The sequence below is a fragment of the Brevibacillus formosus genome (genome assembly GCF_003013405.1).
Taxonomy (GTDB): Bacteria; Bacillota; Bacilli; order Brevibacillales; family Brevibacillaceae; genus Brevibacillus; species Brevibacillus formosus.
Map to the genome: position 1 here is coordinate 57672 of NZ_PXZL01000013.1, position 57671 is coordinate 115342.

The window sequence follows — 57671 nt, forward strand, 5'->3', positions numbered from 1 at the left end:
AGTGCACCCAAAGCCTTGTGCAGCCATGTTTTGATGGTGCCTTCCGGATGACCGAGTACCTCTGCAATGTCGCGTATCGTCCGATCTTCAAAATATTTCAAAATAATGATGTGGCGGTAATTCGGGCTGAGACGAGCGAGTGCCTCTTCGATTTGAATACGCTCGACATTTTGGTCGTCCATAGGAATACTTGCACGACTTTGGACGTCATCCTCCATGGGATCCAAGATGATCCGTTTTCGGCGCTTTTGCTCATCCAGACAAATATGAATAAGGATGCGGGTCAGCCATGTGCGAAAATATGCAGGCTGTTTCAATCGTGTCAGCTTTAGATAGGAACGGCACGTTGCTTCCTGAATGGCTTCCAATGCATCCGTCTCATTACGAAGAAAGGCGTAGGCGATTTTATACAGTTGTTCTTTATGAAGGCTGACGAGTTGAAAAAAGGCATCATCATCCCCAACTTTTGCGCGCGAAACGAGCTGTTCCAGATTCACTTTTTCCCCTCCTCTAGAATTAGACGGCGCAGGTGCCAAAACGGTTTTCATAAATTGTCAGCCGAGCTCTTTTTTTTGAACCAATCGCCTGTCCACTGCTTACTGTAAAAGAAAGAAGTGTGTGGGGATGGGGTGCAGTGCATGTGGATCAAATGGGTTACGATTCATGAATCGTATGGCCTCCCGCGGATTGCGCAGGAATGTCGGCGTTATTTGGAAATGAAAGGAATTCGAGTCAGGCTTTTGTCCAGACAGACCAAAAAAGCAGGACATGTCTATACATTGCAAGTACCGCAAACGCAGCAGGAGCAAGCAAAGGCGCTGCTACGCCATTTTAAGAACACCCTGAAATAACGGAGCAAAGCCATACTTCCCCTTAGGTCCAGTCGAATGGCACGGGCATACTAGGTGAAGGGGGGATGATGGCTATGGGAACGACCCTTTTGGAAAGACCTGAAAAAACGGAGCAAAAAGCGAGCAACCTGTTTGTTCCGGATTATATTTTCGTCGAGCCACATGCATTGAATTATCCACTAGGTCAAGAGCTGTATCGCCGTTTTCAAAAAGAAGGAATTCCGATGCAGATGACGACCAGCCATAATCAGGTTCGTGGCATCCCTGGGGATACAGAAGTGGAGAAATATCGCAATGCGAAGCGGACATTGGTCATTGGTGTACGCAAAACATTGAAGTTCGAGACTTCCAAGCCTTCCGCAGAATATGCCATCCCACTGGCTACGGGATGTGCTGCCCACTGTCACTATTGCTATTTGAACACAAATATCGGGACAAAGCCGTATGTACGGGTGTACGTCAATACAGATGAGATTCTGGCGCAGGCCGAGAAGTATATCCAAGAACGCCCGGGAGAAATTACTCGTTTTGAGGCAGCTTGTACATCTGATCCGGTAAGCATTGAGCATCTTACGGGCAATCTGAAACGAGCGATTGAGTTTATGGGCCAGCAGGAGTTTGGGCGGTTGCGCTTCGTGACCAAGTTTCACCACGTGGATTCCTTGCTGGATGCCAAGCACAACAAGCATACTCGATTTCGCTTCAGCATGAATGCCGACTATGTCATCAAAAATTTTGAGCCAGGCACATCCAGCTTTCATCAGCGACTGGAGGCAGCAGGGAAGGTAGCCAAGGCTGGTTATCCGCTCGGCTTTATTTTAGCGCCTTTGTATTGGTTTGACGGATGGGAAGCGGGGTATACCGATTTGCTGGAGCGGCTGCGTTCGCAGTTGGTCCCCGAAGCGATGGAGGATTTGACGTTCGAGTTGATCCAGCACCGTTTTACCAAGATTGCTAAAAGCTTGATCCTCCAGCGCTATCCGAAAACGAAGCTGGAGATGAAGGAAGAAGACCGTAAGTACAAATGGGGGAAATACGGGAAAGGGAAGTATGTCTATCCCGACATCCAAGCAAAGGCTTTGCAGGCCCATTTGGAAAGCGAAATTGCCCGACTGTTTCCGCAAGCTCGTGTTGAATATTTTACCTAAGAACCAGACTGCTCTTGATGAAGAGCAGTTTTTCTTTTTGTGAAGCATACTACCAAACGATACCAAACGACACGATGCGAATGTTTTCGACAAACGCTTACATACATGCTAGAATATGGAGTGCTCTCATTTTCTTGAAAGGAATCGAAGCATACATGAAGTCCATATTAATTACCGTTGAGGGACCTATTGGTATTGGGAAAACCTCTTTATCACGGGAACTAAGCCGTGCATGCAACTTGCAGCTGCTGGAAGAGATTGTCTACGAAAACCCGTTCCTGGGTAAATTTTATGAAAATATTGCCGAATGGAGCTTTCAACTCGAGATGTTTTTCCTCTGCAATCGTTACAAGCAGTTGCAGGATATTCATTCACAGTTCCTGAATCAAGGCATTTCCGTTGTCTCTGATTACAATATTTTCAAAAATACGATTTTTGCCAAACGGACGTTACAAGAAGATAACCTGCCAAAGTACCTCAAAATTTATGATATCCTAACAGAGGATTTACCTCAGGCCCATTTGGTAATCTACATGACTGCTTCGATTGAGACCGTGATGAAGCGGATTGCAATGCGCGATCGCGAAATGGAGCGCAGCATGGATGTCACCTATATGGAGAACCTGATTGCTGATTACAACGAGTTTATGGAAGCGTTTGAAAAGCATCATCCGGATACGCCTGTCATCAAATTCGATTGTGACGATTTGGATTTCGTACATCGACCAGAAGATTTGAAGGTTGTACTAGATCGAATTGCACCTCGGATTCAAGAGTTGATGGGACAAGAAGGATAGGGAACGAAGGAAAAGTAAGCATGGGGATAAGGAGTTTTTTACATGTCGAGGTTTCAAAACAGCACACTTCGTGAAAAATACGGGATACCAAACAACGCAGTGATTACGATCGGCGGGACAGTAGGGGTAGGAAAATCCACCTTTACACATGCCTTGGCAGATCAGCTCGGATTTCGTGTGTCCGTAGAAAAGGTTGACAATAACCCGTATTTGGGCCGTTACTATAACGATTTATCGCGTTGGGGTTTCCATTTGCAAATTTTCTTTTTGGCAGAACGCTTTAAAGAACAAAAAAGGATGTTTGATTATGGCGGCGGTTTTGTCCAAGATCGCTCTATTTATGAGGATACCGGGATTTTTGCCCGCATGCTGTACGAGCAAGGCAACATGACAGAAGAAGATTACCGCACTTATACAGAACTTTTTGAAGCGATGGTCATGACGCCTTACTTCCCGCATCCGGATATTTTGATTTACTTAGAGGGAAGCTTCGATGATATTATTGGTCGCGTAAAAGAGCGCGGGCGTCCGATGGAGCAACAAACTCCGGTCGATTACTGGCAGGATTTATTTGGCCGCTATGATAGCTGGATTGCCTCCTTTACTTCCTGTCCGATTTTGCGGGTCAATATCAACGAATACGACGTTGTGGAGGACCCATCTTCCGTAGAGAGCATTATTGCTCGGGCTGCTGAAAAAATTCGGATTGGACGAGCTACACGCTTTTCATCATAGAAGCCCATAGCAATAACAAAAGCACCCCTGCATTTTGCCGGTAAGAAGGCGGAAGCAGGGGTACTTTGCTTTTATTTGGTGCGATATCCTTCCAAGAGAAGGGTCATTGCTGCTGAAACTTCCGCAAGAGATTTCTCATGATCAGGCGTCTCCGAAATCCAGAGCACGGCTTCGTTCATGGCACCAGACAGCAAATGCGTCAGAGCATCGATGGAAACGGGACGTAGGTACCCTTGATCTTGCATCGTTTGAAGCTGCTCCCTGAGATGCCGCATGGAGTTTTCCTCGTCCATCCGGCGCCACGTTTCCCATCCGATGACAGAAGGTCCATCGATAAGCAAAATCCGCTTGTTGCGATGTTCGACTGCCGCAGAGACAAATGCCAAGCAACCCAAGATCAATTGTTGCCAAGGCTCCCCACTTTTCGCAGCTTCAGCTTCTACTCGCTCTCCGATTTCTTGTTGGACAGAAGCAAGTACTGCCTCAAATAATCCTTCTTTGCTCCCGAAATGATGGTACAGTGCACCACGGGTCACCCCGGCTTGTTTTACGATGTCTTCCATGGCGGCATCCGCGTAGCCTTGCCTGGAGAACATCTCTCTTGCTACGTCGATTAATTTTTGCATCGTCTGCTGTTTTTGCTCTGCTTTTGACATCTTCATGCTATACGATCTCCTTACTTATTTCATGCCAGGTTAGACAGGGTCAACATAACTGTCAGCATACGCTGCAGAAGGCGGGATTACCTTTATGATATCAAGTAAAATGCCGTTTGGATCGGCTGTAATAAAATGCCGCTGACCGAAATCCTCGTCTCTAATGTCGAGATGGAGAGGAAGACCTGCTTTCACAATAAGTCTCTCGTATTCAGCGTCAACATCATCGACTTCGAAATTAAGGATAAGGCCACCATCTACTGGCTTTCGGAATCCTTGTGGGATCGTGTTGTGAGAAGAATCCAAGATGGCTAGCTCAAATGCCGGAGTGCTGCTTAAATTTTGCAGGCTCACATACCAGTCTGCTTCGAAAACAATTTCAAATCCAAAGTGTTCACGATAAAACTTCGCGCTGGCCTCAACTTGTTCTGTCAAAATGACAGGGTAAAAGCTGTTCACTTTCATTACGGATCTCTCCCTCACGATTTGGATGAGGTTAATTTAACATACATACTGTATGTATGTAAAGTGATTTCGCAATTTTTTCAACAAAGCTTTCCTACACTTTGCCACATGCAAATGGGCAACGGATAAACCCCGCTGTGGTATAATAAGAGCATCTTGGAATTAAAGGGGCTCAGACATGGCAGAAGAATGGTTTGAACGCAGCTTTCGCGAAGATTATGTGCTTGTGTATCGTCATAGGGACGACTCGGCAGCAGATGGAGAGATCGCTAATCTGTTGGAAAGATTGCCGGTAAAGGACACAGGGCGCGTACTTGATCTTTGCTGCGGGAGCGGGCGTCATTCGCGTGCGCTGGCTCGCCGGGGGTATGAAGTAGTTGGTGTGGATTTGTCACCTGTTCTTTTACAGTTGGCAGAGGAACAAAACAACTATCCACAGCTAAGTTTTGCCCGCTGTGACATGCGCGACATTCCGTTTCACGAAGAATTTGATATCGTGGTGAATTTGTTTACCAGCTTTGGTTATTTCTCCACAGATGAAGAAAATGCTAACGTTATTCGTAACATGGCACAAGCGCTCAAAACAAAAGGTGAAGTGGTCATCGATTTCTTAAATGCAGCGTATGTCATCGATAATCTCGTGCCGCACTCCTCGAAGGAAGTCAGTGGGATGTTGATTAAAGAAGAACGCTGGATCCAGGATGGATTTGTGAAAAAGCGGATTCTGATTTCCGATGAGTCTTCGAATGAACCGCGTGAGTATATGGAGCAGGTTCGCTTGTTTTCTGCCCAGCAAATGATTGCCATGCTGACAGAGGCAGGATTCGAAAAAATTCAAGTGTTTGGAAATTATCAGTTTGACGAATATGTGGCGCATGAATCACCGCGTATGATTTTTTATGCTGTGAAGCAATAGGTTGCGGATAACCTGTACGTCTCGTGAATATGATGGTGTAACAACCATTTATCGGGTAAAAGGGGGCATTGCTACAATGAGCAAGCTGTCTTTGGAACAGGTCAAATTGTATCTGAGCAAGGTACCTGGCTGGAAGCTGGTAGAAGACCGAATGGCGCTATCACGCACGTACCACTGTCGTGACTTTTCCACTGCGATCAGTTTCGTCAACCGTGTGGCAGAGATGCTTGAGCATGACAATCAGCACGTGGAGATTCATCTGGCAGGTGGAACAGTCACGTTTACGTTAGCCACCCGCGAGGCAAAAGGTTTAACCGGCAAAGATTTTGCATTAGCCCAGACCATTAGCAAAGTAAGCTGATAGGCAGAAGAGAAGTAGCCGCTTCCCATAGCGAAGCGGTGTTTCTTTTTGGCTTTTTACGAGCTACTTTGTTATGATGGGCAGTATGAACCATTTCGGAGGGATTATTAGATGGACATTCAACAACACGAGCAATTGATTCAGCTGTTGGCGGAATATAAAAATCAAAAGGCTTCCGTGACTTTTACCCAATGGGATACCGATAGTGAAGAAGAGGAAGAGGTAACACAATTTCAAGCGCAGCTTCTGGAAACCAAGCTGACTGACAATGAATTTGAAGAAAAAGATCTCCTGCTCGTGTTTACGACAGCAGAGGGCGAAGAAATGGAAATCCTGATGGAGATTCCGGGTGATGAGGTAGATTTGGCTAGCTATGAGGAAGGCCATTTACGTATTTTTGGAACAGAAGCGGAGATTGTTTTGCAAAAATGAAAACGAAGCGAGCTTTTCGCTATGTAGGCACGCCCGATCCCATGTCTGATAAAGAGGCGTACCACTGCGAAAAATATATAAAGAAAAACAAGCATTCGTTGGTGAGAGCGGGACAATATTTGGTTGATATAACAGCCCTCAGTGCTCTGTTTCACTTGGACTGTTGGAATTGCAGGACCGTTCATCGTGAGACCTGCTGTGAGGGTGGACAACCTTACGCAGTAGAAGAATGGCAGATTCCAATCTTGGAGGGGGAAATCCCCTCTATCTCTGCCGGACTCCAGGATGAGTCTGAACGCAATCATTGGCTTCTTCATGGAGTTTGGGATCGCAATGAGCCTCCAGGAACGATTCGCATGCGACATGGCAATTGTCTTTTTTATCAAGAAAAAGATGGGCGTTACGGCTGTGCGATTCATGCTTATGCCGAGCAAGCTGGTCGTGAAGTAGAGCCTCTCAAGCCATTCAGCTGTCAACTGTATCCAATCGATTTGATTGATACAGAGGAGGGGATTCTGTTAACGGCCGTTACGAATGAAACGTCCTCCTTTTCCAGATGGGGCACGGATTATTTGGAGCAGTTTTACTGTGCCAGTCCGGCCCGCCGCAAGCTTGCCACGCATATAGACGACAAGCTGTTTGCATTAGACGGCTATCGACCAGCCTATGAGTGGAATCTCCCTTTGTTACGTTATATCCTGCAAGATGATGCAGAGAGAATAGAAGGCATCCTTGCGAGCAGCTATCAATTGGAACGTTGAATGCCTTGTGATATGATGATGTATGCATCAAGTAGATTGATAAAGGAGCAACAGCGATGAACGTCAAGACAACTCAAGAATCTCGTACAATTCAGGCATCACTGGTTCAGCCATCTGATACGAATTACCATGGGACTATTTTTGGTGGTACGATGATGGCTTATATAGATGAGGTAGCTGCAATCGCTGCGATGCGACATTCGCGTCGCCCTGTTGTGACAGCATCGATTGACTCGATTGATTTTCTTGCTCCCGTTAAAATGGGACATTCCATCTGCCTGGAAGCGTTTGTTTCGTCAACGGGCAAAACGTCTATGGAGATTTTCGTAAAAGTCGTCTCGGAAAATCTCCAGACCGGCAAGCGCATTTTGACCGCGACATCTTTTCTTACCTTTGTTGCCTTAGATGAGGAAGGAAATCCAACTGAGGTGCCAGCCATCATCCCTGAAACAGAGGAAGAAGAGCGATTGATGGCCACAGCGGATGAGCGCAAGAAAATGCGCAAAGAACGAAAAGGGAATCTGCAAGATTTCGTGAGTCAATTGAACATCGAGAAAAACATCTAATTTTTTTAGTCTTCACCCTGAGCGAACATTCGTTCAGGGGATTCTCGTTTATCCATGTGAGGAGGAATCGGGCAATGAAGTACCGCAGACTAGGAAAAACGGATTTGAACGTATCCGTGATCGGTGTAGGTACCTGGCAATTTGGCGGGGAGTGGGGAATGGATTTCTCCCAAGAAGCTGTTGACCAGATTCTCGACAAAGCAAAAGATCTCGGCATCAACTTGATTGATACAGCGGAATGCTACGGCGATCATCTGTCCGAACAGCTTATCGGAGGATATTTGAAAAAAAGCCGCCGGGAAGACTGGATTGTGGCGACGAAATTCGGGCATCATTTTCATGACAAATTTTCTCGAACCAATCATTATGGAGCAGCTGAAGTTCAGCAGCAATTGGAAAAATCGCTTCAAGCCTTACAAACCGACTATATTGACTTGTACCAATTCCACTCAGGACCTGACGAGGCTTTTGATAACGATGACTTGTGGACCTACCTCGACAAACAGGTGCAGGCAGGAACGATCCGTCATCTCGGCCTCTCGATTGCGAAAAATGACAATATGCATCAAACATCTGCCGCTACTTCGGTGAATGCAAAAGCAATCCAAGTAGTATACAATCGTCTGGATCAAAAGCCGGAAGAAGGTGTTTTTGCTTCCTGCCAGCAGCAAGACCTGGGTGTGTTGGCTCGCGTTCCGTTGGCGAGTGGTTATTTAAGCGGAAAGTATAAGCCAGGTTCTGTATTCGGTGGTAACGATGTGCGGCATCGACACGATCAGGAGCATGTCAACAAGCTCTTGCTCCAAGTAGAAGAAATCAAGAAAAATGAAGTTCCAGAAGGAATGGATATGGCGCAGTGGGCATTGGCGTGGTGCCTCAAGCATCCGGCTGTTACAACCGTGATCCCAGGCAGCAAGAGCCCAGCGCAGGTAGAGGCAAATGCCAAAGCAGCTGACTATGTAAGCGATGAGCATCCACAAGCGACGTCGAAATAAAAAGGGTGCGTGCCATGACAACTTCCCAAAAAACGGTAAGAACGTGCGCGAATGGTCATTCTTACATGAAAAGCAGTGACTGTCCGACTTGTCCAATCTGTGAGCAAGAACGCAAACCGGATACTGGATTTCTTTCTCTGCTCTCGGCACCAGCAAGAAGGGCACTAGAACACAATGGAATCACTACCTTGGAACAGCTCGCAAGCTACAGCGAAAAAGAGATTCTGAAATTTCATGGGATGGGGCCAGCATCTATGCCGAAGCTTCGGGCAGCATTGAACGAGAAGGGATTGTCATTCAAGAACGAATGATTGGGCACAGCGAACAAAAAAGGAGGAGCCGCGAGAGGACAGCGACTTCTCCTTTTTCTTTTAATCTAAAAAGCGGGATCTGATCTGCGGGGTAGGTAGCATGCATTGCTCTGCTTTGCCCATCCATCGATAGCGATTTCTCGCGACCCAATCATAAATCGGATTGCGGACAGGCCTTGGGATGAGCCGAGCTATGTTTGACAGCAGAGGCCATCCACCTTGAAGCTTGCGGCCAACGTGCAAGATCGCATCCGATTTTGTATATAGCTGTCCGTTGGCGATAAAGACCACGGATGACATGTCTTTTTCCTGATAGTTGTAATGAGACAAAATTTCCTGCGCTCTCTGTGACTGCAAGGAAGCAAAATGAATGTGCCCATGCGGATCACGCTTCAAAATAAACTGGACAGCACCGTGGCACAGATGACAAACCCCATCAAACAGTAACAGGTACTCAGGGTGGTCCAGTTCTCTGCCTGCTTTCATGAGACAGCCCTCCATACTTCAAGTGGTTTGATCTACATGCTTATCCTTAGCTCCATCATAACAGAGAAAGACAGTCGTTCCTATACACCAACGATTATTCCGTCACAAATGCGAGTGTCCCTTGCTGGATCAGCTCTTCTGCCTTTACGAGATCAGGATGCATTTCGCGGTCTTCATGCAGGCGGGGAATCACCCGGCGCAACTGCTCATAGGCTCTCGCTGTACCTGTTCCAAGATCTCCCGAACCAAAATCGATAGCTTGTGCTGCTGCTAAATATTCGATGGCAAGCACCTTGGTGACATTTGATACGATTGTGCGAAGCTTGCGAGCAGAAGTCGTACCCATGCTGACATGGTCCTCCTGATTGGCAGATGACGGAATCGAATCGACTGATGCCGGATGGCAGAGCACTTTGTTTTCAGAAACAATGGAAGCGGCTACATATTGCGTAATCATAAATCCAGAATGGAGTCCGCCATTTTCGGTTAAGAATCCGGGTAGACCACTTAGCTGTGGGTTGACGAGACGTTCCGTGCGTCTTTCCGAAATATTTGCCAGCTCAGCGATGGCAATGGCAAGAAAATCGGCTGCGAATGCCATTGGCTGACCATGGAAGTTCCCCCCGGAGATGACGTCGCCTGTTTCCGTAAAAAGGATAGGGTTATCGGTGACGCTATTGCATTCACGTGTAACTGTGGTCCATACATACTCCAGCGTATCACGAGTTGCACCATGCACTTGCGGGAGGCAACGAAGGCTGTATGGATCTTGGACGCGTAGCTCACCCTGCGCAGTCGTTCGTTTGCTGCCGGATAAGTGCTGGAGTAAGCGCTTCGCCGATTCCTGCTGTCCTGGATGCGGGCGGACGAGATGGAGCTGAGGATCAAAGGCTTTTGGAATTCCACGCAGCGCTTCAATCGTCATCGCCGCAATCAATTCAGCGCTTTCAAGCAGGACTCGTGAATCATATAAGGCGAGGCAAAGCTGTGCGGTCATCGCCTGTGTACCGTTAATTAGAGCCAGACCTTCTTTTGCCTCCAGTCGAATAGGGGAGAGACCTACTTTGCTTAGCGCTTCTTTGCCGGATAGCCGCTTGCCATTGACGAGCGCTTCACCTTTGCCGAGCATGACCAGTACCATATGAGCGAGAGGAGCCAGGTCTCCGCTGGCACCAAGGGAACCTTGTTGAGGAATAATCGGATGAACCCCACGATTGCATAGTTCTACTAGCTGAAGCAATGTTTCTTCCCGAATTCCCGAATACCCCTTTGCCAAGGCGTTGATGCGCAATGCCATCATCGCACGGACAACTTCAACGGCGTAAGGGTCGCCCATCCCGCAAGCATGACTCATAATCAAATTTTCTTGCAGCTTGCTTACGTCCTCATCGTGGATCATGACATCGGAGAATTTTCCGAAGCCAGTGGTGATTCCGTATACGACCTCCTGCTGCGATACCATTTTCTCCACCATGGCACGTGAAGCACGAACACGATTCAATGCTTCTTCGGTCAACTGAATGTGGGTGGCGTTTCTTGCAATGGAAACAACATCTTCGATTCGCAATTGATCCCCATCTACTTTTACAACGTTTACTTGCTGATTCATCTGTAATTTCCTCCTTTAGCAGAGCAGAGAACGAAAAGAGCGAGGGGTTAGGATATCATCTCCTAACCCCTCGCTCGAGAGCATGTATGTGATTGGATAAAAACGTGTAAGCCTGCATTCGTCGCGGCATACGTTCTTCCTCACTTTCGTTCATATGCAACTGTCTGATTATTTTAGCTATTGCTACCATTGTATCAAATGCCTACGTGCAGTCAAGATGATCTTGTCACGGCGGCTTCCCTAGAGAGCAAAAAACGGGCTTAGTCCATTTTTTTAAACTGGGCGATAGTCGTCTCTCGAGTTGGATAAATGTCATACCATGTACTGTGTTAGTTCATCCGAAAGGACGTGTAGAATTCCGTGGAAAAGCGACGTAAGATGCCGCCTATGCCTACCGCACTCCCAAGGCGTCCTAAAGAAATGCCGAAACCGCCTTCTTCAGCGATGCCATTGCCGTCTCCATCGATGCCGTCACCTATCAAGCCTTCTCCTGAAAAGCCCAAGTCGGAAAGTCCAATCAATCCGAATCATTCTATTCCGGCGCGCCCAATGCCGCAAAAACCGATCATGCCTGCTCCCAATCTGGCTAACCCGAACGTGCCAAACGTCATGCCGCCAAATCGGATACCAGCAAATCCGACGCCACCGAACCGGATGCCGGCAAACCCTATGCCTAATGCTTCACCGAATGTAAGGCCAAATGAGAGCCCAAACATGAGGCCAAACGTTAGACCAAACGTGCGACCGAATGAGAGTCCAAACATGAGGCCAAATGTCAGACCGAACGTAAGGCCAAACGAAAGTCCAAATATGCGGCCAAATGTAAGGCCGAATGTAAGGCCGAATGTCAGACCAAATGTGCGGCCGAACGAAAGTCCAAATATGATGCCAAATCTAAGACCAAATATCAGGCCGAATATTAGACCAAATATTAGACCAAATATCAGACCAAATGTTAGGCCGAATGCACGACCGAATGAAAACATAGGAAGGGAACTGGAGCAGTACCTGTTCAAATTCCAGTTCCATATGGATCGGATGGAGTATTTCCGCCACAAATGCGATGAGCATCGTGAAAATCGCCGCAAATACATGGAATACCGCAGACATTACAAGCATCATGAGCGGAGAATGCATCATTATCATGACCGTTGCCAATTATGGAATGATGGTAGCAGTTCCTTTGGTCGAGGCTCATCATCTTCGAGTGGCAGCAGCTCTTCCTCGGGATACAATTATCGACATAGTCGGGGGCAAAGACGAGGGCGTGGGTGTGATTGCGGATGTTCATTTTGAAGCGCATGAGGAAGGACGCCAGCTAATGAAGCGGCGTCCTTTTCTATACTCAATTCGTAAATGCTTCAACAGCGATTCCTTTTTTCTTTAACTCGCGTCTTAAAGTAAGTAGGGCATCATCCTTGTTTTTACATTCCAATATGATGTCCACATTGTAATCCGTGAGCGCACTGACAAATGTAAGAAACGCCTCCGGGTCAATATCGTCTGCATGAGCGCGAAAGTCATTTGCTGACTTAGGCGAGGACATGTGCATCTTCGGTGTTCGCTCTCCCCAGGTTTGAATAATCCGTGGAAGGTATTCCGTCCAATCTTCACCATCAGAATGGCAGTTGTGGTGGTGAATATCGAGCACCATCGGGACACCGATTCGTTCGCATAGCTCCAGTACCTCACGCATGGTAAAAGAAGTGTCATCGTTTTCCACGACTAAACGGCGCTTGACGTTTTCAGGAAGCAGCTCGAAGTTGGATGCAAAACGGTCGAGAGAAGAGGCTTTATCTTCGTATACCCCTCCCACATGTGTTACCAAGACGGAATTATCGTCGAGCCCCAGTAAATCAAACACTTTTGCATGGTAAGAAAAATCGGCAATTGTCGATTCCAGCACAGAAGGCTTGTCGCTGTTTAATATGCTGTAATGTCCGGGATGAGCTGTCAAACGAATGCCATGATTGCGGATATAATTCCCTGCCTTTTGGAAGTCCCATGCGAATTCTTTTGCCCAATCCCATTCAGCTGCTACTGGATGCGTAGCCAGGGGAACAAATTCAGAAGGAAGTCGATACAAAAAGATCTGATTTTCAACATTATAAGCAAGCAAATCCATTAAATTGAAAAAGTTTGCCTGCATTACCTGCCGCAGCTTTTTTAACCGAGCTGGGGGATCTAATTTATTTACTTGGGCAACCGTCGTTTTTTTGTTTGGATTGTTTTTCGTCTTTACACTGATGCAGGCATAGCCCATACGGATCAAGGAAATCTCCCTCCTTTGCAGCAGCATTCCTTTGTAGTATCTCCAAAACGGGAACGTCGTCGGCTTCTTGCCAGGGAATTATAAAACGGATAAGATGGGAGAATGTCACAGGCACGCCTACAACCTTTCCGTAAAAATGCGGACGTTCCTCGTGAGTAGACTTCGGTAGAGGTTTTTGAAGGAGAATGCAATGAATAGTCTTGACCAATCCTATAGTATGACTCTGGTTTTTCTCTCCTATTTTATTTCAGCAATGGCGTCATACACAGCATTAGATTTAGGCGCACGTCTCCATTATGCAAAAGGCAGGGGACGTGTGTTTTGGTTATGTGCTGGAGCCGTCTCCATGGGGCTTGGTATTTGGGCTATGCATTTTGTTGCCATGCTTGCCTTGCATCTGCCGATTGCTGTCCAGTATGATAACTTGGTCGTATTTTTCTCGATTGTTTTGGCCGTGTTATCATCAGCGCTTACATTATGGATCGTGAGCGAGCAGTCCATGTCCAAAACGAGGGTAGTAACAGGATCAGTTGTCATTGGGTCTGGTATCGCCGGAATGCATTACACAGGGATAGCAGCGATGATGATGAACGCCATTATTCTGTACGATTGGCTATGGTTTACCGTATCCATTTTCGTGGCCATCCTGTTTTCGATGGTTGCGTTGATTCTTGCGTTTCAATTGCGTTCGGTGGATTCAGTAGAAGGTCTCTGGCGTAAAATTTTTGCAGGGCTGTTGATGGGGGCTGCCATTACCGGCATGCATCACACCGGAATGTACGCCACCACATTCGTCGCTCACGAGCACATGACAAACGCGGTGGTCTCGCATGATGATTCAGGGCTGATCGCTACCATGATTGGCATTGTCATCGTGTTGATTCTAGTCGTGACCTTGGCTTCTGTATACGTGGACAAGCAATTCGCAGGGAAGACCTTGCGCGTTCTAGAAAGTGATCAACGCTACAAATCGCTATTTGAGCACAATTACGACGGGGTAATCTTTTACTCGATCGATGGTAGCCAAAGCGTCATGAATCCTGCGGCGATGCGATTGACAAAGGAGCAGAGCTTGCCTCTCGAAAAATTAATGAAGATGTGTACTTCTACAGATGCAGAGCTCATATCGACGCATTTTACAAATGCAGTGCAAGGTGAAGCGCACAACTACGATATTACTTTGACCACGAGAGAGGGGCGTCAGCTTCATCTGAACATGACCCATACCCCAGTATTTGTCGATCAGCAGATTACGGGTGTGTTTATGATTGTGAGAGACATTACCAACAAGAAGGAATACGAGGCAAAAATCAATTATCTCGCTTTTCATGATTCGTTGACTGGTTTGCCGAATCGACGTTTTGTCGAACAGCAACTGGATCAAGTAATCATGGAGGCACAAAAAACAGATCAGCAAGTTTACGTAATGTTTCTGGATCTCGACCATTTCAAGCTGGTAAATGATTCATTAGGGCATGATTTTGGTGACCTGTTACTTCAGGAAGCCTCCTTGCGTGTGCAGGATTGCGTAGGTGAAAAAGGAACGGTGAGCAGGCTTGGTGGAGACGAATTCATGGTGATTCTTACAGATGTCACGGAAAGAGAAGTATTTTCCATGGCGAATGAAATCAACCAAAGGATTGAACAAGCATTTTTTATCCATGGGCACGAACTGTACATAACGACGAGTATCGGGATTTCTCGATATCCAGAGGATGGGCAAGACAGAATTGTCTTGATGCGTAACGCAGATGCGGCGATGTATGCAGCCAAAGACAAAGGGAAGAACAGTTTCCACTTGTACGTACCTAATCTGGAGCAAGCAGTGAATGACAAAATGAATGTTCAAAATGAATTGAATCGCGCTTTGGCCAGACAAGAATTTTTATTGCATTACCAGCCACAGGTAAGTGCCAAATCAGGCGCAATCGTTGGTGTAGAAGCTTTGATTCGTTGGGATCATCCTGAACGAGGCTTGCTTTTGCCAGACCAGTTTATCTCAGTAGCAGAAGAAACCGGGCTGATCGTACCGATTGGAGAATGGGTGCTGCGGACGGCCTGCAAACAGAACAAGCAATGGCAAGACGAAGGACTCATGCCGCTTCGAGTAGCCGTCAATCTATCTGCACGTCAATTCCTCAAACAAGACTTTACCCAGATGGTCGCTGAGATTCTGCACGAGACAGGGTTAGCACCGGAATACTTGGAGTTGGAAATCACAGAAAGCAGCATGGTCGACGTCCAGCGCGCCACACAGGCACTCAAGGAATTAAAGCAATTAGGGGTGCACGTTGCGATTGACGACTTTGGGACGGGCTACAGTTCCCTCTACTATCTGAAAGAATTTCCGTTGAATCGTTTGAAAATCGATCGCTCGTTTGTGCGCGACATGATCGATAAGCCTTCCAATCAGGCCATAGTGTCCACGATTATTTCCATGGCCCATCATTTGGAACTGCATGTAATCGCGGAAGGGGTAGAAACAAAGGAGGAGCTTGCGTTTTTGCAGGAGCATCTGTGTGAAGAAGTGCAAGGCTATTTATTCAGCAGGCCGTTACCGAGTGAAGACGTAGCGTTTTATTTGCAAGACCAAAAAGGCGTTAGTTAAACAAGAGGAGCAGCTCTCATGAGTTGCTCTTTTGTTTTGCATCTGCCAGCCAAATGAGGTGGTATAGCTGTCGAATTGGCACGTAAAATGTACTATTCCTGCTAACTTGTCAAGGAATTGCATCTAGGAAGAAAGGAGGGAGAGAATGCTGGCTCTAGGTATCATCTTATTGCTGTTTACCATTGGAGTTGCGATTGCCATTGGGTATCGAGCAAACGAAAGTGTCCGGCAATTTGATGAAAGCGCGCATGAGAGCTTTATCGGTTCCCAAGCAGAGAGGGAGGGATAACGAAATGCAGCAGGAAAAAGAACAGCAATTGCTCGAGGACCAGAGAGACCTGAACAAGTTTGGTTATGCGCAGGAGTTACTGAGGGATATGGGTGGCTTTTCGAACTTTGCGATCTCATTTTCGATTATTTCTATTTTGACTGGTGCAGTATCCTTGTACGGGCATGGTTTACTTTATGGCGGCTCTGGCATGATGGGCTTCGGATGGACCTTGGTCGCGTTATTTGTCATCCTGATTGCAGCTTCGATGTCTGAACTCGCATCTGCGATCCCTACAGCCGGAGCGCTGTATCATTGGGCAGCTATTTTAGGTAGCAAACGGTGGGGCTGGTACACAGCGTGGATCAATCTCATCGGCCAAATCGGGATTGTCGCAGGCATTGACTATTCGTTCTCTTTGTTTGCGGACCCGCTCCTCGCGAGTGCGTTTGGTTATACCTCAACAGAAAAGACCACGCTAATCCTGTTCGGGATCACACTCCTTTTGCACGGTATGTTTAACCACATAGGAATTCGACTCGTTGCCCGGTTAAATGACTTCTCCGCTTGGTACCATATTGGCGTCGTCGTCATACTCGTCGGAAGCCTCATCTTTTTCTCCCGTCATGATTTGCAACCGCTCGATTACCTCTTTCAAGTTGGTCAAACCTTTTCAGACAAACCGTACGCGATTGCTTTTTTAATTGGGTTGTTACAAGCGCAGTGGACCTTTACCGGCTATGATGCATCAGCGCACACAATTGAAGAAACGATTAACCCGCGGGTTCGTGCTGCTTGGGGAATTTATACGTCTGTGGCCTTTTCCTTTATTTTTGGATTTATCATGCTTGCTTTTGTCACCTTATCTATCAAAAACGCGGCGGCTGCCAGTGAAGCGGAGAATGCATTTATTTATGTGATCAGTAAGGCATTAGGCGGCGCATTTGGTTCGGTGGTGCTTTGGCTGGTTACCTTTGCAATGTGGTTCTGTGGCTTGGCGTCGATTACTTCTTTTTCGCGAATGTTGTATGCGTTTTCACGTGACAAAGGAATGCCGTGGAGCCATCAGTGGGCAGAAATTTCGACCAAATACAGAACGCCGGCAAAAGCGATTTGGCTGGTTATTATTCTTTCCTTTGCGCTTGCCTTGTTCGATTACATCGTGAAAAGCATCAATCCGAACACGTCGTATACGACATTGGCCTTTCTTACAGCGGTAAGTGTCGTTGGGCTTTATGTCGCTTACGGGATTCCGTTATACCTCAAGCTCCGGGCGGAATCGCGTGGACTATTTCAGCGGAAGCATTACGGTCCCTGGCATTTGGGGAACTGGAGTAAACCCATTAATGTATTGAGCTTGATTTGGATCGTCTTCATCTCGATTATGATGGTGATTCCACCCAATCAAACAGCTGGGTATGCCTTGATCGCCATGTTCTTTGTGCTTCTGATCATGGATTTGGCTTATTACCGGAAGCATTTCAAGGGCCCGCAAGCTGCGCTGGGCAATTCGGAGGAAGAGATTAAACGTCAGGAAGCGAGATTTCGCGACTCCTAATGAAAAAGAGGTCCCGGCTCACAGAATGTGAAGGGTCTCCCTTATGTCTGTATGGGCATAGGGGCTTTTTTTCGTGAAGGACGGTTATGGATAACGAATGGCAGAGGATGAAAAGCTGTCAGTAGGACGGAAATTAGTATATTTTACATGGACATTATCGATGGAAAATTCTAAAATAACAAATAAATAGACAGTTGCAAATGTAGATTCGACAGCTTTGTCCTCGTGGAATAGACATTTGTTATTTTCAGCGTTCCGTGATAGAATTCACAAAACGATATTTTTTTTAGCTAAACTTAACTGACTCGGGAAATGTTGGAGGAAAGAAGCAAAAAAAGGAGTGATTGTGTGAGTTTGGAAACGAAGAAATGGGCGGATGAAGTAGCTGAGCAGGTAATCTCATGGCGACGATATCTCCATCAGCACCCAGAATTGTCGTTTGAAGAGGAGAAAACGTCCCAATTTATTTACGAAACGTTGGAATCTTTCGGGAATTTAGAGCTTTCGCGGCCAACCAAAACGAGTGTGGTCGCTCGACTGATCGGATCACAGCCAGGAAAAGTTCTTGGCATTCGCGCCGACATTGATGCTCTCCCGATCCATGAAGAAAATGATGTGCCATATGCATCAGGAAAAGCTGGCGTGATGCACGCATGCGGACATGACGGTCACACAGCGATGCTGTTGGGAGCCGCAAAAATTTTGTCCCAGTACAAGGATCAAATCAAAGGTGAGGTTCGTTTCTTCTTCCAGCATGCTGAGGAGCTCCCGCCGGGTGGGGCTGCCGAAATCGTAAGAGCTGGTGCAGCGGACGGACTGGATTCGATCATTGGCATTCATTTGGCATCGTACATGCCTGTCGGGAAATTCGGTGTTCTTTACGGGGCACTTACTTCATCGACAGATCGCTTCGATATCAAGATTCAAGGAAAAGGCGGGCACTCCTCGCAACCGGAAGCATCTGTTGACCCGATCGTCATTGGGGCACAGGTTATTACTGGCCTACAACAAATTGTATCCCGCAATGTGAGTGCGTTGGACAAGGTCGTTATTTCGGTGACGATGCTGAATGCAGGGACAGCGTATAACATTATTCCAGATTCGATGACACTGACGGGCTCCACACGCTGCTTCGATGCGGAGATTCGCAAAAATATTCCGATGTGGATTGAACGAATTGTCAAAGGAATTACGGAAGCGCATGGCGCAAGTTATGAATTCACGTTCTCACATGGCTACACATCGGTTGTCAACGACAAGCAGGTGACCAAGCTGATGGAGGATACCATCCGCGAGCGTTGGGGAGAAGAAGAGATTATTTACATTGATCCTTTGATGCCGGGTGAAGATTTCTCTGAGTATTTGAAAAAAGCTCCAGGCTGTTTTATTCAATTGGGTGCTGGCAATCCAGAAAAAGGCTTTACATACCCGCATCATCATCCACGCTTTGATTTTGATGAAGACGCAATGGTACGCGGCGTGGAATTGTTTGTTCGGGCAGCTCAAAAAGTCGTCATGGAGTAGAGCGATATAGAATGAGGGGGATGTTGTATGGCAGAGGCACGCGTCAATGAGTACAAGCTGCATTTTCTCGTACTTATTCTCGTCGCATTGACAGAATTTATCGGCACAAAAAAAATCAGTATTGGCATCGGGGTTATCGCTCTGTTTCCCATGCTCTACGCACTCGTTTTAGGCGGGGCAATCAGCTGGCCTAAGTTTAAATTTTTGAGTGAAAAAGAAATGAACGTCGCAGCCAATATTTTGGGGATTTCGTTTTTGATCTTTATTGCGAAGCTGGGAGCCAATATCGGTCCAGAGCTGCCAAAGCTGCTCGGCTCTGGTGTATCCTTAATTGTTCAAGAGATGGGACACATTGTAGGGACAATCGCACTTGGTCTGCCAATCGCATTGTGGCTGGGTTTGAAGCGTGAAGCAATTGGGGCTACTTATTCTCTCGACCGCGAGCCAAACTTGGCGATCATTGTTGACAAGTTTGGAGCAAATTCTGCCGAAGCTCGCGGCGCGCTGGGTGTATACATTTGCGGAACGTTGTTTGGTGCCATTTATATGTCAATTCTCGCAAGTATTTTAGGAAGCAGCGGGTTGTTTCACCCGATTTCACTAGCGATGGGAGCCGCAGTTGGTTCCGGTAGTATGATGGCAGCAGCAACAGGCTCATTGGCTGTTATTTTCCCGGAAGCGCAAAAAGACATTGCCTTTTATTCCGGGGCGGCAAATTTGATGATGAGTATCGTCGGAACGTACGTGTGCATCTTCTTCTCCTTGCCGGTCACACAAAAGCTGTACGCATGGCTTGAGCCTATCATTGGACGCAAAAGCGCTTCTTCTGCGGCAGAAGGGGGGAGAAAAAGCGCATGAATCAAATCTTGACGATTTCTATCATCGGTTTAATCGCTCTTATCGGTAACTGGATCGGTTATAAAGTACCAATCATGGAATCTTTGCCAGGTATTTTGCTCTTGGCGGTCATTACGTTGATCGGAATGGGCTTTACTCGCATTCTTCCATTCAAATCCCCCGTCATTGTATGGATCTCTTTGTTTGCGATGCTTGCGACATCCCCGTTTTTTCCAGGAAATGAATATACGGCTGCTGCGATCGCCAAGATCAATCTGCTCGCATTGGCTACACCGATTCTTGCGTATGCAGGTCTGTCACTTGGAAAAGACGTTCATTTATTCAAACAGCTTAGCTGGCGTATCGTAGTCGTGTCTCTCGTTGTCTTTACCGGCACGTTCCTATTCGCTACGCTGTTTGCGGAGATCGTATTCAAGATTCAAGGCAAATTTTAACGAAACTGTTTTTGAGTTAGGGCCTCCGTGTGCTTCCATATGCCATGGAGGTTCTTTGCACATACAACTGTGAAAGTCAGGAGTGGAGAGAGTATGATCATTGATGTAAGAAAGGTTACCTGGCAAAGAGATGAGACAACCATTTTGCGAGATATTGCCTGGCAAGTGCAAGACAAGGAGCATTGGTGTTTGGTCGGTTTAAACGGCTCTGGTAAAACCAGTCTGTTGAATATCATTTGTGGCTATGTGTGGCCGACAAAGGGGGAGGTCAGCGTATTAGGCAATCTTTACGGAACAGTCGACTTGCGTGAGGTGCGTAAATCAATCGGCTGGGTAAGCACGGCGCTGATGGCACAGCTTCACGAGCATGAAACCGCACTTCGTGTCGTCTTGAGTGGACGGGAGGCAACCATCGGCTTGTATTCCGTTCCAGAGGAGACGGACGTAGAGAAAGCGTCGGATTTACTCGATACATTTGGATGCCATGCATTAAAAAACAGACGCTTTGCCGCTTTATCGCAAGGGGAGAGACAAAAAGTACTGATTGCTCGCGCCTTAATGGCATCCCCTCGATTGCTCATCCTGGACGAGCCCTGCACTGGACTAGACCTGCTTTCAAGAGAACAGCTGTTGGCCATGATTGAACAAATCGCCAAACAGCCAAACGGGCCCACGCTCATTTATGTCACTCATCACATCGAAGAAATTTTGCCTTGCTTCACGCATACCTTGCTGCTAAAAGCGGGGAAAGTAGACCAAGCTGGAAAAACAGAAGAGGTCTTAACGGCTGAACGTCTGACAAGCTTTTTCGGCGTACCTGTTCACATTCAACGCTCGCAAGGAAGATCTTGGGTAAGCTTAGGGGAAGAGGCGACCGTTTGATTGTGTTGGATAAGTTTGGGCACGAGTCAGCACGGTTGTGCATGATTGTGTATAATAGCAATAAGAAATTGTATCTGGGAGGAGAGGAGAGATGGAGGCATGAACAATGTGATTGCACCAATCACAGACTCCACCTGGGCGATCATCACCTATGAGGAAGCGTGGAATAGCTACGTGAACAGCTACGTGATCAAACAAGGGAATGCCTTTGTATTGATTGATTCTCATCAGCGCAAGCAACGCTCATTTTTTCAACAGGCGTTGGAAGAGATCGGAGCCAAGCCAGAGCGAACGGAATATGTCTACTTCACTCATCGGCATGCTGATCATATTGGAAATGCCGATATGTTCCCTTCTCGAAACAATTGGATTCACCTTGACGATTATTACGAACTGGACGATTTTTCACAGACGCTATTCGGCCATACGTTTACAGGTAGTGGGGGAGATCTCCCTTCCCTGCGTTTCCGACAGCTTTCTTTTCATACAGAAGGCTCAGTTGCCTTCTTTGATCCCCAGTCGAAAATATGCTTTGTTGGCGATCATTTGTGCTTTGAAAACACAGAACTCGGTCAAATCGTTGGCGGAGAAGTGGACTGTCGGACAGCTTATAAAGAACACTTGAAGCAATGGGTAGCCCGTGAACCAGAGCGAGCGACAGAGTTTACGGAGGGCTTGGAGATTTTGCAGGATTGGCCCATTGAGTATTTGGCTACTGGTCATGGTCCCATTCTTCAAGGCGAAATTAAGGTGTTTTTGCAAGAGTTGATTGCGATTGCTCGTCCATAACGAAAAAAGACTTGTGTGCCGCGTACTGCCGGCTTGCACAAGTCTTTTTGCATTACTTGCTGGAAGTTGTTGTTTCTTCTTCTTCTTCCACTTCTTTTTCTTTTTCTAAATCTTTATCCATGATTTGGACGTTATGCTTTTTATACAATTCATCGATCCATTTATCCATATTATTTCGTTTGTTTCTGGCTTTTACTTTTTCGATCACTTTCGGGCGAGCTTCTTCAAATGTTCCTTCGAACTTATCTTTGTTTTTCTCATAGTATTCTTTGATTTGTTCTTCGGTGATCGGGTTATCCTTCTCGAACAGCTTGTCCCGCAGCATAACAGCGCGCACGCCTTCACGGAGCTCTTGCTCAGTCATTTGCTTATCCTTCAAATACTGTTGGAATCTTTCTGGTGATCCCAATTTTTCTTTGACTGGGTTCACACGCGCATCGAGTTCTTGATCGGTTACAGTAATTCCTCGTGCAGCACCTTCCTGTTTGTACAGCTCCAAGGTGATGATATCAGCCATGACACGCTTACCAGCATCTTTTTTCAATTTGTCGTACATTTGCTCTTGAGTGATGGTCACATTACCAATTTTGGCAACAGGGTTATCCGCAGAAAATGCAGAATCTTTTCCAGATGTACAGCCCGCTACAGCGAGACCGAGTACAAGTGCTGAGGCAGTAAGTATAGTTGCATTGAATTTTTTCATGAAAAATACCTCACTTTCTTGATAGTAATACGACTGTGCATAGAGCAGCGTTACGGGAAGCGGAAAATAAAAACCGCACACATAAAGCAATGTGCGGTCGTCAATCGATTAGCTGGCCTGTGTAGAGGCTTTTTTCCACTCTTCCAAGCGTTTTTCCAGAACGGTGTGATTCAGATGCAAAAGACTAGCTGATTTGTCCATCAATTGCTTCAAATGGGAAAGGGCTCGCTCGTAATTTCCTTTGGCAGCTTCAATCTCTGCCAAGCAGAAGAGCTTCCAGTCTTTTGCCGATCGTTTGCTTGCGATCAGCTGGTAAGCTTCTATCGCACTCTCTACTTCACCCAGGCGGGCGTGCGAGCAGGCAATAAGAGCTAAGGAATCAGTCATTCCCTGATCACGCTGGTAAATACGAAACGCCACTTCCAATGACTCATTATATCGTTCGGAGGAATAGTAAACGATCGCCAGGTTGTAAAACAAGTAGTGAATCATCGCTTGATTGAATAACGTTGGTCGTTCTTTGCAGACGTTGATTCCTTGAACGATATATTTTTCGGCCATTTCATAATTGCCAAGCATGATCTCATGGGTTGATTTATCCAGCATAGCGACAGCACGGGAACGGTTCTTCCGATAGGAAGCCTCCAGCCAGCGCAATCGAATATTCAAACGGCGTTTGAAAAGATTGGCCATGTACTGAAAGCGGAAGGGCCAGTGCAGGCGAATAAACATCACCAACAGCACAGCCGCAATCCCTGCCAGCGTTGATGTCAAATTTAAACTCAAATACTCCACGTAGTGACACCCTCTCTATTTACGCTGCATCTATTACCCCATCTTAGCACAGAACCTGTCCGCGTGACAGAGCATTACCGCTATTTCGCCAATGGCAAGATATTCTCTTTTTTGGGGGTAGAGAGCTGCTGCGTTTTCACGTAATCATCTGAAACGGTATAGAGCGTGTCGCCAATCGTGAGTATCCGTTTAATATTGCTGGAGCTGTCGTACCAGCCTTCGCCTGCTTTCGCGACATCTTCCTTCGACAGATGGGTGATCTGATCTCTCAATTGAAAACCTTTTTGCAAATCGAGCTGATAGACGTAGGCACCTTGGAAAGTAAAGTGGCCGTATTCGCGCATATCGTTTTTGGCTTTTTGTTCAGCCGTACGTTCGTGGACGGATACAGGAAAGGCGAGCAGATTTTTTTCTTTGGAGAACAGTAGAGCCTTGTGATTGTGCAACAGCTCGGAGTCCGTTCCTCTGTCCCCGATAACAGTCTTGAACTTTTCCTTCGGTTTGGTTACATCACTGACGTCAAAGAGGGCAATTTTCATCCCTTGGTAGTACGCCCAGTCTTTATCTGCTTCTGCTTCTTTGCCAAAACCAATGATATGGTTTTCGTCATACGGGTGTAAATAGTCGCTGTAACCTGGGATTTTGAGGGCACCTAGTACGCTTGGCGCAGAAGGCTTTTTCAGATCCAGAACGAACAGCGGGTCGACTTTTTTGAAGGTGACCATGTAGGCACGATCTCCCATGAAACGGACAGAGTAAATGCGTTCTCCTGGAGCGATGCCTTCCAGCTTGCCGAATACCTCGAGTTTGTTGTCCAGTACATACAAGTTGTTTTTTGATGTATGCTCATCGTCTCGCCACATGTTCCCGCTCGTGGTGGCGATTCGGAAATAACCGTCGTTTTCATCCATGGAAAACTGGTTCAGAATACGTCCAGGCACCGACCCTTTTCCCGTATACTGAATGTCTCCCTTGTTCATGGCAAAACGATAAATGGCTGTATCTGACTCAATGGGAGGGGCAATCAAAGGAGCTGTCACTCCTTTTTGTTTAACAGCTACTGGCTGTACATTGTCCTGGGTGACGGCCACATACAGATTCTTGGTGGATGCATAGATGTTCTCGCCAGCACCAAGATACGTATGCAGTGACATCTTTTGTTTCGAATCATCCAGATTCACGCCAGCGACGATCAAATACTCTGGACGAAAGTGATCCGGGAAGTAACGAATCTCGCTGTAGGGAATGGTTTGGTACTGGTTATGATGGGCGCTGTCTTTAAACGTTGGGCCTGGCACTTCTGCTTTCTCTTGCAAAATACGATACGTATCCATGTAATGGTTGGCTGTCACGTACAAGCTCGCGCCGATTTTGCGGGACGACATGTACTGACCTTCCAGCTCCAGTTGACGAATGAGCTTAGGTTGCTTTTTGTCCGTAATATCGTAGATCATGGTTTTTACGGACTGCATGCCTTGGAAACGGGGGATGCCTCTTTTGGAAGCAGGACCAGGAGGATAGGAGATGGTCTCATCCGCTTGCCCGATGACGATGAGTCTACGATCGTCTACGTACATTTCTTGCGGTACGAATTTTCCATTGTCATAGCTGATACGGCTTGCGACCTTCATCTCGGTGGCTGGATACGCTTTGATGATGCGTACTTCATTTTGCGTGGATTGATAAAGATAAGTTCCATCTGATTTTACGATATCTGCTTCATCGACGCCCTGCACTTGTGTGTTCGTTGTGGAAAAATCACCGCGAATTGCGCCACCGGAAGTGTCCGCTACTTTGTTGGCTGTGCTAGGTGCGGCAGCTGGCAAAGCGGTGCCCATTTCCAGGGTGGAGTAATGGTAGCTGCTGTCTTGATTTGATTCGATGAGTTTTTTTAGCTCCGCATAGGAACCGACTACTGGCAAATCTTCTGAAGATCCCGTGGCTTGAACGGTTGGCTCTGCGATTGTACCCGTCGTGAACAGGAAGGGTATAGCGGTCACCACCAGCACGGAGGCGAGAAGCCCGGCAAATGTTCTTTTCATTTTGATCCCCCTCATATCTGCTGCTTACCAAAATTTGTTGTCGGTAATAAGACGACGCATGTTTACGGAATGTTTCACACACTCTTTGGGCATCAATCTACGGACAGGTGGGGGAGCGTGTGCTATAATAATAGGCGGTTTATGCTACCATTTACACCACTACGTCAAAAGGGGCGTCATAGATGGAAAACTTGAAGCAAAGCATTCTGGAACTCATCACGGATACTTCTACGAATCTACCACCAGACGTGCGTCGTGCCGTCAATGCAGCTAAAGTGAAAGAGGATCTTGGCACACGTGCAGCGCTGTCTTTGTCTACGATTGCGCAAAACGTTGTCATGGCAGAAGAAAATGTTTCTCCGATCTGTCAAGATACGGGGATGCCTACATTCGAAGTGAAAACTCCGGTTGGAGTCAACCAGCTGATCATTAAACAAGCCATCAAAGAAATGATTGCAGAAGCAACCAAGACAGGTAAGCTGCGTTCCAACTCCGTAGATTCCTTGACGGGTGCAAACACAGGGGACAACCTCGGACCAGGTACACCTGTCATTCACTTCGAGCAATGGGAAGAGGATGAAATCGAGATCAAGCTGATTCTCAAAGGCGGCGGCTGTGAGAACAAGAACATCCAATACTCTCTGCCCTGTGAGCTCGAAGGCCTGGGCAAAGTGGGCCGCAACCTGGATGGTATTCGCAAGTGCATTTTGCACGCCGTATACCAAGCACAAGGACAAGGCTGTAGTGCCGGCTTCATCGGCGTAGGAATCGGTGGAGATCGCACCTCCGGTTATGCACTGGCGAAGCATCAATTGTTCCGCAAAGTGGATGATGTCAATCCAAACGCTGATTTGGCTGCATTGGAAGACTACATCATGGAAACCGCAAACCAACTCGGAATCGGAACCATGGGCTTTGGTGGTAACTCGACTCTGCTTGGCTGTAAAATCGGCGTGGAAAACCGCCTGCCAGCAAGCTTTTTCGTATCCGTTGCGTACAACTGCTGGGCATTCCGCCGTCAAGGTGTTCGCCTGAATCCGGAGACTGGCGAAATCCTTCGTTACCTCTATAAAGACGAAGAAGTGGCGATGGACTTGTCCCCGGTAGCAGCTACGGATGATGCGGGCGAAAAGCGCCGCGAGGTTGTTCTGGAAGCGCCAATCTCTGAAGAACAAATCCGCAGCCTCCGAGTGGGCGATGTGGTCATTATCAATGGTGAAATGCACACAGGACGCGACGCCTTGCATAGCTACCTGATGGATCATGACTGTCCAGTAGACCTGAACGGTGGCATCATCTACCATTGCGGTCCAGTTATGCTGAAGGACGAAGCAGGCGAGTGGCATGTAAAAGCGGCTGGCCCGACTACCTCCATTCGCGAGGAGCCATACCAAGGCGAAATCATCAAGAAATTCGGAATCCGTGCCGTTATCGGAAAAGGCGGAATGGGTGCGAAAACCCTGAAAGCATTGAACGAGCATGGCGCTGTGTACTTAAATGCGATTGGTGGAGCGGCTCAGTATTATGCAGAATGCTTGGAAAAAGTAGAAGGTGTCGACTTCATGGAATTCGGTATTCCAGAAGCGATGTGGCACCTGCGCGTAAAAGGCTTTGCAGCAATCGTCACCATGGATTCTCATGGCAACAGCTTGCACGCGGATGTGGAAAAGTCTTCCGCAGAGAAATTGGCTCAGTTTGCAGCACCTGTATTTAAATAAGGAATGTAATACGAAAGCCTCTGGCGCACTTCATGTGCTGCTGGAGGCTTTTTTTTCAAACTAGGTGGAAGAGGAGAAGGAAATAGTTGGATAGATGATGAAATTTCGAGGGACTAACTAGGATTGCGGACAGATGGATTTTCATTTTTGACAGGGGGGACAGGAATGAAATGGTTGATTGCTGATCGCGTCATTATCGGAGATGGAGAACATGTAATCGAACAAGGCGCTGTCGGGATTGATGAGCGAGGAAAGATTGTAGCAGTAGGGAAAGAATCGGAGCTTACAGATTCCATTTCGGAAGGAGAGGTAAAGCGGTACAGCGGATGCTCCATTTTGCCAGGCTTGATCGATTTACATGTCCACATCGGGTATTGGTGGAGCAAACCAGACTCCGCTGAATATCGCAACAACGATGGACTCGTGGCTTTACTTGCGACAGCGAACTTGAAAGAGGCACTTTCTTTGGGGGTCACGACGATCCGCGATGTTGCAGCACCGGATGGATTGTGCAGTACACTGAAGCTGGCAGCTAAGAACAAGTTCATTGTTTCCCCTCGTCTTTTTCAGGTAAATCAAGGGATTATTATGACAGGGGGGCATGGCTGGCAATTAGAGGGTGCCCTGCGAGAAGCAAATGGTCCGTGGGAAGTGCGGACAGCCGTGCGTGAACAAGTGAGAGCAGGGGCAGACTGGATCAAGCTCATGACGAGCCATCGTACACCAACGCCGGAGTTCACACAAGAAGAGCTGAATGCGGCGGTTGATGAATCACATCGTTTAGGACGGAAATGCTGTGTGCATGCCTCACTCCAACCGGCGATCCAGATGGCGATTGATGCGGGATTTGATACGATCGAGCACGCTACGCATATGACAGTGGAACAGGCAGAACAGATGAAAGAAAAAGGACTGGTATGGGTACCGACCATGGTCACCTTCTTCCAGATTGCTGATTATTACAAACATATTTGGAATGAGCAGCAACAGGCGAATCAAGGTATATTGAGCGAAGGACTTATTGAGCAGGGGGCCTTTTTCATCGAATCAGAAAAGGCGTACCGGGAGAACTTCGCACGATTAATAAATACAGGCGTAAAGATCGCTACGGGTACGGATATCGTATTGGACGGCTATCCGATTACACCAGTTGCAGAAGAGATCAAGCTGATGGTCGAGCTGGGGATGGAGCCAATTCGTGCGATTCAGGCTGCTACCCAAAATGCTGCTGAAGTGCTGGACCAAGGAAGTAAGTTTGGTACGTTAGCGCCAGGTTATTTTGCAGATTTGCTAGTGGTAAAAGGTGATCCGCTACAAGAGATAGAGGTATTGAAGCAAGTGGAAGAAGTGTTTCTTGAAGGTGTGACTGTCTATTCAAAGTGCTGATGGGGCTGAGCCTTGCTCTTTCAGGTTTGTAACGGCGGTTGTACTGGGTGTTTGACTATTTTTTGCCAAAATGGGTATTGGTTTATTGCGCGTGTACCAGGGCGGGCATAGGTTAATAACGAATGATCACAGAAAAAAGGAGTGAGAATCGTGAACTATGTAGTCCGTTCGGGAGATACGCTGAACAGCATCGCGGCTCGTTTTGGTGTATCCGTTCAGGAATTGATCCGCGTGAATAATATCGCCTATCCTTACTACATTTACGTCGGTCAAAATTTGTACATCCCGATTACTCCGACACCAGCTCCTGGTGCAGATGTCGAGCGTCGCTTGAATCGACTGGAGAATCGGGTAGATGCGCTTCGCGAAGACTATCGCAGGCTGGATAATCGGGTAGATCGGTTGGAGAACCGTGTCACTCGTCTGGAGCGTGCCATTACGCCAACACAACCTCCGCGGCCACGTCCGACTGGTACACCTCGTCCACGCTAAGCAGCTGGGTAGATTGCCGAATAATTTTCCACACTTCGCAATTTCCTCTTCGCCTGATCCTGCATAAAGTGATACGAGAGGATTAAGAGGAGGTGCGGCCATGCTAGGGTTAAATGGAAAAAACATCCGACACCATTTCATGGGCGTCTATGGAAAAGTAGTACAGATTCGGGAACTGGTGGATGTGATCGACCAAGTTTTTGATTCTGTAAACAAAGTGGGCGACATAGGAAAGGCGATGCTTGGACCTCGTAAGGCAAGTGCCAAAAAGCTCGACAAGCTGAGATGAATGGCAAAACAAAAAAACCGCGTCCATAATGGAGGCGGTTTTTTATTTATGATTTATTCGTAGTTCTTAGGGGCATACTCTATCATCAGAATAACTCATCTGAAAGAAAAAGTCTACTCTTTTTTTGGAAAATCCCTTATATTTTTGGAGCTGTTATCAACTGACTTCAAAAAGGGGAGTGCAATGGAGATGGAAAAGGAAAAGCGCCGCGTAGGATTCGTTACGGGTGGAGTGCTGATGGGGTTAATCTTGTCATCGTTGGATCAAACGATTGTCTCAACAGCCATGCCGACAATTACCAAAGAGCTGGGAGGTCTCTCTCTTTATAGCTGGGTGTTCGCCATTTATATGCTCACATCGACCACGAGCATGCCCATCTATGGGAAAATGGCAGACTTGTTTGGACCGAGAAAAATGTATTTGATCGGGTTGTTTCTGTTTCTCTTAGGATCTCTTCTGTGCGGCATGGCAGATTCCATGACGGGTCTGATTGCAGCGAGAGGAATCCAAGGCTTGGGCGCTGGGGCATTGATGCCGGTTGCGTTCATTATTGTGGGTGAGCTATATCCACCCGAAAAGAGAGGCAAATTTCAAGGCCTTTTCGGAGCTGTCTTTGCCATGACGAGTATACTCGGTCCCTCTTTGGGAGGAATTCTCGTGGAGCATCTGCCATGGGGATGGATCTTCTTTATCAACCTTCCTATTGGTATCGCTGCCTTTTTGATCATTACCCTAGCCTTTCGTGAACAGCGGCACTACGATAAGAAGCCTGTCATCGACTGGTATGGGGTGATTAGCTTGAGTGCATCCATTATTCTCATCCTGCTGTCCCTTGTCATGGAGGGCAGGGAATACAAGATCGGGTTAGGGGGAGCAGGTATCTTACTTCTCGGCTTGTTCATCTGGATTGAAACCAAAGCAAAGGAGCCCCTGCTTCCGCTTTCCTTATTTCGCATCCCGGCCATTGGATATGGCAATCTTGTAGGATTCTTCGTGAGTGCCGCTTTGTTCGGGGCAATCGCATACATTCCTCTGTTCGTCCAAGAGGTACGCGGTGCAAGTCCGTCAGAAGCTGGATTCCTTTTAGTGCCACTCATGTTGTCCGCGGCGATTTCTTCAACGGTTGGGGGGAGATGGATGGCAAAAGCTTCATTTCGAGCGATTCTAATTCCCAGCTTATTCATCATGGCGACAGGCTTTTTCCTTCTGAGCACGATTGATGTAGGGACAACCAACGCACAGCTCATCAGCTACATGATTGTCACAGGTCTAGGCATGGGGGCAATCTATCCGGCACTTGGTACAGCAGCACACAGCGCAGTAAAACCGCAAGATCGGGGCGTTGCCATGTCGACATCGCAATTATTTCGTTCCATTGGGGGGACGATTGGAATCAGTGTGTTTGGGAGCATCGTAGAATGGCGGATGCAGGCGGGATTGATTTTTAGTGAAGCTTTGCACGACGTCTTTATTACTGGTTTGATTCTGATTGGAATCAGTTTGATAGCCAGTGTCCGACTCGGCAATAGTCGATTACTCGACAAAGAACCCCGCCATTCGCATCCATCAAATAGCGGGGTTCCCAAACAATAGGTTTACGGTTTTTTATTCATGCCTTCCATGGCCATCCGAACCATCTCTCTGACCATACTGCCGCCCAAGCGTCCTCCGATTCGACCGGCATCGTGAGAGGTTAACTGTCCATTATAGCCGGGCTGCAATGGAACATGAATTTCTTCTGCGACCTCGAATTTGGCCTGCGCGGGATCAGCAACGTGTGCAACCTGCGCTTTTAGGGCGTCCAGTCCTTTTCTCGCCTCGGGGACAAGAGGGCGTTTGCGTCTGCTCATGGTAGATCACCTCACGCCCTAGTGTGCCCAATTAGACGAGTGCTTTGCGCGAAGTAAAATCAGTCTCCTGATAGTAAGTATTAGCAACGAGCAAGTTCGGTCCTGCACATCCAGCGGCAGGGCAGAAGCAATTGATCTTCTGGTTCAGCGTGTGTTCTTGCCATTTTTCAAACATTGACTGAAGCTGATCGGTTTGAATGTTGCCCAATGGCTCTACATCCCCGAAATCAGTCACGATGACATCGCCGGTGAAAATGTTGATGTTAAGACGATTGCGACCATCTGGATCATTGCGAGTCGTCACATTTTTCGCAGAGCGCAGTCTGCTGATCAATTCCCTGTCTGCTGCTTCAGGACTACAAGCGAAAAACGGAAGCGTCCCGAAAAGCATCCACAAATCTTCATTACGTACATCGAGCATCCGATGAATGGCTTGACGAAGCTCATCGAGTGAAAGGACATCCAGATCGCGGGCAAAATCACTCGCGTACATCGGGTGCACCTCATGTCGCTTGCTGCCCATCTCCTGAATCTGACGGTGGAGGGTAGCGAGCTTTGTCCATGTGCGATGATTCAGCATCGTTTCGGCTGAGACAAATACACCTGCTTCCGAGAGCTTGCGTGCATTTTCCATCATCTCATGAAATTGTGCTTCCGCTCTTTTGATTGAAACCGGCTGCCGTGCTTTTGCGTAAACAATATCATGGAATTCTTCGGGAGTAGACCAGTTCCACGAGATATGCATGACATCGATGTAAGGCAGGATCAACTCATATCGAGAAAACGGCATAGACATGTTGGAGTTGATTTGGGTCCGCAGCCCACGATCTGCTGCATATTGTAGAATAGGCGCGATCACAGTTTTCACGGTGCGCTCGCTGTACATCGGTTCTCCGCCTGTTATACTGATAGTAAGCAGATCTTTTGCTTCATCGAGACGACGGAGTATGAGATCGACAGGGAGAGCGGGATCGTCTTTGTATCGCAATGTATCACCAACCGCGCAATGCTCACAGCGGAGATTGCACAGATTCGTTACAGTAAACTCGACGCTGGTAAGTTTATAGGCGGGGGGTGTCGCATTGAACAACGGCTCCCATGGATCGTGTAAAGGTGTTAATGGTGTAGTTGGAACCATGCGGATCAATTGTGAAACCTCCTTCATTCTGCGTACAACTCAACCTATTATAACGACATTAGGGCGGAAGGAGAATAGCTAACGAGATGATTATGGGGATGTCTTTTGGACGCGGTGTGCTTTTTCATGATCGTAATGTGCTGGCTTGCGCGGAAGTAAAAGACGGCGTGATTCATATGTGGGCGGAAAAAATCACATTGAAAACGATTGGGAAGCTCTGGTATCGAATATTTTTCTCCTTTCCGTGGTACTATCAATTGTTTCACCTCCTGCTTGCTGGTTATGTACTGGCAGCGATCTTGAAGCCTGACTGGGCCATCATCGATCCGATGTGGGCAGCTGTATACATCGCGGGCTTTCACTTCGTTTTTCCGAAAAAGATGAAAAAATTTCACGGTGCAGAACATAAAGTGTTTAGCTATGGGGGGAAGAAGTCGATAGCAGCACTGAAAGAGATTCAACGGGCAAATATCGTGAATGACGGTTGCTCGACGAATCTGGTCGTGTGGTTTTTTACGGGGTTCATTTTGTCTGTATTCTTTTTACCCTTGGAATGGAGCGTCGCATGCGGAGTAGCAGGACTGCTTGTTGGCATGCTCGGGGATCGCTACGTGCGTAAATATTTCGGTTTTCTTTACAAGCTGTCGGCTTTCTTTCAAAAATACAGCACGACCAAAGAACCGGATCGGCTTCATTTAGAGACAGCGATCCGCTCGTATATGCTATTTGAGCACATTCGCGAGGTAGATCGATTGCAGAATGCTTCGTAAGGAAAAGCGGTGTTTCCACTATGGATACGCCGCTTTTTTTGTTCCATGCAGGTCAGCAGCGTCATTGAATCCTGAAAAAGTATTCATAAAAAACAGGGAGGATAGAAGGTGCATATGCGCCCTCGACCTCCCTTTTCTTATTCCTACTCCCGTTCGAGCGGGCTTTCTTCCAGTTGGCGATACATCTTGCCTTTATCCACATACGATTGGCGAATGCGCACGAATTCTTTTAAGTCTTCCTCGTTAAGTTCGCGTTTTACTTTTGCTGGGTTGCCGACAACAAGCGAGCGAGGCGGCACCTTCATGCCTGGAGGAACGAGTGCACCTGCAGCAACCATCGCTTCTTCTCCGATTTCTGCACGATCCAACACAATCGCGCCCATTCCGATCAATGCGCCGCGACGTACCACGCAGCTATGTAAAACGGCGTTATGTCCAACGGTCACCTCGTCTTCGAGGATTAACGGGTTGTTCGGGCTTTGATGCAGGGTACTGTTGTCTTGTACACTGACGCGTTTTCCAATGATTGTCGGAGCGATGTCCCCGCGGATCACGGTGTTGTACCAAATAGAAGAATCCTCGCCAATTTCGACATCGCCAGAAACGACGGAGCCTTTTGCCAGGAAAACAGTAGGGTGAATCTTCGGTTTGATGTTTTCAAATGATAAGAGCAGCATAGTTACCTCCTAATCAATGAGTAAGCGAGCAATCTGTTTGCATCGGGCGCGGATGGAAAATAGAGAAGCGGCCAGTTGCAGGATCGCAGTCGATGACTGTCCCAGATAGCTTGTCTATCTCATGTGTTTGATAAAAGAAGCGAATACCACTTATTTCTTGTTCGAGATCATGTTTTTCCGCTTCCGTAATGGCGATGCTATATGTATAGCTGCCACATCCCGTCGTAGTCGGGACGAGTCTGATTCCGAGCTGTTCAGCATCCGATTCGTCCGCAAACATTTGTGCAAGACGTACTGCCGCAGTTGGAGTAATGGTGATCATCGTCCTACCTCCTTATCGCCTATCTATTGTACTACAAATGGAACCTTTGTGACTTAAACCATATATTTGCCTCATCGGCAAGGTAATGCTTTATTCGAGCTTAAAGCCCGTACCACTAAGGTACAGGCCACCACATTGTAAGCTCAAACAACTATGTGTCCATTATAAATGTTACTGTACAATTTCCCCGACATGATAAGCTCGCTTTATGAGGGGGAAGTTCATAAGTTTGTGTTCTGTTGTGCAACCTTTTCTTTTAACATAACGATTAAAAATAGGGAAGCAAGGATGGAGATAGCCACGCTAATCGTACCCAACCATGTAATCGACGACAGGGAAACTTGCTCAACCGCAATGCCTCCGATACCTGCCCCTGCGGCCATCGAGAGCTGCATCATGGATTGATTAAGACCAAGCATGATCCCTGAATTATTCGGTGCAATCCGTACCAAATTAAACTGTTGCGTAGGCCCGGAAGACCATGCAGCGAAAGACCATAGTACCAAAATGGCGATAACTGTAAACGGTTGAGGCGAGATAGTGACAGTAACTGAAAGCAAAACGAGAGCTACAACGTGAAGGATCATTCCACCAAGTAAAGTGGGGGATACTCCCCATTTGTCAGTGCTGAAACCACCCAATTTGGAACCGATCAGACTAGCTACGCCGAACGCCAATAAGGCTGCGCTCAACAAATTCTCATTCATGCCTGCGACTTCGAGAAGATAGGGTGAAATGTAGGTATATGCGAGGGAATACCCACCCAGCCAAAAGAACGTAATCGATAAGCCAAGTGCGACCTTCGGGTTTTTCAATAATGCTAACTGCTTAGACAGAGGTACCGGCTCATCCCCTTGCACTTGCGGGATCGTCCGGGACAGGACAAACATCGCCAGAAGTCCTGCCAGCGCAATGATACCGAAAACGGATTGCCATCCAAATGCAGCCGCCGCTGCGCGTCCGAGGGGAACACCAATGATTAATGATGCGGTAAATCCCATAATGACGGTTGCAATCGAGCTTGCCTGTTTACCTGCAGGAGCGATCCTGGACGCGATATCTAACGCAGTCACAACAACCATTCCTGCTCCTAACGCCATGATCACACGGGCCAGGACAAACAATTCAAATTTCGGCATAGCGAATGACAGTATATTGGCTAACACGAAAATACCTAGTGCACTAACGAGAAGCTTCTTTCTATCCATTTTCGCAGTTAGTGCCATCATGATCGGGGTGGAAATTGCATAAACAAATGAAAAAATAGTAACAAGCTGACCCGCCGCTGTAATTGAGATACCCATGGTACTGGAGAGTTTATCAAGGATGCCTGATATCACGTACTCGGATGTCCCAACTAAAAAACTAACCAATGCCAAAAAGTAAACCTTCCATGTATTCGACATGTATTTCACTCCTGTTAAACTATTTGCATCTTTCATCAGATATGGTCCAATAACGCTGAACTAAACTAAGAAATATTGATATATCGAGATATATCGAAATGTACTTTTGAAATAAAACTGAATACTCCATGAAGCATTCAGCTTTATTTCGATCATATTTGACTACTAAAAAAGGCTCCAATTTCACGTATTTTTTCTTCGTCCCTGGTATAATACGTGTATTTGCCAATACGCTCCGTCTTGATAAGGCCGGCTCGTTGGAGAATGGACAAATATTGGGATGCGGTTGATTGGGTCATATTCAATTTCTCAGTTATCTGGCTGACGCATACCCCGATTTTCCTCATATCAACTCCTTCATGGGGCGTAAAATGTTTTTCAGGCTCTTTTAACCAATACAAAATTTGAAGTCTAGACTCGTTGGACAGCGCTTTGAAAATTTCAATTGGATCCATACGCATAATTATATCGAGAATTATCGATATGTAAAGACCTCCGACCGAAAATAACGAATAACCATACTCACTAACCTTCCAAATCCTGCTTGTTGACCATGTATGAGGCATGTGATAGAGTAAATGTTACTGATTCTGATGTGCAGGAAATGTGGGTAGTCGCTGCTGCAATCGTTTCGACGATTGGCGGTAGAGGAAAGTCCAGGCTCGCCCAGGCTGAGATGCCTGGAGTGTTCGTACCTGGTGCAAGCCAGGGCAGTGAGGTGTTAAGCCTTGCTGACGGCGTGGAAAGGGCTCTCTCTGAGGCCCGAGTACGCTGAAAGTGCCACAGAAACGTAGCTTTTCTGGCGACAGAAAAGATGGAACGCGGTAAACCCTGCGAGCGAGAAACCCAAATTAGGTAGGGGAACCGTCCTGAAGGAATCAAACGGAAAGGACGGATGGTATCTTCGGATGCCATAGATAGATGGCTACCGCTCTTGGTGCGAGGGATTGCCCCGCTTGAAGCACGGGAGAGACAGAACCTGGCTTATAGCATTTCCTGCTGGAATGAAACGTAAAACCACCTGACCTCAGGTGGTTTTTTTACGTTCTGCGAAATATCGTTAACCCGCTACTTATCAATGATTGAAACACAGTGGAATGATTTACCGTGAACAAGCTTTGAAACTTTTTGGGATATCTTGTCGTCTAAAAAGAGCATTCGGCCGAAGAAAACAGTTCTACTGTGGACTATTCCATCATTTCTTCAAATGGGAGTGTCTGCTGGAGAGAATGAACTGATAACACTGTTACATTGATGGAGGGGTTTATTTTGCAAAAAGAAAAGAATCGAGGAAGCAAGGATCTCAAAAAAATATTGGCGACAGCGGTTCTGGCAGGCGCGCTTGCATTGCCGGGTACCGGATGGGCTGCTACGGCACTGCCATTCTCTGACATCGGGGGAAATGTGAACAAAGACGCAATTCTGAAATTGAATTATGCGGGTGTTCTGAAAGGTTATACCGATGGCACTTTCAAACCGTATAAAGAAGTGACGAGAGCGGAGTTCGCCAAAGTTGCGGTGCTGGCACTCGGGTACACAGATGCGCAAGCAAAGCTACTTCAAGGAAAGACCGTATTTAAAGATCTGCCAGCAGATCACTGGGCAACAGGATACATTAATCTTGCGGTATCCCAAGGCATCATCAAAGGTTATCCAGATGGAACCTTCAAACCAAACAACAATGTAAAAATTGCGGAAGCGTTGACTGTCTACGTTCAAGGTTTGAAGATTGATGTACGTCCATCAGCCTCAAGCGAGTGGTACATCCCGTACTTGCTGGAAGCGGACAGAGCAGATATTTACGATGCAAAGGAAACACCGACAGCAGCAGCTCCGCGTGAGATCGTTGCGAAGTATACCGATCGCTTTATGGAGACGCCTGTTTACGCAAACGGCGCGTACTACGACAAAGATGGCAATGCAAAAGGAACTATTCAGAAGCTTCAAGTAGTGAAGGGCGCAGTCGCTTCGTATGACAAGTCTGGCAAAAAGCTGAAACTAGTCGGACAAAACAAAGAAATCGAAATGGCTGATTCCGCCCAAGTGTACGGCAATCTGGTCGTAGGCGCGCAAGTGGAATACATCACGAAAAATGGCCGAGTGGCTTTCCTCACCGTAGTTACTTCTGACTCCGAAATAGTCGAAGGAATCGTGAAGACTGGCCTTAATTTTACAACGGCTGTAGGCGATGAAAAGAAATTCAAGGCAATCGTCAATGGAAAAGAAGTCGTTTTGGAAGTAGAAGATGGCGTAAATGTAAGTCGTTCTCACATCGGCCAAAAGTTTGTGGCAGTCGTTGGTGACAATGGCAAGATCAAGTCCATCACGATCAGCGACAACACAACAAAAGGAATTGTCGAAAAAGTATCTTCCGTGAGCGGTTCCAACTCGAAGAAAGAGCTGAGAGTAGACGGTACGACCTACACTCTGGATTCCAAAGCAACGATCAAAGGTAAGGCGCATCCAGAGGCAAAAGCAACAAGTGCTTCGTTCTCTGACATCGAAAAAGATGACTTGGTCGAGCTGACACTTAATGTGGACGGCAAAGTATCTGAGCTTGTTTACACGAAATTGAGCTTCACAGATACGATCACCGTTGATACAGACAAAAACCTGATTCGCGTTGGCGGTGTCAATTACGAGGTGCATGAAGATACAGAGCTGTTCGTAGACGAAGACGAAGTAGATGAGCTGGATGAGTTGACGAGCAGCCAAATTGCAGTGCTTACGTTTGACAAGAATGGAAATCTGATCAAAGTAGAGCAGGGTGTAGGGGCAGCCACGAACAAGCTGGTCTCGGACACAACTGCGTATGCATCAGGAAAACTGGCAACTGTCAAAATCGACGGAAAAACCTACGATATCTTGACCAACGCGAAGCTGACTGTCGATGGCAGCTCCGTATCACCAACAACGATTAAAACCGATCAGTTTAATGACCACCGCATCCTTACATGGAAATACAATGTTGGCACGAATGACATCGTGGAGCTGGCTTTGGAAAAGCAAACCGTAAAAGGATACGTGACGAAAAAATCCGGTTCCAAAATTACCGTGAACGGGAAAGTGTATGAGCTCTTGTCCGGCGTAACGATTGACAGCGATGCAGCATCAAACGACAAAGAGTACACGCTGACACTCAACAACGCTGGCAAAGTAAAAGCCATTACAGGTGCGCCTAGGAAAGTAAGCGGCGTGGTTGACTCTGTTGAGGTTCGTAACGATGACGGCAAAGTGACTTCCGCGAAAGTAGAGGTTAACGGCAAGACGTACGATGTAACGGATGAGGATGCGATTGAAGGCGTCGATCAATTCGAGTACGTGACATTGACCCTTGATCGTGACGGCGATGTCATTGCTGCTTCCGTCAGTGGAAAGCTGGCGAAAGAAAACGTGAGTTTCGTCGGAATTGAATCCCGTGTGAACAAAGACAAATACGTATTTTTCGATGACGTATCGACGAGCTTGAAGATGACGGAAGACGCGAAGATCAAATACTACAACGGTAATGACTTGAAAGAAAGCGATCTTTCCTCCAAGGACAAAGTGGATTTGTGGACAAATGACCAAGGTCATGTCTATGCCATTGTCGTAGCAAAACGATAAGAAAATAGAAAAAGGCGATCTCTTCCTCCATTCGAGAAGGGGTCGCTTTTTCATTTGCTGGCATCGTCTTTAAAAAGCATTTAATTGAAAATGGTTTTCAATTAAAAGAAGATGTGTTATATTCATATTGTTTCGTGCAAAACAAAAAGAGGAGTGGTTTTGATGCAGTTCGATTATGAAGTGATAATTGTTGGTGGTGGACCAGTTGGCATGATGGTGGCTGGAGAGCTGGCGTTGGCTAAAGTGAAGGTGTGCGTGCTTGAGCGCTTAAAGGAAACAACCCCGTATTCACGGGCACTCACTGTACATCCGCGCACACTTGAAATCCTGGATTTGCGCGGGCTGAAAGCGAAATTACTTGATAGAGGAAAGCCGATTTCGACGGGGCATTTTGCTGCGCTTGATACACGCTTGGATTTTTCTGTCTTGGATTCTTCCTCCAACTACACCCTGATTATTCCCCAACATGACACGGAAAAGATACTAGATGAGTGGGCAAAAAGTCTAGGGGTGGAAATACGCAGAGAAGTGGAGGTAATGGCCGTACACCAAGATCAGCACGGGGTTCAGGTTGAGGCTTCCGGGCCGAACGGAAAGTCAGTGCTGACGGCACACTATGTGGTCGGTGCAGATGGCGCTGCCAGCATTGTCCGCAAGCAGGCAGGCATTCCGTTTGTCGGTAAGAATGCGACTTTTACGGCTATGCAAGGGGATGTTGTTTTAAAAAATCCGCCAGAATCCGGAAGTTTTTCCCGCTTTAATGAGCAAGGTTTGGTCATGATTGTACCCTTGCCAAAAGGGATGCATCGGGTGGTGCTGATCGATCCAGAGCGAATGGCTGTGCCAAAGGAAGAACCAGTTACACTGGAGGAACTGCGCGCTAGTTTGCAGCGTATTCTTGGAGACGATTTAGGAATTTCCGATCCGTTTTGGATGACTCGTTTTGGCAATGCGACTTTGCAAGCTCAGCGTTATCGGGAAGGACGGATTTTCCTGGCGGGAGATGCGGCGCATATTCATTTCCCAGCCGGAGGACAGGGGATGAACGTTGGCTTGCAAGAGGCAATCAACCTGGGGTGGAAGCTGGCGGCCCATTTAAAAGGCTGGGCACCGGATTGGCTGTTGGACAGCTATCATACGGAGCGTTTCCCCATCAATACCGCATTGCTAACGAATACACAGGTGCAATCGTTGCTGTTCGGTAGCATGGAATTCTCCCCATCCATTATCGCTTTAAGGAATATGGTGTCCAACCTGCTGCAAATACCCGAGGCAAATTATCTGCTGGCTACCCAAATCTCTGCGTTCAATGTCCAGTATGAACCGGTTGGGGAGATGCAGCCGCATGTATTGAATGGTCGACGTTTTACAGAGTTGAATCTGCGTCTGGTGAACGGTGAGTGCCAGAATGCATACGAGCTTTTTCATTCTGGTTCATTCCTCTTGCTGCATTTCGGCTCGGATGAACGATTGGACGATGCTCTCGATTGGTCGAAATACAAGCATGTCCATGTAGTTCGCGCTTCGCTTGCTAAGGGAGCTGCTGATTGGCATGATGTGTATACAGCGTTGATTCGACCGGATGGATATGTCGCATGGGCTGTTTCCCAAGAGGAATCCAATCCGATGGAAGCTATTCGGAAAGGAATCACCCACTGGTGCGGACATGAATGATTGAAATGTGATTGTTTTGCACAAAACAAAATGGAATTGTTTTTCTCGAAACAATCAGTATATAATGGAGAGGAGATGGTAATCTAGGAGACATGATATGCAAAGCACAGAACTTTCCAAGCAGCGGATCATACAGCTTTACATACAGCTAGTCACGCAGCAAGAGCTGCGAGAAAGCAAATTGACTGCGCGAATGGCAGAGGAAATGCAGAAGCTGGAATCCGAGATGGGGATGAAGCTAAACCTTACCCTATCCGAAATTCATTTCATTGCCTGTATCGGGGATCATGGTCCCATCAATGTCACCACGATTTCGGAAAAAGTCAATTTAACGAAAGGGTCCATAACACGGATCAGCAAAAAGTTATGGAAGCTTGAGTTAATTAAAAGGCAACAGCTGGTTGATAATAAGAAGGAAGTGTACTATCGACTAACCGCAAAGGGACAAAAGCTGTATAAGATTCATCACCAGTTGCATCAGGACATTGAACAGCGATTTAAGAGCTTTCTGGATAAATACACACCGGAGCAATTAGCATTTTCCCGCGAACTGCTGGAGGACTTGCTGAATTGGGATTTCTGATATCGTAGACAGAGGGGCACCATCACACTGATGGTGTCCTTTTTATTGTCTCGGGGTCTTCTTGACAAATGAAACCATTCTTCCTACAATTTGATCGACCGATCAATTTTTTAGTTAATTGATCAAAAATAAGCATCAGGAGTGGAAAAGCAATGACTGATTCTTTTATTGCCGAGGCTAGAAGAGAGCAGATTGTTCTTGCTTGCATTGATACATTGGAAGAGGTCGGCTATCACAACTTAAGCTTAACGAAGGTAGCAAAAAAAGCCAGGATCAGCACAGGGCTTATTTCCTATCACTTTCATGACAAGCTTGATCTCATGAATCATACTTTGCAGTTTCTGGTAGCGAAGCAACTTGATTTTATTCGTAGGAACGTTGTGCTATCACATTCTGCAACAAAAAAACTGGAAGCTTTTATAAAGGCACATCTGACCTATCAAGAAACCCATTATAAACATACGATTGCCTTGATTGAGATTGTCTTTACTGCTCGGAATGAAAACGGGGTGCCTTATTACAGAATGGAAGACGAACAGGAAGAGGACGGACTAAGAACGATATTAGTGGATATTCTCAAGGAAGGCCAACAGAATGGGGAATTTACGTCATCCTTTCAAACAGAAATAGTCGCATCCTTTATTATCGGAGCGATCGAAGAAAGAATGCTTAAGCCAAATTCATCTATACCTATGGAGCAATACGCCGTTGAGCTCGTAAAAATGGTGATGAAGCTCATTGGCTAACGATACCGTTGAACTTTTGGCAACGAAAGAGGAGAGGATCATATGTCCGTTTTACCTCATATGAAAACGGCGGAGACAAAAAAACGTGCCGTTTCATTAGATCTGGCCAGAGGCGCTATGTTACTACTTATAGCACTCGCGCATGCCCCACTGTATCTGTACGCTCTGGAACCCGGGATCGTTCACAGAATGGAAAGTCAGAATTTCTTTGATCAAGTTGTCAATCTTTTTGGCATGCTCATCATCGATAACAGAGCGAGAGCGATGTTTGCTGTTTTATTTGGTTATGGTTTGGTACTGGCTTTTGATAGTCAAATGGCGAAAGGTAAAAGAGAAAAAGATGCTTTAAAGGCGGTCCGGAGGCGTTCCTGGTATTTGATAGTATTTGGAGCCGTTTTAGTGGTGATCATTGGCGGTCAAGATATTTTAATGGCCTACGGGGTAGCTGGACTTCTCGTCAGTTGGCTGTTAACACGTGAAATCAAGACTCTGATCCGAACCTTTATTGTTATCACGGTATTCTATATTATCGCCAATCCGATAATGTGGGGTTTCACGATGGAATCCATCGGAGATTATGGGTTTCCTCCAGAGCTTTTAACTACAGACACTTATCTTAGCACGCTGATACTTAGCTTAACTCATTTTCCGTTTATTCCCTTTTTTATTCATGGTATGTTCCCGATTCTTCCTTCCGTTTTGCTGGGTATGTGGATTGCCAACTATCAATTATTAACCAAGCCCGAGCAACAGTTACGAACACTTTCTATTATTACAACGATCGGCTTAGCTGTTTCCATACTAGGAGCACTGCCTGTAACCTTTATTGGGAGCAGATGGAACCCAAGCTTTTTTCTCGCTGGTTTCGTTTATGGATTCCACATTTTAACTGGAATTGCTGGAGGATTAGCTTATGCGGCTTTCTTTGGAATCATTGGGGCAAAGGTAAAAAAAGCGGGGCCTTTACTCCAGTCGTTTATGGCTTTAGGAAAACGTTCCTTGACATTCTATGTATGGAATGAGGCGATGCTGGTTTTATTCTTGTCGCCAGTAGCACTTGATTTAGGGGGACGAGTTAGTAACGGAATGGCTGCTTTGGTTGCGGTTGGAATATGGATTCTCTCTCTGCTATTGGCCACGATTTTAGAAAAATACAAGCTGAACGGACCATTAGAATTCCTAATGAGACGAATGGTACATAAAAATAATAATTAGTAACTTCTCATTTGCGCAGGGGTAGTGCCTTCTTTTTTCAATCGATTATAATAGCGTATAAAAGCCATTTATGGTTAGGAGAAAGAGGGAACCTTCATGACTTATACCACTCAGGAAAGCGGTGTTTTTCCAGCAGTCTGTTCACTTGATTGCCCGGACCAATGTGGATTGCTCCTTCATAAAAAAGAGGGGAAAATCGTCAAAATTGAAGGGGATCCGAACCATCCGGTGACGAAGGGGAATATTTGCAACAAAGTCCGCAACATGACAGAGCGCATCTACGATCCCAAGCGACTCACGCATCCGTTGAAGCGTGTTGGCAAAAAAGGGAGCGGGGAGTTTATTCGAATCAGCTGGGAGGAAGCTATTACCACCATAACTGAACGCTGGCGTGCCTTGATCGACTCAGACGGTCCCGAGAGCATTTTGCCTTACAGCTTTTACGGGAACATGGGGCGGATTAGTGTGGAAGGCATGGATCGCCGTTTTTTCCATCGTATGGGGGCTAGTCAACTTGACCGGACGATATGCAACAGTGCAGGGGCTGTAGGGTACAGCTACACGATGGGCGGAGCGTTTGGAACAGATCCGGAAGACACTGTTCATTCCAAGCTGTTCATCATGTGGGGGATCAATACGGTTAGCACGAACATGCATCAAGTGGTGTTTGCAGAACAGGCTCGAAAAAATGGAGCGAAGATCGTCGTGATTGATGTCCACAAAAATCAGACGGGTCGCTGGGCTGATTGGTTTATCCCGATTTTGCCTGGAACAGATACGGCTTTGGCGCTGGGCATCATGCATGTGCTTTTTGCAGAAAACTTGGTGGATTCAGCCTTTATGGAAAAGTATACGGTAGGACATGAAGAGCTTAAGGAACATGTTCGTACCTACGATCCTACTACCGTATCAGCTATAACGGGTGTCCCTGTCGACGATATTTACAAGTTGGCGAGAATGTATGGCACCACATCCCCGTCCTTTATTCGCATTGGAAATGGCATTCAGCATCACGACAATGGTGGAATGTGTGTAAGGACGATAGCTTGTCTTCCGGCCCTGACAGGGCAGTGGCTTGTCAAAGGCGGTGGGGCCAATAAAGGGAATAAAGGCTTCTTGGAGCACAACAAGCTTGCCCTGCAGCGACCAGATTTGCTGGCAAATAAACAGACGAGAGTCATCAATATGAATGAACTTGGAAAAGCGTTGCTCGATACAGAGCCGCCGGTGAAATCGCTCTTCGTCTACACGAGCAATCCGGCCATTGTTGCACCAGAAGGAAACAAAGTACGGCAGGGCTTGGCGAGAGAGGATTTGTTCACGGTCGTACATGACTTATTTTTGACGGAGACGGCTCTTTATGCCGATATCGTTTTGCCTGCGACGTCCTCTTATGAAAATACGGACTTTTACACGTCGTATTGGCATCATTACATTCAACTTCAGCAACCGGTGATCGCCCCATTTGGAGAGAGCAAGTCCAATACGGATGTTTTCCGCTTGCTGGCTGCTGCCATGGGATATGACGAACCTGCTTTTCAAGACAGTGATGCTGAGATGGTCAGACAGGCGTTGAAGGGGCACGGCAATCCTCATTTGGAAGGAATCACGTATGAAACTTTGGTCGAAAAACAATATGCCAAAGCGAATTTGGAACCCTTCTTTTTGGAACATCTCCCAACTCCAAGTGGCAAAATTGAGCTTTACTCGCAAGCAATGGCAAAAAGAGGGCTCCCCCCATTACCGACGTACACGCCATTGGTGAATGATGGGGATTTCCCGTATTTATTTGTCCCTGGGCCCAATCACAATTATTTGAACTCCACGTTCTCGAATAATGAAAAACATCAGAAGATGGAGAAAATACCGCGCTTGCATATGAATGTGGCAGATGCGTCTGCATCAGGCATTAGTGACGGAGATACGGTCCGCATATGGAATGAGCGGGGAGAATGCGAGCTAGTTGTATCGATAGGAGAAAATGTTTTACCGGGAGTGGTGGTTAGTCAAGGCTTGTGGGCTGATGCTCCTCACTCAAAGCATTATGTAAATGCGCTGACCCCGGATCGCATCGCGGACATGGGGGGAGGAGCTACCTTTTTTTCCGGACGTGTCGATGTGGAAAAGGTCATATGATAAAAATCAGCGAGTGTCTCGATTGTAGCCGGACACTCGCTGGTTACTTTTATTACCCGAAAGGATGGGATGGTTTATAGTGAGGGAGTTGTCCAATGATCATAGTTGCTGTAGAACCAATTCACCTTAATTATTTTTGAGCTTTACACAAAAGCAGCATGTCTTTAATGATATCTACGACAACATTTGGCTGATCAATATGAATGGCATGTCCAGCATTTTCAACGATGATATGCTTGCTGCGGGTTGATAATTTTGTAAGCTCTTTATGTAAGTGGACCCAAGCAGCCATAGATTCGGGATTATGATGAGGTTGTAATGTACCCGATACGACAATGAGTGGCTTGTTGCCAAGTGATTTAGAATTTCGAGCTTGTTCAAAGCTTTCTTCCATCTCTTGAATAGAACCTTCCAGAACAAACTGACCATAGTACGCTGCTTGAACTTCTTCAGAGAACAAAGGCACCATGACTTTATTTTGATCTTCATGACATGGATCTAATAAAATCACTCCGGCAACCTCTTCTGGGAATGTACTTGCATATAGTCGAACATTCAATCCCCCAAAAGAGTGCCCGACCAAAACGTAAGGGGGAGACACGTTTGCTTTCTGAAGCAAGCTTCTAAGATTCTCAATGATTTGCTGACTATGACGAGGTCTTTTATCACTTTCACTTTCCCCTATACCTGCTCGGTCATAAATGAACATCCTAGTATGCTTTGAAATGTCACCACCAATCGAACTCCAGTAGTTCAACGTACACCCATAACCAGAATCAAAAACCACCGTCGGAAAATCACTTATTTCACCAAAATATTTAAAACATAGTCTAACTCCACCGATGTCGAGCTTTTGACTCATTTCATTTATTCCAATGTCACTCATTTTATCTCCTCCAGATTTTTTTTCATTTGGTTCATTTCCACAAACCATGCAATCATCCTTTTTTTGTAAGGGAGCTTGGGTGAACCATAAGAAATGAGGAGACGATCAAATTGCAAAACAATTTTAACTTGGCTATACCCTTTGCATTCAAAAAAGTGTCCCTACCGCACATGGCAGAGGGACACTTTCTTATGTCACTTACAGGACAAAGCTGACGACGACACCAGACAAAAGACTAACCAGCGTGGCACCGAACAACAGCTTCAACCCAAAGCGAGCAACCACATTGGATTGTTTCTCATTCAATCCTTTCACCGCACCAGCGATAATGCCGATGGAGGAGAAGTTCGCGAACGAAACGAGGAAGACGGAGAGAATTCCTACTGTACGTGGACTCAGTTCAGATACGACTTTGCCCAGCTCGATCATGGCTACAAACTCGTTTGTTACGAGCTTCGTCGCCATGATACTACCAGCCGTCATCGCTTCCGCAAAAGGAATGCCCATCAGGATGGCAAAAGGAGCGAAGACGAACCCGAGCATTTCTTGGAACGTCCAGCCGAAAATCATACCGAACAAGCTATTCACAGCAGCGATCAAAGCTACGAAACCGAGCAGCATTGCGCCCACGACTACCGCTACCTTGAAGCCGTCCATGATGTACTCGACGAGCATTTCGAAAAAGGACTGCTTTTCATTGGTTTGAATCTCCAGTAAATCTTCTTCTTCGTTCACTGTATAAGGGTTGACGATCGATGCGATAATAAAGCCGCCAAACAGATTCAAGAACAGGGCCGTGACAACGTATTTCGGCTCAATCATCGTCATGTACGCACCGACAATCGACATCGAAACAGTGGACATAGCAGACGCGCAAAGCGTATACAGACGGTGCTCCGGCAAGGAGCCGAGCTGCTTTTTCACAGTGATGAAGACTTCATTTTGGCCGACAATAGCAGAAGCAACAGCGTTGTAAGACTCTAGCTTACCCATGCCGTTAATTTTGCTCAGAACAAAGCCAATTGCCTTCATGATAATCGGCAAAATCTTGAAGTGTCGCAAAATACCGATCAGGACGGAAATGAAGACGATTGGGAGTAATACGCCAAGGAAAAAGGACATTTGTCCTTCGTTTGCCAGATTGCCAAATACGAAATTGATCCCTTCCGCAGCAAAAGCAAGAAGCTTTTCAAACGATTTGGAAATGGCTGAAACGAATATAAACCCAAACTTGGTATGCAGAAGAAGAAAGGCGAGCAAAAATTGCAGAGCAATCATGACGATGATCGGTTTGTATTTGACCTGTTTACGTCCATTGCTTCCTAATAATGCTAACCCGATCACGATGAATAAGCCAGCGATGGGAATGATGAAATTCATTACAACCTCCAAGAAATTAAATAGTGCTAAACTTAAAAGGCAAAAAAACGCACTTCCCGACAAGAGAAGTGAAAGCGGTTTATATTCTATCATCCTGATAATATGATTGCAATTTATATGTATGTTCAGAATTATTATCCGTTGGCGTTTGGAACGCTGAAATCGGGCGTACTAGCATAAGCCCACCACCATACGGTTTAAGGAGGAGGTGAAATCCTTGGATGAGTTGCAGAGGCTCAAGCAGTTTATCACTTCAGCAGAGCATGTCTGGACTCAGATCGCGAATTCGCCGAGAGGAAAGCTCGTTTATACCGTAAACGGTGTGGATTACACGCCATTGCCCGAAAAGTACAACACCAAACGAAAAATCTCCCGTATTTTCCGCCGGTATTGGGGGAAGCAATTGACGGAAGTGATGATTCGGAATCTCCATTTGCGGATGCTAAAAGGTAAGCTCTGTGTTCCTTATCGTGACATCCCACCTTTTCCTGCAACCGTTTTGTCTTTGCAGATTAAAGTGAATCTGCCGGATCATCGGACCGTGGCTGCGATACTGAGCGGGGGAGGGAAAAAAACAAGAGTGGACTACCGGTTGATCCGAGTCGGCGCAACCAAATCGTTCACGATCATGAAACGCTCAGGCGAGCAGTTTGATCTGAGATATCAATCTCTTGCTACCATACCCCTCAACCCGAAGGCACAACCCGTACGTAGAACCAAGCAACGGGGAAAAAACAAAAAGTAACGAAAAGCTCCTCAATTCCCCCGAATCATAAGGGGCGAGGAGCTTTTGTTAGCATATCGGATTTTCGTATAGCTAGGCTCGAATGGAAACACGGTACTCCCGGAGCCAATAATCCAGTTGTCCAAGATAGGCGAACAACTGGGGTGTACTCATGAGCTGACCAAAAAACGGAATGCTCGAAGCCTGTGCATCTGACTCGGCAATTTTTCGAATTGTTGGAACATCTACCAGTTGTAGCAGTGGAGAGGAAGAGTCGTTTAAAATATCCAGCAGCCAAGAGCGAACGGCTTCCGTATAGGCGGGATTATGTGTTTTCGGATACGGGCTTTTCTTGCGATACAAAACCTCATCAGGCAAGATTCCTTCCATGGCTTTTCGTAAAATGCCTTTTTCCCGTTTCCCGTGCGTCTTCATATCCCATGGGATGTTCCAGACGTATTCCACGATGCGGTGGTCACAGAACGGGACCCGCGCTTCCAGACTGGCCGCCATACTCATTCGGTCTTTGCGATCCAACAGCGTGTTCATGAACCACGTTATATTCAAATAAAACATTTCACGTCGGCGAGCTTCAATCGGATCTTCGCCTGGAAGATGTGGGACTTCATCGAGAGATTCCTCATATCGCATGGCTACGTATTCCTCGGGTTTGACCCAATCACACAGCTCAGGTGATAGCCAGGAGGCACGTTCTTTCGTTGCTCTCGACCAAGGGAACGTTCCGGCATGTAGCAAGTCTTCTCGGTGAAACCATGGATACCCGCCAAATACTTCATCAGCGCATTCGCCAGAGAGGACGACGGTCGTCTCTTTTTTTATTTCGCGGCAAAACAGGTAAAGGGACGCATCTACATCAGCCATCCCCGGCAGGTCGCGGGCGAGTGTCGCTGTTTTCAAGGATTCGATCAAATCGTCAGTGTCGAACTCAATCGTGTGGTGCTGGGTTCCGAGAAACTTTGTAACGAGTTGCACATAAGGTTCATCCTCATTCGGTTGAAAAGCACTCGCCGTAAAATGTTTTCGGTTGTCGACGTAATCGATGGAGTAGCTGTGCAGGGTTCCGCGGCCCGTTTTTTGAAAATGATCTGCCGCAACAGCTGTAATAATGCTTGAATCCAACCCGCCTGACAAGAGGGTAGAAACGGGCACATCCGCAACCAATTGGCGTTCAATCGAATCCGTGACTAACTCCCTGACACGTTCCGCAGTTGTCTTTAGGTCATCCGTATGTGGGTGGCTTTCGAGTTGCCAGTAGCGCTTTTGCTTGACGCCATCACGCGTCACCAACAGATAGGAGCCGGGCCGAACCTCGTGTACGTTGTGAAAAACTCCATGGCCAGGCGTACGAGCGGGACTGATTCCGAAAACCTCCGCCAAGCCTTCACGAGAGAGCTCTGGCTTGACTTCGGGATGAGCGAGCAAGGCTTTTAGCTCGGAGGCGAGCAGAAATGAACTGCCTCTTTGTGCATAAAACAGCGGCTTAACCCCCATACGGTCACGACCGACAAACAATCTTTGTTCGCGTTCGTCCCAGATCGCAAAAGCAAAGATGCCGTTTAGCTTTGACAAACAATCGGGGCCCCACTCCAAATACGTGTGCAAAAGCACCTCCGTATCCGAATGAGATTGAAAAGTATGTCCGCTAGCAAGCAGTTCTGCTCGCAAATCCTCGGTATTGTACAATTCACCATTGTAAATCATGGTGCAGGCATGTTTGTTTTTGAGAGCCGACATAGGCTGCTGTCCGCCAGCAGGGTCTACGACCACAAGGCGACGATGACCGAGGGCCGCTCGAGGAGTCAGCCAAAAGCCTTCTGCATCAGGGCCTCGATCCTTGAGGCATTGGGTCATTTTTTGCAGCACATCACGTTCACCAGATAAGTCCTTTTCCCAATCAATCCATCCTACAATTCCACACATGGTATGATCACCCTTCTCCTGAAGCATTGCACACACAGCGTATGCAATTAGCCTAGCGAGGTTGTCTGTCCAGCAGGGAAATGACAGCAATATGCGGAATTTATAGAAGATTTAAACTAAGGGAGGCTGCGGTGGACAATCTCACGTTATTGCTCATTGAAAGAATGGGCATTCTTTTGACGCTAGCATTTATTTTGACAAGGACACCGCTGTTTCGACAGCTCTTAGACCGCGAATTGCACGTAGGGACTTCAATCGCATTTTCCGTCATGTTCGGATTGTTTGGGATTGCAGGTACATATGCAGGAGTGGTCGTGCAAGGGGAGAGCTATCTTCCTGCGTTTTGGATTTTTCGTTTGTCCTATGACGAGATAATCGCCAATTCTACTTTGGTAGGAGTCGTCATTGGAGGTTTGTTAGGAGGGCCTCTCGTTGGCCTGGGGGCAGGTGTCATTGCTGGGCTTCATGTCTTTCAATTGGGCGGATTCGCCGCAGCACCGATGGGCTTGTCGATCCCGATCACGGGGTTGCTGGCAGGATACGTAGCGCGTTTTTTCTCACAGGAGCGGGTTATTTCTCCGTCCAAAGCCATGTTCATTGGCATGTTCGCACCCATTATTCAGATGTCGCTTTTATTGATCATGGCAGCTCCGCCTGAGCTGGCGCGAACCATGGTCAACGTGATTGGGATTCCAATGGTGCTCACGAACAGTGTTTCGATTGCGATTTTTACGACGATGATACGGGTTGCCTTACAAGAGGCAGAACGTTCGGCAGCCATTGAAGCGGAGCGTTCCTTTACGATAGCGGAAAGAATTTTGCCACATCTGAAAAGGGGGCTTACACCGCAAACGGCTCAGTCAGCAGCCCTCGTCTTACAAAAAGAAACGAAAGCAGCGGCGGTTGCGGTAACCGATCGAGAACGGCTTCTAGCACATGTAGGAGTGGGGGCGGATCATCATCATCCCGGAGAAGCGATCCATAGTGAGCTCGATATGCGGGCCCTGTATAGCGGTGGAATCGACAAGGGGTTGACGCGAGAGAGCGTCGGATGCAAGCGCAAAAATTGTAACCTGCATGCCGCGATTCTCGTGCCGATTAAAGAGGGGGACAGCGTCGTTGGTCTGATCAAACTCTATTATCGGAGGCCGCAACAAATAGGAAAAGTCCAGGAAGCATTGGCAAAAGGGCTTGGCAACCTGATCTCCAATCAATTGACCCTGTCTCTCACGGAACAAATGAAAGGGTTAATGAAGGATGCTGAGTTGCGGATGCTACAGGCGCAGATTCATCCTCACTTTTTGTTCAACACGTTGAATTCCATTGTGACCTTGATACGAATTGATCCGCAGCTAGCTCGGCATATGACCGTTCAGCTTGGCGTGTTCATGCGATTCAACCTGAAGCTCACAGCGAGTCCGCTTGTCACCGTGAGACAGGAGCTGGATCACCTGCATGCTTATTTGGAAATTATCAAAATCAGATTTTCCGAGCAATTCGCCGTTCGCACTATCATTGATGCGGGGGTAGAGGAAGCCCTTATTCCTCCTGGCACGTTGCAGCCGTTAGTTGAGAACTGCATTCAGCATGGTGTTCGCGACATCACGAACGGCGGTGAGATCATTCTCCATGTGAAACGGGAGGATGTGCATGTTGTTTTTCAAATCGAAGATAATGGCCAAGGCTTTCCTGACAACTTGCTGCCCGTTTTGGGAAAGGTGCCGATGGAGAGTAAGGAGGGCAACGGAATTGGCATCCATAATGTCAACCAACGTCTGATCAGCTTGTGCGGACAAGATGCCCAACTTCATTTTGCCAACAAACAAGAAGGCGGCAGTATGATTACGTTTACGATTCCGATTACAAAAGAGGTGAGTGCCTGATGCCAATACGCGTCATGATTGCAGAAGATGAGCGACTAGCACGCGAAGAACTGAGCTATTTACTGCTACAAGAAGGAGATGTAGAACTGCTGCCCTATGCCACCAATGGACGAGAGCTGTTGGAGATGGTCGATGTCCACGAACCGGATGTCGTCTTCCTCGATATGAAAATGCCTGAGCTGGAAGGAGCGCAGGCAGCGAGAATGCTCGCCTCACGCAAGCAGCACCCCCTCATCGTTTTTTGTACTGCGTATGAGGAATTTGCCATCGATGCGTTTAAGCTTTACGCCGTCGATTATTTGTTGAAGCCTATGGAGCCAAAGCGGCTGGTAGAAACGATGCAACGGATACGAGAGCGTCTGGTCAAGCCGAAAGTAGAGCCTGTCCAGACAAAACGGACCAAGCTGTTGGTAGAAGACAACAGCAGATTAGTGGTCATTGATCCAGTAACGATTGTCTATGCGGTGCGGGAGGAGCGATATGTGCAAATCGTCACCCAAACGGCTACCTATTCGACGCGGATGACTCTGACACAACTGGCGGAAAAGCTTTTTGCATATGATTTTTTCCGTACCCATAAAAGCTATTTGGTCAATCTCCAATTCGTGAGCGAGCTAGAGCCATGGTTCAACGGTGCCTACAATCTGATTTTGAAGGGAGAAGGCAGACCGCGTATTCCCGTATCTCGGACCTCTGCCAAAGATTTGCTCAAACGTCTCGAGGAGTAAGCCTAGCGATCCATCGTTTGCAGATTGTGGTTAAAATTCTGCCACTGACACGCTCTCCCCGACATCTTACGCAGAAAAATACACGGATAAAAAAGCATTCTCTACAATATAGGAAGCGCTTACATTTCGTAGATGAGGGGGAGGTTCCCATGGGCAAATCCGCTTCGGCAAAAAAAGCCGAGGATCAGAAGAAGCAGGCTGTTGATTATGCAGCAGTGATTCAGTCAGCTACTTTCAAAGAGCTTTTGAGAAGAAAAAAAGCGTTTATTTTGCCATCTTCTATTTTTTTCTTCGTGTTTTACTTTACCCTTCCGATTTTAACCTCTTACTTCACCGTATTGAATCAACCGGCATTTGGAGCCATTTCGTGGGCGTGGGTATTTGCCTTTGCTCAGTTCGTCATGACATGGGGTCTCTGTATTCTGTACACCAAGCGGGCAGAGCAGTTTGATCAACTCGTAGAGAAAATCAAACAAGAGGCAGGTGGAAGGGGCTAATGAACGTTACTGCATTTTTACTTTTTCTCGTCATTGTATTGTTGACACTGATCATTACCTTTTACGCTTCCAAAAAGACGAATACGACCAGTGAGTTTTATACCGCTGGAGGAGGACTGACGGGTTGGCAAAACGGCCTCGCGATTGCGGGAGATTACATGTCGGCAGCTTCCTTCCTGGGGATCGCCGGAATGATTGCGCTGAGCGGGTTTGATGGCTTTTTCTACAGTATCGGCTTTCTCGTCGCGTATCTCGTTGTGCTCTACTTGGTAGCAGAGCCTTTGCGTAATTTGGGAAAATACACGATGGCTGATATGATAGCCGCGCGTTTTGACAATAAAAAGGTTCGTGGTGTCGCCGCTCTCAATTCGATTGCCATCTCGATTTTTTATATGATCGCGCAATTGGTTGGAGCAGGGGCCTTGATCAAGCTGCTCTTGGGGCTGGATTACACGACCTCCGTATTGATCGTAGGGGCATTGATGACGATCTACGTCGTATTCGGCGGGATGACGGCAACCTCGTGGGTGCAGATCGTCAAAGCAGTTTTGTTGATGGTCGGGACATTTATTATCTCCATGATGGTTTTCGCCAAATTCGATTTTAATCTTTTGAAAATGTTCGAGCAAATGAAGACGGTGACACCATTGGGAGAGCAATTCCTCAATCCTGGCAACAAGTTTAAAGTGGGACTTGATACGATTTCCCTGAATCTCGCGCTTGTGCTCGGAACAGCTGGATTGCCGCATATTTTGATTCGTTTCTTCACCGTAAAAGATGCCACGACAGCTCGCAAGTCGGTCGTGTACGCGACGTGGATTATTGGTGCCTTCTATGTCATGACGATCTTCCTCGGCTTCGGAGCGGCAGCGTTTGTAGGAGCGGGAAATATGGACCCAGCAGGCAACATGGGGGCTCCCCTGCTAGCGCAAGCACTCGGCGGTAACTTCTTGTTCGCCTTCGTATCTGCGGTTGCCTTCGCTACCATTCTCGCAGTAGTGGCTGGGCTGGTGCTGACAGCGGCTTCTGCCTTCGCGCACGACTTTTACGGACACGTATTACGTCAAGGAAAAGCAACAGAAAATGAGCAAATGAAGATGGCCAAATGGGCGTCTGTCGGAGTCTCGATTGTCTCTATCCTGCTCGCCTTGTTTGCGCAAAATCTGAATGTGGCTTTCCTAGTTGCCCTGGCTTTTGCAGTAGCGGCGAGTGCAAATCTACCAGTGATTTTGTTTACGATCTTCTGGAAAAGATTCAATACAGCAGGAGCAATCAGCGGGATGCTCGTCGGATTGTTCAGTGCTCTCATTCTGGTTGCGTTGAGTCCGAATGTTTGGAATCCTGTGGCTGGAAAAGCCATTTTGGTCGGCGAAGCGCTGTTTCCATTGCCGAATCCGGGTATTGTCTCGATCCCGTTAGGGTTTTTGGCAGCGTGGATCGGAACCTTGTTGTCCAGCTCCCGTGATGATAAGAAGTACGATGAAATTTTGGTGAAAGCGAATACAGGAATGAAAGATTCAGCGTAGAAACAGTAAACGTAGGAAGCTCATGCCACGAAGAGAAGGCTGGGGTTAGCCCCTGGTCTTTTTTTCATTTTTGCAAGAAGGGAGAGGTATTGTCCGTGACGACGATCATCTTTTTCCTTGCCGTCATTATCGGAACGATGGCCATCACTTACTCAGCTGCCAAACAGACTGGGACGACGAGAGACTTCTATGCAGCAGGAAATCGTTTGAACGGGTTACAAAATGGCATTGCCATTGCAGGCGATTACATGAGTGCTGCCTCGTTTTTGGGGATTGCGGGAACGATTGCGATGTACGGCTTCGACGGGTTCGTGTATGCGATTGGCTTTTTTGTCTCTTATCTGATTATTTTGTTTTTAGTTGCGGAGCCATTGCATAATTTGGGGCGCTATACGTTGGCAGACGCGATTGCCGTCCGGTTTGACAGTCGTTGGCTGCGTGGCGTTGTTGCCTGTACGACTCTATTAATTACGATTTTTTACATGCTGGCGCAATTAGTTGGGGCGGGTGCCCTCATTCATTATTTATTGGGAGTGCGTTACGATACGGCGGTCCTGATTGTCGGGAGCCTGATGACATTTTACGTCGTGTTCGGCGGGATGGTAGCGACCTCGTGGGTTCAGATTATTAAAGCGATTTTGCTCCTGACAGGTACATTGATCCTAAGTCTGACGGTGTTTGCGCGTTTTGATTGGAGCTTCTCTGAAATGTTTTCCCATGTAAGTACGATTACACCTCTTCAGGAACAGTTCTTGCAGCCGGGTAATCAACTTCATGATCCACTGGAAACGATCTCCCTGCATTTGGCTTTGATTCTCGGTACCGCGGGACTTCCCCATATTATCTCCCGGTTGTTCACAGTCAAGGACGCAAAGACGACTCGAAATTCGATTTACACCGCTACCTGGGTCATCGGCGCCTTTTATTTAATGACGATCTTTCTCGGTTTCGGGGCGAGCACGTTTGTAGGCTATGAGGCATTGAAAAATGTCGGCTTCGGGGGAAATCTGACCGTTACGCTATTGGCGGATGCTCTCGGTGGAGAGTTTTTGATGGCGTATATTGCTGCCGTTGCCTTCGCGACGATATTGGCAGTCGTGACAGGGCTAGTGCTCTCCGCCTCTTCTGCGTTCGCGCATGATGTCTACAGTCATCTTATCAGGCGAGGGGAGGCATCGGAAAAAGAACAGGTCACCATGGCAAAGCTTTCATCAGTAGCGGTGGGCGTGATCTCCATTTGGCTGGCTATCGGTGCAGAAAAAATGAACGTGGCGATTCTTGTTGCGCTAACGTTTGCGGTAGCAGCATCATCCAATTTGCCACTGCTGTTGTTTACGTTGTATTGGAAGCGGTTTACCGTGCGAGGAGCGATTTGTGGCGTCCTGACAGGGTTAACGGCATCAGTAGTCCTTGTCATTTTGGGACCGACTGTTATGCATCCCTTAACCGGACTTATTCGTGCGGAGCCACTATTTCCACTGACGAATCCTGGATTGGTCTCTATACCACTCGGCTTTTTAGGGGCGGTGCTCGGAACACTACTGGATCGACCTGATCCGGATGCCGAAATGAAGTACCAACGTGTACTGCTTCAGGCGTTGACGGGAATCCGAGTTCCACCTGGGGAAACGCAGCAGGAATCTGCATAAAGCCTTTCCGTGTGCCCCACTCTAGGAGTAGAAGGAGGAGGGGCAAGTGGGTACGACGAAAGAGTCAGACGCTTTATCACATGACCAGCCAGACGTTTATGAGCGCGCAAGGCTGGCACTGGATGATTTGATTGAGGAGCTATGTGAAGCGCTGGAAGAGGAAGATACCGAAGCCTATAAGCGAAAAGGCTATGAAATGATTGGAAGCTACTTTCGTGAGCCGGTCAATACCGGGGAGTTAACCTTGATTTATGCAGCGGTGCTTGCAGATATCCTCTATAAGCTGGAGTTGACACAGCAAGCGCAAGACGTAACGATGGTCCGGGATGAGTACAGCATGATGAAAAAAGACGATTGAGTGGCGACTCCGTTTGAGGGTCGCCTTTTTCATTGGCGCGACCCGGCCCTGCATGTTTCATTGGGCAATTATTCATACTACGGGTAAACGACATCAAAATGGGTGATTGGTATGGAAAAGGTCGGGCTCGTTTTGCAGGGAGGGGGTAGCCGTGGGATATATACTGCTGGCGTTTTGGATTACTTTATGGAGCAGGAGCTATACATCCCGTATGTGATTGCCGTGTCAGCAGGTGCGTGCAATGGAGCGGCTTACTTGGCGAGGCAGCG

The 57671-nt window shown here is 47.1% G+C and carries 61 protein-coding genes and 1 other RNA gene (3 of these 62 running past the window's edge); 41 read left to right on the forward strand and 21 right to left on the reverse strand.

All coding sequences use genetic code 11. The annotated features are described in order from the left end of the window. Positions 1–27: the 5' portion of a DUF4179 domain-containing protein gene (locus tag C7R91_RS12750; protein ID WP_258183143.1), read on the reverse strand. Its footprint begins 1365 nt before the window's first position; 27 of the gene's 1392 nt are visible here — the first part of the coding sequence; its start codon is at positions 25–27; its stop codon lies off the left edge, out of view. Beyond that, positions 1–497, reverse strand: the 5' portion of a protein-coding gene (locus tag C7R91_RS12755) for a sigma-70 family RNA polymerase sigma factor (RefSeq protein WP_047068676.1). The gene continues 28 nt to the left of window position 1, outside the view; only the first 497 of its 525 coding nucleotides appear in the window; the start codon lies at positions 495–497; the stop codon falls past the left edge of the window. Before C7R91_RS12755 ends, C7R91_RS12750 begins: the two co-directional genes overlap by 55 nt. Before the next feature lie 141 nt (positions 498–638). On the opposite strand from C7R91_RS12755, the gene C7R91_RS12760 reads away from it, so the two are divergent. The 4 genes from C7R91_RS12760 (at position 639) to C7R91_RS12775 (ending at position 3531) form a co-directional block, all read left to right on the forward strand. Continuing rightward, positions 639–851, forward strand: a complete 213-nt coding sequence (locus C7R91_RS12760) for a hypothetical protein (RefSeq protein WP_047068677.1) — start codon at positions 639–641, stop codon at positions 849–851. Positions 852–925: 74 nt separating this feature from the next. Next, on the forward strand, positions 926–1999 hold the full coding sequence (splB, locus tag C7R91_RS12765; RefSeq protein WP_047068678.1) for a spore photoproduct lyase: 1074 nt from the start codon (positions 926–928) through the stop codon (positions 1997–1999). Positions 2000–2154: 155 nt separating this feature from the next. Further along, positions 2155–2796: a deoxynucleoside kinase gene (locus tag C7R91_RS12770; RefSeq protein ID WP_026043007.1), complete on the forward strand. Its 642-nt coding sequence runs from the start codon at positions 2155–2157 to the stop codon at positions 2794–2796. A gap of 42 nt (positions 2797–2838) precedes the next feature. Further along, on the forward strand, positions 2839–3531 hold the full coding sequence (locus C7R91_RS12775) for a deoxynucleoside kinase (RefSeq protein WP_047068679.1): 693 nt from the start codon (positions 2839–2841) through the stop codon (positions 3529–3531). Positions 3532–3602: 71 nt separating this feature from the next. Here C7R91_RS12775 and C7R91_RS12780 read toward each other — a convergent pair whose 3' ends face one another. Beyond that, positions 3603–4193 (reverse strand): TetR/AcrR family transcriptional regulator, encoded by a 591-nt coding sequence (locus C7R91_RS12780; protein WP_047068680.1) that lies wholly within the window; start codon positions 4191–4193, stop codon positions 3603–3605. Positions 4194–4226: 33 nt separating this feature from the next. Beyond that, positions 4227–4652 carry a VOC family protein gene (locus tag C7R91_RS12785; RefSeq protein WP_047068681.1) on the reverse strand — a complete coding sequence of 142 codons (426 nt, stop codon included), beginning with the start codon at positions 4650–4652 and terminating at the stop codon, positions 4227–4229. A gap of 178 nt (positions 4653–4830) precedes the next feature. Here C7R91_RS12785 and C7R91_RS12790 point away from each other — a divergent pair, with 178 nt between their 5' ends. The 7 genes from C7R91_RS12790 (at position 4831) to C7R91_RS12820 (ending at position 8994) form a co-directional block, all read left to right on the forward strand. Next, entirely contained in the window at positions 4831–5568 is a 738-nt protein-coding gene (locus C7R91_RS12790; RefSeq protein ID WP_047068682.1) for a class I SAM-dependent methyltransferase, read from the forward strand. A gap of 76 nt (positions 5569–5644) precedes the next feature. Next, positions 5645–5929, forward strand: a complete 285-nt coding sequence (locus C7R91_RS12795) for a 4a-hydroxytetrahydrobiopterin dehydratase (RefSeq protein WP_007724250.1) — start codon at positions 5645–5647, stop codon at positions 5927–5929. Positions 5930–6040: 111 nt separating this feature from the next. Further along, entirely contained in the window at positions 6041–6361 is a 321-nt protein-coding gene (locus tag C7R91_RS12800) for a hypothetical protein (RefSeq protein WP_047068683.1), read from the forward strand. Next, complete coding sequence (locus C7R91_RS12805) at positions 6358–7122, forward strand: DUF3109 family protein (RefSeq protein WP_047068684.1); 765 nt, start codon at positions 6358–6360, stop codon at positions 7120–7122. The genes C7R91_RS12800 and C7R91_RS12805 overlap by 4 nt, the downstream gene beginning before the upstream one ends. A 56-nt stretch (positions 7123–7178) precedes the next feature. Further along, positions 7179–7688, forward strand: coding sequence for an acyl-CoA thioesterase (locus C7R91_RS12810; protein WP_047068685.1), 510 nt, complete (start codon positions 7179–7181; stop codon positions 7686–7688). 74 nt (positions 7689–7762) lie between these two features. Further along, the gene (locus tag C7R91_RS12815; protein ID WP_047068686.1) at positions 7763–8683 is read left to right on the forward strand and encodes an aldo/keto reductase; all 921 of its coding nucleotides are present in this window, start codon (positions 7763–7765) and stop codon (positions 8681–8683) included. Between the two features lie 14 nt (positions 8684–8697). Then, positions 8698–8994 carry an RNA polymerase alpha subunit C-terminal domain-containing protein gene (locus C7R91_RS12820; RefSeq protein ID WP_047068687.1) on the forward strand — a complete coding sequence of 99 codons (297 nt, stop codon included), beginning with the start codon at positions 8698–8700 and terminating at the stop codon, positions 8992–8994. Between the two features lie 60 nt (positions 8995–9054). Here the strand turns inward: C7R91_RS12820 and C7R91_RS12825 are convergent, their stop codons facing one another. The 4 genes from C7R91_RS12825 to C7R91_RS12840 all read right to left on the reverse strand — a co-directional run bounded on the left by C7R91_RS12825 (position 9055) and on the right by C7R91_RS12840 (position 12075). Next, positions 9055–9495 carry a thiol-disulfide oxidoreductase DCC family protein gene (locus C7R91_RS12825; protein WP_047068688.1) on the reverse strand — a complete coding sequence of 147 codons (441 nt, stop codon included), beginning with the start codon at positions 9493–9495 and terminating at the stop codon, positions 9055–9057. Between the two features lie 79 nt (positions 9496–9574). Continuing rightward, positions 9575–11089 carry a histidine ammonia-lyase gene (gene hutH / locus C7R91_RS12830; RefSeq protein ID WP_047068689.1) on the reverse strand — a complete coding sequence of 505 codons (1515 nt, stop codon included), beginning with the start codon at positions 11087–11089 and terminating at the stop codon, positions 9575–9577. A gap of 329 nt (positions 11090–11418) precedes the next feature. Next, positions 11419–11610: a hypothetical protein gene (locus C7R91_RS12835; protein ID WP_047068690.1), complete on the reverse strand. Its 192-nt coding sequence runs from the start codon at positions 11608–11610 to the stop codon at positions 11419–11421. Positions 11611–11616: 6 nt separating this feature from the next. Continuing rightward, positions 11617–12075, reverse strand: coding sequence for a hypothetical protein (locus C7R91_RS12840; RefSeq protein ID WP_047068691.1), 459 nt, complete (start codon positions 12073–12075; stop codon positions 11617–11619). 77 nt (positions 12076–12152) lie between these two features. Between C7R91_RS12840 and C7R91_RS12845 the strand changes: the two genes are divergently transcribed. Continuing rightward, positions 12153–12476: a hypothetical protein gene (locus C7R91_RS12845; protein WP_236697822.1), complete on the forward strand. Its 324-nt coding sequence runs from the start codon at positions 12153–12155 to the stop codon at positions 12474–12476. Here C7R91_RS12845 and uvsE read toward each other — a convergent pair. After that, positions 12435–13361: a UV DNA damage repair endonuclease UvsE gene (uvsE, locus tag C7R91_RS12850; RefSeq protein WP_047068692.1), complete on the reverse strand. Its 927-nt coding sequence runs from the start codon at positions 13359–13361 to the stop codon at positions 12435–12437. The genes C7R91_RS12845 and uvsE overlap by 42 nt on opposite strands. Positions 13362–13551: 190 nt before the next feature. On the opposite strand from uvsE, the gene C7R91_RS12855 reads away from it, so the two are divergent. The 8 genes from C7R91_RS12855 to C7R91_RS12885 all read left to right on the forward strand — a co-directional run bounded on the left by C7R91_RS12855 (position 13552) and on the right by C7R91_RS12885 (position 22282). Then, positions 13552–15969: an EAL domain-containing protein gene (locus C7R91_RS12855; RefSeq protein WP_047068693.1), complete on the forward strand. Its 2418-nt coding sequence runs from the start codon at positions 13552–13554 to the stop codon at positions 15967–15969. A gap of 145 nt (positions 15970–16114) precedes the next feature. Further along, positions 16115–16258 (forward strand): hypothetical protein, encoded by a 144-nt coding sequence (locus C7R91_RS29355; protein WP_162837743.1) that lies wholly within the window; start codon positions 16115–16117, stop codon positions 16256–16258. A 4-nt stretch (positions 16259–16262) separates the two neighbouring features. Further along, entirely contained in the window at positions 16263–17795 is a 1533-nt protein-coding gene (locus C7R91_RS12860; RefSeq protein WP_047068694.1) for an amino acid permease, read from the forward strand. 348 nt (positions 17796–18143) lie between these two features. Then, positions 18144–19319 carry an amidohydrolase gene (locus C7R91_RS12865; protein WP_047068695.1) on the forward strand — a complete coding sequence of 392 codons (1176 nt, stop codon included), beginning with the start codon at positions 18144–18146 and terminating at the stop codon, positions 19317–19319. 27 nt (positions 19320–19346) lie between these two features. Further along, positions 19347–20177, forward strand: coding sequence for a DUF3100 domain-containing protein (locus C7R91_RS12870; protein WP_047068696.1), 831 nt, complete (start codon positions 19347–19349; stop codon positions 20175–20177). Beyond that, entirely contained in the window at positions 20174–20611 is a 438-nt protein-coding gene (locus C7R91_RS12875) for a hypothetical protein (protein ID WP_047068697.1), read from the forward strand. The genes C7R91_RS12870 and C7R91_RS12875 overlap by 4 nt, the downstream gene beginning before the upstream one ends. Before the next feature lie 93 nt (positions 20612–20704). Then, positions 20705–21493: an ABC transporter ATP-binding protein gene (locus C7R91_RS12880; RefSeq protein WP_047068698.1), complete on the forward strand. Its 789-nt coding sequence runs from the start codon at positions 20705–20707 to the stop codon at positions 21491–21493. A gap of 99 nt (positions 21494–21592) precedes the next feature. Next, positions 21593–22282, forward strand: a complete 690-nt coding sequence (locus tag C7R91_RS12885) for an MBL fold metallo-hydrolase (RefSeq protein WP_047068699.1) — start codon at positions 21593–21595, stop codon at positions 22280–22282. A gap of 52 nt (positions 22283–22334) precedes the next feature. On the opposite strand, the gene C7R91_RS12890 is transcribed toward C7R91_RS12885, so the two are convergent. The 3 genes from C7R91_RS12890 to C7R91_RS12900 all read right to left on the reverse strand — a co-directional run bounded on the left by C7R91_RS12890 (position 22335) and on the right by C7R91_RS12900 (position 25822). Next, entirely contained in the window at positions 22335–22985 is a 651-nt protein-coding gene (locus tag C7R91_RS12890) for a SurA N-terminal domain-containing protein (protein WP_047068700.1), read from the reverse strand. Positions 22986–23093: 108 nt separating this feature from the next. Next, positions 23094–23780: a tetratricopeptide repeat protein gene (locus C7R91_RS12895; protein ID WP_047068701.1), complete on the reverse strand. Its 687-nt coding sequence runs from the start codon at positions 23778–23780 to the stop codon at positions 23094–23096. Between the two features lie 80 nt (positions 23781–23860). Then, a complete protein-coding gene (locus tag C7R91_RS12900; RefSeq protein ID WP_047068702.1) occupies positions 23861–25822 on the reverse strand; it encodes a beta-propeller domain-containing protein in 1962 nt (653 codons plus the stop codon). Positions 25823–26004: 182 nt separating this feature from the next. Between C7R91_RS12900 and C7R91_RS12905 the strand changes: the two genes are divergently transcribed. The 5 genes from C7R91_RS12905 (at position 26005) to C7R91_RS12925 (ending at position 31300) form a co-directional block, all read left to right on the forward strand. Continuing rightward, a complete protein-coding gene (locus C7R91_RS12905; RefSeq protein ID WP_047068703.1) occupies positions 26005–27540 on the forward strand; it encodes a fumarate hydratase in 1536 nt (511 codons plus the stop codon). 165 nt (positions 27541–27705) lie between these two features. After that, positions 27706–28926: a metal-dependent hydrolase family protein gene (locus C7R91_RS12910; protein ID WP_047068704.1), complete on the forward strand. Its 1221-nt coding sequence runs from the start codon at positions 27706–27708 to the stop codon at positions 28924–28926. 150 nt (positions 28927–29076) lie between these two features. After that, positions 29077–29418, forward strand: a complete 342-nt coding sequence (locus C7R91_RS12915) for a LysM peptidoglycan-binding domain-containing protein (protein ID WP_047068705.1) — start codon at positions 29077–29079, stop codon at positions 29416–29418. Positions 29419–29518: 100 nt separating this feature from the next. Next, positions 29519–29707: a hypothetical protein gene (locus tag C7R91_RS12920; protein WP_047068706.1), complete on the forward strand. Its 189-nt coding sequence runs from the start codon at positions 29519–29521 to the stop codon at positions 29705–29707. A gap of 183 nt (positions 29708–29890) precedes the next feature. Beyond that, complete coding sequence (locus C7R91_RS12925) at positions 29891–31300, forward strand: MDR family MFS transporter (protein ID WP_052773371.1); 1410 nt, start codon at positions 29891–29893, stop codon at positions 31298–31300. Between the two features lie 2 nt (positions 31301–31302). On the opposite strand, the gene C7R91_RS12930 is transcribed toward C7R91_RS12925, so the two are convergent. Together C7R91_RS12930 and yfkAB are read right to left on the reverse strand one after the other, a co-directional pair. After that, positions 31303–31557, reverse strand: a complete 255-nt coding sequence (locus C7R91_RS12930; RefSeq protein ID WP_007724320.1) for an alpha/beta-type small acid-soluble spore protein — start codon at positions 31555–31557, stop codon at positions 31303–31305. Between the two features lie 31 nt (positions 31558–31588). Continuing rightward, positions 31589–32704, reverse strand: a complete 1116-nt coding sequence (gene yfkAB / locus C7R91_RS12935; RefSeq protein ID WP_047068707.1) for a radical SAM/CxCxxxxC motif protein YfkAB — start codon at positions 32702–32704, stop codon at positions 31589–31591. A gap of 77 nt (positions 32705–32781) precedes the next feature. Here yfkAB and C7R91_RS12940 point away from each other — a divergent pair, with 77 nt between their 5' ends. Further along, positions 32782–33465, forward strand: coding sequence for a DUF1385 domain-containing protein (locus tag C7R91_RS12940; protein ID WP_047068708.1), 684 nt, complete (start codon positions 32782–32784; stop codon positions 33463–33465). A gap of 143 nt (positions 33466–33608) precedes the next feature. Here C7R91_RS12940 and C7R91_RS12945 read toward each other — a convergent pair whose 3' ends face one another. From C7R91_RS12945 to C7R91_RS12960, 4 genes are all read right to left on the reverse strand, one after another. Further along, positions 33609–34142, reverse strand: a complete 534-nt coding sequence (locus C7R91_RS12945) for a gamma carbonic anhydrase (protein WP_047068709.1) — start codon at positions 34140–34142, stop codon at positions 33609–33611. Positions 34143–34155: 13 nt separating this feature from the next. Further along, complete coding sequence (locus tag C7R91_RS12950) at positions 34156–34464, reverse strand: iron-sulfur cluster biosynthesis family protein (protein ID WP_047068710.1); 309 nt, start codon at positions 34462–34464, stop codon at positions 34156–34158. Between the two features lie 221 nt (positions 34465–34685). Beyond that, positions 34686–35870 carry an MFS transporter gene (locus C7R91_RS12955; RefSeq protein ID WP_106786198.1) on the reverse strand — a complete coding sequence of 395 codons (1185 nt, stop codon included), beginning with the start codon at positions 35868–35870 and terminating at the stop codon, positions 34686–34688. Positions 35871–36022: 152 nt separating this feature from the next. After that, the gene (locus C7R91_RS12960; RefSeq protein ID WP_047069466.1) at positions 36023–36325 is read right to left on the reverse strand and encodes an ArsR/SmtB family transcription factor; all 303 of its coding nucleotides are present in this window, start codon (positions 36323–36325) and stop codon (positions 36023–36025) included. 147 nt (positions 36326–36472) lie between these two features. Here C7R91_RS12960 and rnpB point away from each other — a divergent pair. The 7 genes from rnpB (at position 36473) to C7R91_RS12995 (ending at position 45830) form a co-directional block, all read left to right on the forward strand. Continuing rightward, positions 36473–36862, forward strand: an RNA gene (gene rnpB, locus C7R91_RS12965) — RNase P RNA component class B. Between the two features lie 277 nt (positions 36863–37139). Then, positions 37140–39476: an S-layer homology domain-containing protein gene (locus C7R91_RS12970; protein WP_047068711.1), complete on the forward strand. Its 2337-nt coding sequence runs from the start codon at positions 37140–37142 to the stop codon at positions 39474–39476. Between the two features lie 162 nt (positions 39477–39638). Then, positions 39639–41150, forward strand: coding sequence for a monooxygenase (locus C7R91_RS12975; protein ID WP_047068712.1), 1512 nt, complete (start codon positions 39639–39641; stop codon positions 41148–41150). 97 nt (positions 41151–41247) lie between these two features. After that, positions 41248–41733, forward strand: a complete 486-nt coding sequence (locus tag C7R91_RS12980; RefSeq protein ID WP_047068713.1) for a MarR family transcriptional regulator — start codon at positions 41248–41250, stop codon at positions 41731–41733. Positions 41734–41885: 152 nt separating this feature from the next. Further along, on the forward strand, positions 41886–42479 hold the full coding sequence (locus tag C7R91_RS12985) for a TetR/AcrR family transcriptional regulator (protein WP_047068714.1): 594 nt from the start codon (positions 41886–41888) through the stop codon (positions 42477–42479). A 42-nt stretch (positions 42480–42521) separates the two neighbouring features. Continuing rightward, positions 42522–43694: a DUF418 domain-containing protein gene (locus C7R91_RS12990; RefSeq protein ID WP_047068715.1), complete on the forward strand. Its 1173-nt coding sequence runs from the start codon at positions 42522–42524 to the stop codon at positions 43692–43694. Between the two features lie 96 nt (positions 43695–43790). Further along, positions 43791–45830 carry a molybdopterin-containing oxidoreductase family protein gene (locus tag C7R91_RS12995; protein ID WP_047068716.1) on the forward strand — a complete coding sequence of 680 codons (2040 nt, stop codon included), beginning with the start codon at positions 43791–43793 and terminating at the stop codon, positions 45828–45830. Positions 45831–45960: 130 nt separating this feature from the next. Here C7R91_RS12995 and C7R91_RS13000 read toward each other — a convergent pair whose 3' ends face one another. Together C7R91_RS13000 and C7R91_RS13005 are read right to left on the reverse strand one after the other, a co-directional pair. Next, entirely contained in the window at positions 45961–46716 is a 756-nt protein-coding gene (locus C7R91_RS13000; RefSeq protein ID WP_047069467.1) for an alpha/beta fold hydrolase, read from the reverse strand. A gap of 198 nt (positions 46717–46914) precedes the next feature. After that, positions 46915–48096 (reverse strand): NupC/NupG family nucleoside CNT transporter, encoded by a 1182-nt coding sequence (locus C7R91_RS13005; RefSeq protein WP_047068717.1) that lies wholly within the window; start codon positions 48094–48096, stop codon positions 46915–46917. A 208-nt stretch (positions 48097–48304) separates the two neighbouring features. Between C7R91_RS13005 and C7R91_RS13010 the strand changes: the two genes are divergently transcribed. After that, positions 48305–48841 (forward strand): hypothetical protein, encoded by a 537-nt coding sequence (locus C7R91_RS13010; protein WP_047068718.1) that lies wholly within the window; start codon positions 48305–48307, stop codon positions 48839–48841. A gap of 72 nt (positions 48842–48913) precedes the next feature. Here C7R91_RS13010 and asnB read toward each other — a convergent pair whose 3' ends face one another. Then, positions 48914–50761, reverse strand: coding sequence for an asparagine synthase (glutamine-hydrolyzing) (asnB, locus tag C7R91_RS13015; RefSeq protein ID WP_047068719.1), 1848 nt, complete (start codon positions 50759–50761; stop codon positions 48914–48916). A gap of 131 nt (positions 50762–50892) precedes the next feature. Between asnB and C7R91_RS13020 the strand changes: the two genes are divergently transcribed. The 7 genes from C7R91_RS13020 to C7R91_RS13050 form a co-directional block, all read left to right on the forward strand. Then, complete coding sequence (locus C7R91_RS13020) at positions 50893–52644, forward strand: LytS/YhcK type 5TM receptor domain-containing protein (RefSeq protein ID WP_047068720.1); 1752 nt, start codon at positions 50893–50895, stop codon at positions 52642–52644. After that, positions 52644–53372, forward strand: coding sequence for a LytR/AlgR family response regulator transcription factor (locus tag C7R91_RS13025; protein WP_047068721.1), 729 nt, complete (start codon positions 52644–52646; stop codon positions 53370–53372). Before C7R91_RS13020 ends, C7R91_RS13025 begins: the two co-directional genes overlap by 1 nt. Before the next feature lie 149 nt (positions 53373–53521). Continuing rightward, on the forward strand, positions 53522–53869 hold the full coding sequence (locus C7R91_RS13030; RefSeq protein WP_047068722.1) for a DUF485 domain-containing protein: 348 nt from the start codon (positions 53522–53524) through the stop codon (positions 53867–53869). Continuing rightward, positions 53869–55395 carry a solute symporter family protein gene (locus C7R91_RS13035; protein WP_047068723.1) on the forward strand — a complete coding sequence of 509 codons (1527 nt, stop codon included), beginning with the start codon at positions 53869–53871 and terminating at the stop codon, positions 55393–55395. The genes C7R91_RS13030 and C7R91_RS13035 overlap by 1 nt, the downstream gene beginning before the upstream one ends. Positions 55396–55484: 89 nt before the next feature. Next, entirely contained in the window at positions 55485–57044 is a 1560-nt protein-coding gene (locus tag C7R91_RS13040) for a solute symporter family protein (RefSeq protein ID WP_371863593.1), read from the forward strand. A 46-nt stretch (positions 57045–57090) separates the two neighbouring features. Then, the gene (locus C7R91_RS13045; protein WP_047068725.1) at positions 57091–57402 is read left to right on the forward strand and encodes a hypothetical protein; all 312 of its coding nucleotides are present in this window, start codon (positions 57091–57093) and stop codon (positions 57400–57402) included. Positions 57403–57513: 111 nt separating this feature from the next. Then, positions 57514–57671, forward strand: partial view of a patatin-like phospholipase family protein gene (locus C7R91_RS13050; RefSeq protein ID WP_047068726.1) — the beginning only. Its footprint extends 700 nt past the window's final position; only the first 158 of its 858 coding nucleotides appear in the window; the start codon lies at positions 57514–57516; the stop codon falls past the right edge of the window.

Excerpts from the sequence above, each read along its gene's own strand:
- C7R91_RS12760 (WP_047068677.1), top strand. The coding sequence starts at position 639 with ATGTGGATCAAATGGGTTACGATTCATGAATCGTATGGCCTCCCGCGG.
- splB (WP_047068678.1), top strand. The coding sequence starts at position 926 with ATGGGAACGACCCTTTTGGAAAGACCTGAAAAAACGGAGCAAAAAGCG.
- C7R91_RS12770 (WP_026043007.1), top strand. The coding sequence starts at position 2,155 with ATGAAGTCCATATTAATTACCGTTGAGGGACCTATTGGTATTGGGAAA.
- C7R91_RS12775 (WP_047068679.1), top strand. The coding sequence starts at position 2,839 with ATGTCGAGGTTTCAAAACAGCACACTTCGTGAAAAATACGGGATACCA.
- C7R91_RS12780 (WP_047068680.1), bottom strand. The coding sequence starts at position 4,193 with ATGAAGATGTCAAAAGCAGAGCAAAAACAGCAGACGATGCAAAAATTA.
- C7R91_RS12785 (WP_047068681.1), bottom strand. The coding sequence starts at position 4,652 with ATGAAAGTGAACAGCTTTTACCCTGTCATTTTGACAGAACAAGTTGAG.
- C7R91_RS12790 (WP_047068682.1), top strand. The coding sequence starts at position 4,831 with ATGGCAGAAGAATGGTTTGAACGCAGCTTTCGCGAAGATTATGTGCTT.
- C7R91_RS12795 (WP_007724250.1), top strand. The coding sequence starts at position 5,645 with ATGAGCAAGCTGTCTTTGGAACAGGTCAAATTGTATCTGAGCAAGGTA.
- C7R91_RS12800 (WP_047068683.1), top strand. The coding sequence starts at position 6,041 with ATGGACATTCAACAACACGAGCAATTGATTCAGCTGTTGGCGGAATAT.
- C7R91_RS12805 (WP_047068684.1), top strand. The coding sequence starts at position 6,358 with ATGAAAACGAAGCGAGCTTTTCGCTATGTAGGCACGCCCGATCCCATG.
- C7R91_RS12810 (WP_047068685.1), top strand. The coding sequence starts at position 7,179 with ATGAACGTCAAGACAACTCAAGAATCTCGTACAATTCAGGCATCACTG.
- C7R91_RS12815 (WP_047068686.1), top strand. The coding sequence starts at position 7,763 with ATGAAGTACCGCAGACTAGGAAAAACGGATTTGAACGTATCCGTGATC.
- C7R91_RS12820 (WP_047068687.1), top strand. The coding sequence starts at position 8,698 with ATGACAACTTCCCAAAAAACGGTAAGAACGTGCGCGAATGGTCATTCT.
- C7R91_RS12825 (WP_047068688.1), bottom strand. The coding sequence starts at position 9,495 with ATGGAGGGCTGTCTCATGAAAGCAGGCAGAGAACTGGACCACCCTGAG.
- hutH (WP_047068689.1), bottom strand. The coding sequence starts at position 11,089 with ATGAATCAGCAAGTAAACGTTGTAAAAGTAGATGGGGATCAATTGCGA.
- C7R91_RS12840 (WP_047068691.1), bottom strand. The coding sequence starts at position 12,075 with ATGTTTTCATTCGGTCGTGCATTCGGCCTAACATTTGGTCTGATATTT.
- C7R91_RS12845 (WP_236697822.1), top strand. The coding sequence starts at position 12,153 with ATGAGCATCGTGAAAATCGCCGCAAATACATGGAATACCGCAGACATT.
- C7R91_RS12855 (WP_047068693.1), top strand. The coding sequence starts at position 13,552 with ATGAATAGTCTTGACCAATCCTATAGTATGACTCTGGTTTTTCTCTCC.
- C7R91_RS29355 (WP_162837743.1), top strand. The coding sequence starts at position 16,115 with ATGCTGGCTCTAGGTATCATCTTATTGCTGTTTACCATTGGAGTTGCG.
- C7R91_RS12860 (WP_047068694.1), top strand. The coding sequence starts at position 16,263 with ATGCAGCAGGAAAAAGAACAGCAATTGCTCGAGGACCAGAGAGACCTG.
- C7R91_RS12870 (WP_047068696.1), top strand. The coding sequence starts at position 19,347 with ATGGCAGAGGCACGCGTCAATGAGTACAAGCTGCATTTTCTCGTACTT.
- C7R91_RS12875 (WP_047068697.1), top strand. The coding sequence starts at position 20,174 with ATGAATCAAATCTTGACGATTTCTATCATCGGTTTAATCGCTCTTATC.
- C7R91_RS12880 (WP_047068698.1), top strand. The coding sequence starts at position 20,705 with ATGATCATTGATGTAAGAAAGGTTACCTGGCAAAGAGATGAGACAACC.
- C7R91_RS12885 (WP_047068699.1), top strand. The coding sequence starts at position 21,593 with ATGAACAATGTGATTGCACCAATCACAGACTCCACCTGGGCGATCATC.
- C7R91_RS12890 (WP_047068700.1), bottom strand. The coding sequence starts at position 22,985 with ATGAAAAAATTCAATGCAACTATACTTACTGCCTCAGCACTTGTACTC.
- C7R91_RS12900 (WP_047068702.1), bottom strand. The coding sequence starts at position 25,822 with ATGAAAAGAACATTTGCCGGGCTTCTCGCCTCCGTGCTGGTGGTGACC.
- C7R91_RS12905 (WP_047068703.1), top strand. The coding sequence starts at position 26,005 with ATGGAAAACTTGAAGCAAAGCATTCTGGAACTCATCACGGATACTTCT.
- C7R91_RS12910 (WP_047068704.1), top strand. The coding sequence starts at position 27,706 with ATGAAATGGTTGATTGCTGATCGCGTCATTATCGGAGATGGAGAACAT.
- C7R91_RS12920 (WP_047068706.1), top strand. The coding sequence starts at position 29,519 with ATGCTAGGGTTAAATGGAAAAAACATCCGACACCATTTCATGGGCGTC.
- C7R91_RS12925 (WP_052773371.1), top strand. The coding sequence starts at position 29,891 with ATGGAGATGGAAAAGGAAAAGCGCCGCGTAGGATTCGTTACGGGTGGA.
- C7R91_RS12930 (WP_007724320.1), bottom strand. The coding sequence starts at position 31,557 with ATGAGCAGACGCAAACGCCCTCTTGTCCCCGAGGCGAGAAAAGGACTG.
- C7R91_RS12940 (WP_047068708.1), top strand. The coding sequence starts at position 32,782 with ATGATTATGGGGATGTCTTTTGGACGCGGTGTGCTTTTTCATGATCGT.
- C7R91_RS12945 (WP_047068709.1), bottom strand. The coding sequence starts at position 34,142 with ATGCTGCTCTTATCATTTGAAAACATCAAACCGAAGATTCACCCTACT.
- C7R91_RS12950 (WP_047068710.1), bottom strand. The coding sequence starts at position 34,464 with ATGATCACCATTACTCCAACTGCGGCAGTACGTCTTGCACAAATGTTT.
- C7R91_RS12955 (WP_106786198.1), bottom strand. The coding sequence starts at position 35,870 with ATGTCGAATACATGGAAGGTTTACTTTTTGGCATTGGTTAGTTTTTTA.
- C7R91_RS12960 (WP_047069466.1), bottom strand. The coding sequence starts at position 36,325 with ATGGATCCAATTGAAATTTTCAAAGCGCTGTCCAACGAGTCTAGACTT.
- C7R91_RS12975 (WP_047068712.1), top strand. The coding sequence starts at position 39,639 with ATGCAGTTCGATTATGAAGTGATAATTGTTGGTGGTGGACCAGTTGGC.
- C7R91_RS12980 (WP_047068713.1), top strand. The coding sequence starts at position 41,248 with ATGCAAAGCACAGAACTTTCCAAGCAGCGGATCATACAGCTTTACATA.
- C7R91_RS12985 (WP_047068714.1), top strand. The coding sequence starts at position 41,886 with ATGACTGATTCTTTTATTGCCGAGGCTAGAAGAGAGCAGATTGTTCTT.
- C7R91_RS12990 (WP_047068715.1), top strand. The coding sequence starts at position 42,522 with ATGTCCGTTTTACCTCATATGAAAACGGCGGAGACAAAAAAACGTGCC.
- C7R91_RS12995 (WP_047068716.1), top strand. The coding sequence starts at position 43,791 with ATGACTTATACCACTCAGGAAAGCGGTGTTTTTCCAGCAGTCTGTTCA.
- C7R91_RS13000 (WP_047069467.1), bottom strand. The coding sequence starts at position 46,716 with ATGAGTGACATTGGAATAAATGAAATGAGTCAAAAGCTCGACATCGGT.
- C7R91_RS13005 (WP_047068717.1), bottom strand. The coding sequence starts at position 48,096 with ATGAATTTCATCATTCCCATCGCTGGCTTATTCATCGTGATCGGGTTA.
- asnB (WP_047068719.1), bottom strand. The coding sequence starts at position 50,761 with ATGTGTGGAATTGTAGGATGGATTGATTGGGAAAAGGACTTATCTGGT.
- C7R91_RS13025 (WP_047068721.1), top strand. The coding sequence starts at position 52,644 with ATGCCAATACGCGTCATGATTGCAGAAGATGAGCGACTAGCACGCGAA.
- C7R91_RS13030 (WP_047068722.1), top strand. The coding sequence starts at position 53,522 with ATGGGCAAATCCGCTTCGGCAAAAAAAGCCGAGGATCAGAAGAAGCAG.
- C7R91_RS13035 (WP_047068723.1), top strand. The coding sequence starts at position 53,869 with ATGAACGTTACTGCATTTTTACTTTTTCTCGTCATTGTATTGTTGACA.